The organism is Synechococcus sp. RSCCF101 (assembly GCF_008807075.1).
Taxonomy (GTDB): domain Bacteria; phylum Cyanobacteriota; class Cyanobacteriia; order PCC-6307; family Cyanobiaceae; genus RSCCF101.
The window spans coordinates 56,017-109,353 of sequence record NZ_CP035632.1 but is presented as its reverse complement, the minus strand read 5'-3'; the positions used below and the strand labels follow the sequence as shown (position 1 = coordinate 109,353).

The following is a 53,337-nucleotide window of genomic DNA, read 5'->3' as shown; positions in this document are numbered from 1 at the left end:
AACTGATGTCCCACAGCTCGCCGAAGAGCTTGTGTCCCTCGATCTCCAGCCAGGCCTCCGCCATCATGTGCGGCACCTGAAGGCGCTTCCAGCGGCGGCGCTGACGGCTGCGCCGTTCCTCGAGCCGCCGCTCCAGCGACGGATCCTGCGGCCCGGATCCATCCGGGTCGCGCCGTTCCGCCTCGCGGCGGTCGCTGCGCCGGTCGCCGCGGCGATCCGAGCGGCGGTCGCCGCGCCGGTCCTCACGGCGGTCACTGCGGCGATCCTGCCGGCGGTCGCCGCGACGCTCCGGCAGCCCGCCCAGGCCGAACGGGGACCCCGGCAGTGGGCCGGCCGGTCCGCGTGGCGCCGCCGGAGTGGCGGGAGGGGAGGGGGGAACGCTCCTCGGGAAGAGGGAGGACCCGCTTCGGGGGGTGGCCGGTCGTGACGACCCGGCGCCGCCAGCGGAGGAGCCTGTGGGATCAGACGTCATCGGTCGGGAGCCCCGCACAGCCTCATTTCAAACCTAAGCACGGCTCCCAGCGCGTGCACCCCACCGGTACCCAGCGCCGGATCAGACGTTGAAGAGGAACTCCATCACGTCTCCCTCCATCACCTCGTACTCCTTTCCCTCACTGCGGAGCCAGCCCCGCTGACGGGCCTCGGCAAGGGACCCCGCCTCCAGCAGCCGGTCCCAGGCGATGGTCTGGGCGCGGATGAATCCCCGTTCGAAGTCGGTGTGAATCACACCGGCCGCCTGGGGGGCCGTCATCCCGGCGTGGAAGGTCCAGGCCCGGGTCTCCTTCTCGCCGGTTGTGAAATAGGTGCGCAGGCCGAGCAGGCGGTAGCTGGCTCGGATCAGGGTTCTGAGGCCTCCTTCACTCACACCCAGATCCTCCAGATAGGCGCTGCGTTCATCCTCTCCGAGGTCGACCAGTTCCGCCTCCACCTGGGCGGAGACGCGCACCACCTCAGCGCCGTCGGCAGCGGCCTGAACCGCGAGAGCCGCCACGAGGGCGTTGCCCTCCGCCAGGTCGGTCTCGCTCACATTGGCGGCGTAGATGATCGGCTTGGCGGTGAGCAGCCCCAGTGGCCGCAGCATCTCGGCCTCCTCGTCGGCCAGCGTCACCGTGCGGGCACCGTCCCCCCGGGTGAGAGCCTCCTGCACACGGGCCAGAGCCTCGTCCTCCTGACGGGCGGCCGCACTGGTGCGCAGCTGCTTGCGCAACCGCTCGCGCCGGCGTTCCACCTGCGCCAGATCGGCCAGGGCCAGCTCGAGATGAATCACCTCCACATCCCGGAGCGGATCGACGCTGCCGGAGACGTGGATGACGTCGTCGTCCTCGAAGCAGCGCACAACGTGAACGATGGCATCCACCTGACGGATGTTGGCCAGGAACTGATTGCCGAGACCCTCACCCTGGCTCGCGCCTTTCACCAGACCGGCGATGTCGACGAATTCCATGCGCGTCGGGATGATCTCGCGCGACTGACTCAGACCGGCCAGCGGCTCGAGACGCTCATCCGGCACGGCAACCACACCGGTGTTGGGTTCGATCGTGCAGAAGGGAAAGTTGGCCGCCTGGGCCTGGGCATTGGCGACCAGTGCGTTGAAAAGGGTCGACTTGCCCACATTGGGCAGACCCACAATTCCTGCACTCAGCACGCGACGATCGACTAGGGCCCGCGCAGTCTGCACCGGCGCACGAAAGACTGGTGTGGCGTCGACGCGCCCGCCATTTCCTCCCCCGTGAGCCCGCCACACCCGATCCGGCCTGTGAGTGAGCCCGACATGACACGCCTGCCGCCACTGCCGAGCGGCCGGCCAAAGCGGCCCTGGCGCCTTCTCCTGGCCGGGGTGCTGGTCCTCGCCATCCTCGCTGGCGGGCTCTGGCGCTTCCGCCAGCGCGGTCGGGACCGCGATCTCACCCCATACGTCACCACGGCCGAGCGCGGCGTGTTGCCGGGTGTGGTCACGGCCAGTGGCGAACTGGAGGCGATCCGGCGGGTGAACGTGAGCCCGAAACGGGCCGGCCGGCTCGATTCGGTGACGGTGGAGGAAGGGGACACGGTCCGGCGCGGCCAGGTGATCGGACGCATGGACGACGGCGATCTGCGCGATCGCATCCAGGAGGCCCAGGCCCTGGTTCGTCAGGCCCGCGCCGAGGCCGACAGCAGCGCCAGCGAACTGGCCCGTCGGCGGCGGCTGCTGGACCAGGGGGCCATCAGCGTCGACAGCTTCAGCGCCTTCCGCACCCGCTCCCTCACCAGCGAGGACGCCTACAGAGCCGCGCAGGAGCGACTCGACCAACGCCGGATCGAGGCAGGCGAACTGGTGATCCGGGCGCCGTTCGACGGCGTGGTCACCGCCCGCTACGCCGACCCGGGCGCCTTCGTGACGCCCACCACCACCGCCTCGGCCACCGCCGGAGCCACCAGCTCCTCGATCGTGGAGCTGGCGCAGGGCCTCGAGGTGGTGGCCCAGGTTCCCGAGAGCGACATCGGTCGGCTCGCCGTCGGCCAGGACGCCTCGGTTCGGGTGGATTCCTTCCCGGATCAGCGGTTCCCGGCACGGGTCCATCGGATCGCTCCACGGGCGATCAAAACCAACAACGTCACATCCTTCGAGGTGACCCTGCGGCTGGTCGGCCCGGCTCCCGACCTGCGCATCGGCATGACAGCCGACATCGACTTCAGCACCGGTGACCTGCCAGCCCGCACCCTGGTGCCCACCGTCGCCGTGGTCACCGAGGAGGGCACCCCCGGCGTCCTCGTGGTGGACGGGAACGACGAGCCGCGCTTCCAGCCGGTGGATCTGGGGCCAAGCAGCGGCGCCATGACCTCGATCCTCTCCGGCCTGGAGCCCGGCAGCCGGATCTTCATCGATCGCCCGCCCTGGGTGCGGGACGGGGACGACTGATCAGCCGGGCTGTGCGGGCTCCTGCCGCTCCAGATGCTCCAGGGCGGCGGTGAGGATGCGGCTGCTCGCCGTCCCATCACCGAACGGATTGCGGGCCTGTGCCATCTCGGCATAGGCCTGCGGATCATCCAGCAGGCGGGCGGCCTCGGCGGCGATGGCCTCGGCGTCGGTACCCACCAGACGCGCGGTTCCCGCATCGATCGCCTCCGGTCGTTCGGTGGTCCGGCGGAGCACCAGAACGGGTTTGCCCAGCGCGGGGGCCTCCTCCTGCAGCCCACCGGAATCGGTGAGCAGCAGGCAGCAGCCGCGCATGGCCGCCACCAGGCGGTCGTAGTCCAGCGGTTCGCAGAGGAAGGCGCGTGGATGGGAGCCCAGCAGGTCCGTGAGCGGCTCGCGCACGACTGGATTGCGATGCAGCGGCAACAGCAGCGCGGTGTCGGGATGACTGTCCAGCACCCTGAGGAGGCCGGCCGCAATGGTGCGGAGCCGTTCGCCCCAGTTCTCACGCCGGTGCACCGTGACCAGCAGCACCCGCTGGCGCTCCCAGTCGAGACCGGGAACATCGCACCGGGGCGCCTGGCGCGCCATCAGCAGCAGGGCATCGATCACCGTGTTACCGGTGGTCAGGATGCGCCCCACCACGCCCGAGGCACCCAGGTTCTGCGCGGCACGGGGGGTCGGAGCGAAGTGGAGCCGACTGATCTGGGAGATCAGCCGGCGATTGGCCTCCTCCGGGAAGGGGTCGAGCAGGTCATCGGTCCGCAGCCCCGCCTCCACGTGTCCGACGGGGATCTGCTCGTAGAAGGCGGCCAGAGCGGCAGCGAAGGCGGTGGTGGTGTCCCCCTGGACGAGGACCAGATCGGGCGGGTGGGCCTGGAACTCCTCCCGCAGGCCCTGCAGTGCGGCGCAGGTGACATGGGTGAGGGTCTGGCGCGGTGCCATCAGCGCCAGATCGTGATCGGCCTCCAGCCCGAAGAGCGTCATGACCTGACTGACCATTTCGCGGTGCTGGCCGGTGAGCACCACACGGGTCTCAAGGGCATCGCATCCCCGGAAGGCCAGGATCACCGGTGCGAGCTTGATCGCCTCCGGCCGCGTGCCCAGAACGATGGAGACCCTGCTCACCTTCTGGCCTGCTCCGTGATGTCGAGCGCGATCCTAAGCAGCGCCTGGAGTGACTCCCCGCGTGCCGCAGCGGTGCTCAGCCGCGCCCGCAGGAAGGTTGCGAGCTGAGGGAATTGGCGGCGCCGGCAGGAGGCCGGCACCATACTGAAACATCGCGATGGCCCCTCTGCGCGCCACCTGCCCATGACGAAGCCGGTCTTCCCCCCAACCTTCTTCCCCGGTGGAGCAAGACCCGGCCAGCCTCCAGCCCAGGCGCCGCCGCAGGGGCTGCCCAGACCTCCGGTCCCCCCCCGGCAACCGACGCAGCGCCCCGACCGGCCGCTCCGGGTGCCGCCCCGCAGACCGCCCGGAGGGACGACGGTCCCAGCCTGCAGGATCTGGTGCGTATCGCCGACGAGAAGGGCTACTCCGATGTGCACCTGGGCGTGGGTGAGGTGCCGCGCTACCGCGAGCGGGGTGAGATCATTCCGACCGACTGGCCGGTCACGGACGACGCCACCTTCGTGGACTGGATGAAGGAGGTCCTGCCACCGGAGAAGATCGACAGCTTCCTGAGAAACAAGGACTTCGACGGGTCCTATGCCTTTCCCTTCGTGCGGGTCAGGATCAATCTGATGGACTCCCTGCTCGGGCCGGCGATGGTGCTGCGTCTGATCCCGAAGGAGATCCTGACGATGGAGCAGCTCAATCTTCCCGAGGTGCTTCGCGAACTGGCCTCCCGGCCCAAGGGGCTGGTGCTGATCACCGGTCCCACCGGCAGCGGCAAAAGCACAACATTGGCGGCGATGATCGACTGGATCAATCGCAATCAATCCCGGCACATTCTCACGATCGAGGATCCGGTGGAATTCGTGCATTCCAGCCGTCGCTCACTCGTGCGACACCGCGAGGTCGGGATGCACACGCACAAATTCCACAACGCGCTCAAGGCCTCCCTGAGGGAGGACCCGGATGTGATTCTGATCGGTGAAATCAGGGATCAGGAAACCCTGGGCACAGCCCTGGAAGCCTCCCAGACCGGTCACCTCGTCTTCGGCACCCTTCACACCAATTCCGCCGTCAAGACGGTGGAGCGGGTTCTGGGCATGTATGAGCCGGAGCAACAGGACAGCGTGCGCCGCTCTCTCTCGGAATCACTGCTCGGTGTGATCGCCCAGGGACTGATCCGCACCACGGATGGGAAACGTGCTGCTTATCACGACATCCTGGTGAACAGTGATGCCTGCAAAGATTACATCCAGCGGGGTGAACTGGACTCCGTCGAGGAGATCATGCAGCGCAGCCGCTTCGAAGGGATGTGCACGGCGAACCAGGTGCTCGCTGAACTGGTGGAGACCGGCAAAGTCGAGCCTGAGAAGGCCCTGGAGGCGAGCCTCAAGCCGAATGAACTGGCTCAGGCCCTACGCGGACGGCAGTGAGCGGATCACATTGATCAGCACCACCATCAGCAGGCCTGCGGTGAGGCCGAGCATGGCCATGCGCCCGTTCCAGATCTCGGCCTGAGGGGTGAAGCCGCGTCGCCAGGCGTTGAGTTCCTCGCGCTCCACCGGGATGAGCTCCACGTCATCCTGAACGGATGACTGCCCGGCGACGGTCTGATCGGTGGTGGTCGGTCCTGACATCGGGGGTTGGACCAAAGAGCCTCACGACCATAGTCAGAATGCGCGGCCCGACGGCAGCCGTCCCCCGGCCTGTCACATGGAACCGATCGCCAGGGGTGACGCAGCCTCGGCGTCAGAAGGGAGGCGGCTCCGCGTAGAGCGATTCGGCCCGATCCAGGGGCAGGCGGGCCGAAACCCCGAGCTCGAGCGCCGAGCCGGACGGGTGTCCGCTCAGCCGATCCAGTGCAGCGACACCGATCATGGCCGCGTTGTCGGTGCAGTAGGCCAGGGGGGCAGCGTGCACATCGAGGTCCTGGGCGGCCGCGCGGCTCTGCAGAAGCGCCCGCAGCCGGCGATTGGCGGCCACCCCGCCCACCAGCACCAGGGAGTACAGGTTGTGGTCGCGGGCACAGCGGCAGGCGCGCTCGACGAGCACGTCCGCCACCACCTGCTCGAAGCTGGCCGCCAGATCGGCCACCGGCAGGGCGGCCTCACCGGCGGCGGCGCTCTCTTCACGCAGCTGTTGCACCAGGCGGACCATGGCGGTCTTCAGTCCGCTGAAGCTGAAGTCGTAGGGATAGTGGCCGCCCTCCGGCCGCGACACGCGGCCGCGCGGCAGACGAAAGCGAGCGGGATCGCCGAGTTCCGCGGCGGCCTGAATCGCGGGGCCACCGGGATAGCCGAGACCCAGGAGCCGGGCGACCTTGTCGAAGGCCTCGCCGGCGGCATCGTCGTGGCTCCGGCCGAGTCGCTCGAAGCGCCCCGGCCCGTCGACCCGGATCAGCTCGGTGTGGCCACCACTGACCAGAAGCACCAGGTGCGGCAGGGACGGGGTTCGCTCGCCGAGCCGGACGCTGCACAGGTGCCCCTCCAGGTGGTGCATGCCCAGGAAGGGGAGTCCATACAGGCGTGCCAGGGTGCGGCCGGTGACCGACCCCACCAGCAGTGCTCCGGACAGCCCCGGCGCCACCGTGGCGGCAACGGCCTGCACCCGGCCGGCCCTCAGTGCAGCGGCCGCATCGATCCGCTCCAGCAGAACCGGCAGGGCCTCCACATGGCGGCGTGAGGCCAGTTCCGGCACCACACCACCCCAGCGCGCGTGTTCCTCCACCTGGCTGGCCACGGCATGGGCCAGCACCGCGATGCGTCCCTGTGGATCGCGCTCGACAAGGGCGGCAGCGGACTCGTCACAACTTGTTTCGAGGGCCAGAACTGTGGTCATCCGTTCACCAGCTCACCCCTACTGTTCGCGGGTGACATCCTGCCCGGCTGCACGCCAACTGCGTCACACCCTTCCCAACAGTCCCACCAGACATTCGGACCCGATGCGACGTCTCTTCGCCCTTGTCCTGTCCGCCTTCCTGATTCTCGGCATCGCCCCGATGGCCAGAGCGGATGTGGCCGGCCTCACTCCCTGCTCCGAAAGCCCCCGTTTCCAGGCCCGGGCCAGTGAGGCCTCCACGCCACAGGCGAAGGCACGCTTCGAGCTGTACAGCCAGGCCGTCTGCGGTGATGACGGCCTGCCGCGCCTGATCGTCGATGGCCGCTGGAGCCACGCCGGCGACTTCGTGATTCCCGGCATCATGTTCCTCTACATCGCCGGATGCATCGGCTGGGCGGGACGCGCCTACGTGATGGCGGTGCGTGGCTCCAAGAACGCCGCCATGCAGGAGATTCAGATCGACCTGGGGATCGCCTTCAAGAGCGTCCTGGCCTCCGCCACCTGGCCGATCGCCGCATTCAGCGAATTCACCAGCGGCAAGCTTCTGGAAGCCGACAACAAAATCACCGTTTCGCCGCGCTGAGACGAAATGACTCATTCACGGCGTTGACGCCGTGACGCGCTATTCCGTTTTCCATCCACTCCCTATCGATCCATTCGATGAAGAAGTTTCTCACCACGGCTCCGGTCTTTGCTGCCATCTGGTTCACGCTCACGGCAGGAATCATGATCGAGTTCAACCGCTTCGTTCCCGACCTCCTGTTCCATCCCCTTTGAGGTCCATCTTGAGGGCCATCGCCATCTGAGGTTCTGGATCGTCTCTGAGGACCATTCACCCCCTCATCGACCCCGCGGAATCCTCCGTGGGGTCATTGGTTTGGGTGTTGAGCTGCAGATGGCGCTCCAGCACATCCAGCGCGGCGTCAAGATCGTCGTTGATCACCACCGCGTCGAATTCCGCGGTGGCCTCCAGCTCCACCGCCGCCCGCCTGAGGCGGCGCTGAATGGCGTCCTCCGCTTCGGTGCCCCGCAGGCGGATCCGGCGCTCCAGCTCCTCCAGGGATGGGGGTGCGATGAAGATCTGCCGGGCCGCTGGAAAACTGCGGCGCACCTGTCGTGCCCCCTCCAGTTCGATCTCGAGCAGCACCGGATGCCCATCGCGGAGGTGCTGCTCAACCGGAGCCCTCGGGGTGCCGTAGCAGTTGCCGGCGAACTCAGCCCACTCGAGCAGACCGTCGCCACCGGCCTGCTCCATGAACTGCTCCCGGGTCATGAAGCGGTAGTGGACCCCCTCCTCCTCACCGGCGCGGGGAGGGCGCGTGGTGGCTGAGACAGAGAGCCACAGTTCAGGATGGCGCCTGAGCAGCCTGCCGATCAGCGTGCCCTTGCCCACACCACTGGGCCCCGCCAGCACCGTGAGCCGGGCGGGGGAAACAGGCCGGGACCGGCTGGGCATGGGCGCTGAAGGCACGGACGGCCCGCAGCGTAGGCAGGGTGCCGGCCGGGACCCCCGCGGCGCTGCCGCGGTTCGCCCACTGCAGGCCATGGACCTCACCAGCCTCAGGGCCGTTCTGAGTGAATTGCGGCCTGCGCTGGTGCCCAGTCGCTTCGAGAAGGCGCAGCAGCCCGACCCCCACACCCTGCAGCTGGCCCTGCGCACCCTCAGCGGGCTGCGCTGGCTGGAGATCTCCTGGCTGGCGGAGGCCCCGCGCCTGCTGCTGATTCCTCCTCCACCCCGTTGCGGCGACGGCAGCACCCTGGCCCGCCAGCTTCAGCACAGCCTCCACCACATGGCTCTCTGCGATGTGGTGCAGCGGGGCTTCGAGCGGGTTGTGGAGCTGCCCATGGCCCAGCGCCCCGGCGCCGTGATCGAGCGCCGCCTCGTGGTGGAGCTCATGGGGCGCCACAGCAACGTGCTCCTGCTCGATGAAGGAGGCCGTGTGATCACCCTCGCCCGACAGGTGAGCGTCCGCCAGTCCCGCCTGCGGCCCCTGGCCACCGGAGACCCGTACCAACCGCCGCCCGCCCCCGGGGGCGGCCCCCGATGGCGAATGAGACCTTCGAGCACTGGCGCGATCTGCTGACCCTGGTGCCGGAGCCTCTGGGGAAGGCCCTACGGAACACCTATCGCGGCATCAGCCCGGCCCTGGCCCGTCAGCTGGCCGAGGAGGCCTCGGGCGACCCCGGCGCACCGGGCAGCGATGCCGCGGCGGACACACCCCTGCCGCTGCGGCTGACCGGTGAGGTCGCCGAAGCGGAATGGGCCGGGCTCTGGCAGGCCTGGCAGCGCTGGCTGGGCGCCCTGGAGAACGGGCACTTCCAGTTCCGGGGCACCGAGGATGGGGGCTACCGCTGCTGGGGGCGGTGCCCACCGGACGGACCGAGCGGGGGAGAACGCCGGTCCGCACCGATCAATGACGCCCTGGCGACCTACTACCGCAGCCGGCTGGGGGAGCGCCGCCTGCTGGAGCGCACACGGCAGCTCAGCCAATGGCTCAGCAGGGCCGAGGAGCGCGAGCAGGCCGCCCTGAACGACCAGCGCCGGCGGCTGGAGGCCGCGACCGAGGCCCAGTCGCTGCGGGAGGAGGCCGATCGAATCCTCTGCCGTGCCAACCCGAGCCGGGAGGAACTCGATCAGGCGCAGGCTTTTTATCACCGCAGCCGCAGACTGCGGCGCTCCCTGGAGAGCGTGCCGGCGCGGATCGAGCACCACCGCCTGAGGCTGGAGTCGATCCAGGCGAGCCAGACCTATCTCGAGGCCATCGAAACGGATCCGTCCGCGCCGGAGGCGGCCCTCCAGCAGCTGGAGGAACTGCGCCTGGACTGCTCCGACTGGGTGGACGCCGCCGCAGGCCGCGCCTCACGACGCCGGTCCCGCCCTGCGGCGAGCGCTGTGCCCAGGCCGCTCGAGCTGCGGAGCCCCTCCGGTCTCAGGCTGCTGGTGGGCCGGAATCACCGACAGAACGACTGGATCAGCCTGCGTCAGGCCAGGCGCGGGGACCTCTGGTTTCATGCCCAGGAATGCCCCGGCAGCCATGTGGTGCTGAAGAGTTCGGAATCGGCCGCCCAGCCCGCTGACATCCAGCTGGCCGCGGACGTGGCGGCGTTCTGCAGTCGCGCCCGTGGCAGCCGGCATGTCTCGGTGCAGATGGTGCCCGCCGATCAGCTGCAGCGCATCCCCGGCACGGCTCCGGGCACCGTGCGGCACCGGGGCGCCGAGGTGATCTGGGCCGATCCGGCACGGGCGTGCGGGGTGGTGCAGGAGGCCTCTTCCGAAGCCAGCGGGAGTCCTTAGGGTCTGGGAACCGCACTGAGTCATGAGCGAGCGGCCACTCACACCTCCGCCTCCCCTCCGGATCGCCGCTCGCAAGCCACCGGAGCCGGCGCCAGACGAGCGCGAGGAGTTCCCGGCCGAAGTGGAGATGCCTCTGCTCGACCATCTGGAGGAACTGCGGCGACGGCTGTTGCGCAGTCTCCTGGCCGTGGCCGTGGCGGCCGCAGCCTGCCTGGCCCTGGTGCGCCCCCTGGTGCGACTCCTGGAAGTGCCCGCTCAGGGGATTCACTTCCTTCAGCTGGCTCCAGGCGAGTTCCTGTTCGTGTCCTTCAAGGTTGCCGCCTACAGCGGTCTGATCCTGGCGCTGCCCGTGGTGATCCATGAAGGCCTGGGATTCGTGATGCCAGGACTCAGCCGCAGCGAACGCCGCCTGGTCGCACCCGCCGTGGCCGCATCGGCCCTGCTGTTTCTCACGGGTCTGGCCTTCGCCTGGTGGGCCCTCATCCCTGCCGCCCTCCGCTTCCTGGTGAGTTACGGAGCCGATGTGGTGGAGCCGCTCTGGTCGATCGAGCGGTACATGGATTTCGTCCTGCTGCTGATGGTGGCCACGGGACTGGCCTTCCAGCTGCCGGTGCTGCAGTGGCTGCTGGGCATGCTCGGCCTGGTCGGGTCCGTCACCATGCTGCGGAGCTGGCGCTGGGTGGTGCTGCTGGCCGCCGTCGCCGGCGCCGTGCTCACCCCCTCCACCGACCCGGTGACGATGCTGCTGCTCACCGGGGCGATCGCCGCCCTCTTCTTCTCCGGCGTCGGGCTGGTGGCCCTGACCGAACGGCTGCGCCCGGCCTCCTGATCGCCGCAGGGGCCGGGCACGGCGAACGGTTCAGACGAGGAACTCATCGAGGCGGGCATCCCCCGCCCCGTCACCATCGAGCGCCAGGCTCATGGCCTTGCCGAGGCGGGGCCGATCGGGACTGGTCTCGAGCCAGCGGCGCACGGAGCCGGCCACACCCATCCGGTTGAGCGCCTCGGCCACCTGCTGGATGTGGACGCGGTACTCGGATTCACTCAAGGGGAACGACTGCTGCTCGAGGTAGCCCCACATCACCTGCAGATACAGCCGTCGCCGTCGCCGCACCAGCTGCAGGTCATAGGAGGCCTTCCAGCGGCGCCGGAGCGTGCCGATCAGCTCATCGCCATCCAGGGGCGGATCAGCGGCGGTTCGAGTCATGACAGGTGGGCAGGGACGCGGGATGGACCGAACCAGGGACGCTGCCAACGAAGAGCAGGCAGGCAGCCCGAAAGCCAGTCAGCGCAAGCTTTTGTTGCACTTTTTGACACCCCTTTAACGTCCATAATGGCCGCCATCTGACACGGCCGTCCCCCTGCCAGCCATGACCCAACTCTCCTCGAGCGATGTCCCAGGGATGGGTCGTCGGCAGTTCATGAACCTGCTGACGTTCGGTTCCGTGACGGGCGTCGCCCTCGGAGCGCTCTACCCGGTGGTGAACTACTTCATCCCCCCCCGTGCCGGCGGCTCCGGTGGCGGCACCGTCGCCAAGGACGAGCTGGGTAATCCCGTCAGCGCCAGTGGCTGGCTGACCGATCACCCCGCCGGCGACCGCAGCCTCGTGCAGGGTCTCAAGGGGGATCCCACCTACCTGCTGGTCGAGGGCGACGACGCCATCGGCTCCTACGGCATCAACGCGATCTGCACCCACCTGGGCTGCGTGGTGCCCTGGAACAGCGGCGCGAACAAGTTCATCTGCCCGTGTCACGGCAGCCAGTACGACGCCGCCGGAAAGGTGGTCCGCGGTCCGGCGCCCCTGTCCCTCGCGCTCACCACGGTGGCGATCGAGAACGACACCGTGTTCCTCGGCCAGTGGACCGACACGGACTTCAGGGACGGCGACAAGCCCTGGTGGGTCTGACACGCCTCCCTCACCCCGCCCCGCTTCCGTTCCCCGTCCCGCTGCACCGTCCCATGCGTCCCCGTCTCAACCTTCTCCTCGGCAGCCTGATCACAGCCGCCCTGCTGCTCCTGGGGCCTCAGGCCAGCTTCGCCTACCCCTTCTGGGCCCAGCAGAACTACGACTCACCGCGTGAGGCCACAGGCAAGATCGTCTGCGCCAACTGCCACCTGGCCAAGAAGCTCACCCAGGTGGAAGCGCCCCAGGCCGTGATGCCGGACACGGTCTTCACCGCAGCGGTGAAGATCCCCTACGACACCTCCGTCCAGCAGGTGGGAGCCGACGGCACCCGCTCACCGCTGAACGTGGGCGCCGTGGTGATGCTCCCCGACGGCTTCAGCCTGGCTCCCCAGGATCGCTGGACGGACGAGATCCGCGAGGAGACCGAGGGCGTCTACTACACCACCTACAGCGAGGAGGACCCGAACATCCTTCTGGTGGGCCCCCTGCCCGGTGATCAGCACCAGGAGATCGTCTTCCCCCTGCTCTCACCCGATCCGGCCGCCGATCCCTCGATCCACTTCGGCAAGTACTCCATCCACGTGGGCGGCAACCGTGGTCGCGGCCAGCTCTATCCCACCGGTGAGCGCAGCAACAACTCCGTCTACACCGCCAGCGTGGCCGGCACCATCCTCTCCATCGATGACGACGCCTCCGGTTCCCACGAGGTCAAGATCGAGGCCGCCGATGGGAGCACGGTGAGCGAATCGATTCCCGCCGGTCCGGCTCTGATCGTGGCCAGCGGTGATGCGGTGGAGGCCGGTGCACCGCTCACCGACGATCCCAACGTGGGTGGCTTCGGGCAGCTCGACACCGAGATCGTCCTCCAGAACCCTGTCCGCATCTACGGTCTGCTGGCCTTCTTCGCCGCTGTCGCCCTGGCCCAGATCATGCTGGTGCTGAAGAAGAAGCAGGTCGAGAAGGTGCAGGCCGCCGAAGGCGTCTGAGCCCATCCCCCCTTCCCTTCAGCCGACGAGTGCTGCCTGCTGTTGTCGCCGAGTTCACCTCTCCCGGACCCCTGCTGTTCCAGATCGGTCCCATCGCGGTCCGCTGGTACGGCCTGCTCATCGCCCTGGCCGTGCTGCTGGGGCTCGTCGTCTCCACCCGTCTGGCCAGGCGGCGCGGGATCGATCCGGGCCTGATCACCGATCTGCTGCCGATCCTGGTTCTCTCGGCCGTGGTGGGGGCCCGGCTCTACTACGTGGCCTTCGAATGGCGCAGCTACCAGGGGCAGTGGCTGGAGGCCCTCGCCATCTGGAAAGGCGGCATCGCAATCCATGGCGCCCTGATCGCCGGAACCCTCTCCGTCTGGCTGTTCTGCCGCTGGAACCGGCTGTCCTTCATCTCGGTGATGGATGTGCTGGTCCCATCCGTCGCCCTCGGGCAGGCCATCGGCCGCTGGGGCAACTTCTTCAATTCCGAGGCCTTCGGGCTTCCCACCGACCTGCCCTGGAGGCTCACCATCCCCGCCAACCAGGCCATCGCCGCCGGCTTCCCGGGTGAACGCCATTTCCATCCCACCTTTCTCTACGAGTCGCTCTGGAACCTGCTGGTCTTCGGCCTGCTGCTGGTCCTGTTCCAGCAGGGCCGTCAGGGTCGGATCCGTCTGCCGGATGGCGCGCTGACCTGCACCTACCTGATCAGCTACAGCCTCGGCCGGCTCTGGATCGAGGGTCTGCGCATCGATCCGCTCTGCCTGATCGGATTGCCTCCCTCCTGTGAGGGAGGGCTGCGCATGGCCCAGCTGATGAGCATCCTGTTGATGCTGGTCGGCGGTCTGGGCCTGTGGTGGCTCCTCAGGCAGGCCCCCCGAAGCAGCGCGCCCCCCCCCGAAACAAGCCGTTGAGCGCACAGACACCAGCAGATCCCCAGCCCGGCCCGATCGTCAGCATCGTCGGTGCCGGCCCGGGAGCCGTGGACCTGATCACCCTCAGAGCCGCCGATCGCCTGCGAGCGGCGGAGGTGCTGCTCTGGACCGATTCACTCGTGGCGCCGGAGATCGCCTCCCTCACCGATGAGAGCTGTGAGCGGATCGCCACCTCCGGGCTCACACTCGAGGAGATCTGCGAACTGATGATCCAGCGCGCCCGCAGCGGCAGGCGGGTGGTCCGCCTGCACGACGGTGATCCCTGCCTCTACAGCGCCCTGAACGAGCAGCGGCGCCGTCTGGCGGAAGCCGGTCTGGGCATTGAGGTCGTGCCGGGGGTGAGCGCCTACCAGGCGGTGGCGGCGGCCCTCCCGAGTGAGCTGACCGTTCCCGGCCTCGTGCAGACCATCGTCCTGAGCCGGGCCAGCGGCCGGACGGGCACCCCCGAACGGGAAACCCTGAGCCGGCTCGCAGGCCTGAGGGCGTCCCTATGCCTGTACCTGAGCGCCCGGCACGTGCAGGACGTGCAGGACAGCCTGCTGGAGCATTACCCGGCGGACACGCCGGTGGCCATCGGCTACCGGGTGAGCTGGCCGGACCAGTGGCTCCGGCTGGTGGAGCTGCGCGAGATGGCCGCCTGCAGCCGGGAGCAGGGCCTGACGCGAACGACCCTGTATCTGGTGAGTCCCGCTCTGGCCGCTCCCAGTCCGCATCGATCCAGGCTCTACAGCGCCAGTCATGGCCATCTCTTCCGTCCCGCCTCTGGCGCAGGGGCCGGCGAGCGGCTGGTGGCGCAGGACAAGGCGGAGCAGGCCCTGGGGTAATATTCCTACCTGGTGAAGCGAATTTCTCGATCCGCTGATCACAACGACGCGCGGCGTCCGTGATCGTTCACCAGGTCAGAATCGGGCGATTAGCACAGTGGTAGCGCACTTCCTTCACACGGAAGGGGTCACTGGTTCGAATCCAGTATCGCCCATCTCATGATCTGCCCATCCCGGGTGGCAGAACACCAGCAAACCGGTCATCCTCGTCCTGATGTTGCGCTGACAGGGTGAGCGGGCCAGGCCAATCCGACGACGGACATCCCTCCCTGCGTGCACTCGGTGAGACGCTCCGCTCGGCGCGGGAGCAGCGGGGCCTGAGCATCGGTGAACTGGCCGACCTGCTCCATCTGGGCGAGGAGCAGGTGCGGGCCCTGGAGGAGGCCGACACAACCGACTGGCCGGAACCCGTCTACATCCGCGCGAGGATCCGGGCGGTCGCGCGGGCGGTGGGCCTCGACGGCGACACCCTGCTGGACTCCCTGCCGCCGGCTCTCAAGCGCCAGGGTCCCGGTGCCGTGAAGCCCCCGGCAGCGCCGGTGAGTGCTCCGGCCCCGGCGGCCCCTCCCCGACCGACGGGCCGCCGGGCCGCCGCGGACTCCCCACCGGGCCCCAAGCCGTCGCCGGGGTCGGGGGATCGACCCAGCGGCCGCACCACCGCCCTGGCCTGGCTGGTGCTGGTGCTGGCGGTCCTGGCCGGTGGGGCCTGGCTCTGGAACAGCCGGTCCGAGCTGTTCCCCGCCGGCGGCCCCGCTGCCGGCACCCCGGCGGCTCCGGAATCGCCGGATGCACCCGAGATCGAGGAGGTCGCCCCGGAAGCGGCTCCCAGCCCAGCGGCGCCACCGGAAGCGGAGCCGACGGCCGCGACGATCCGGATTCAGCCCATCGACGGACAGCCAAGCTGGCTGGCCATCCGCAGTGGCGATGGAACCCTGCTCTTCGAGGGGACCTTCTCGGAGGAGCGGGAGCTTCCCGCCGATGCGGGAGTGGAGGTCTACGCCGGTCGGCCCGATCTCGTCGCGGTGGGCCGGGGCAGCGGCCCGATGCAACCACTCGGCAGCATCGAGAGCGTGCGTTGGCTCAGCCTCGACGAGCTGATCAGCCGTCCTGCGCCCTGACCAGGAGCTCCACCTGGGCGGCCTCCTTCACCTGAGATGCGCACGACTCCATGCTCCAGCGCTCCAGGCTCAGATCCTGCGCGTCCTGCTCCGGGACCAGCGTCACCACCAGCTGCCCTCCGGCCGAGTGGGTGCTGAGCGAGGCGACCACCGGATCGGGGCGGCGATCGAGCGACACCGCAAGCCGCAGCAGCAGGGCCATCTCACCCACACAACGACGCTGATCACGGCTGCTGAGGCTCTGCCAGGCGTCGTGGCGCTTCTTCGGCAGGCTGCGGCGGTGGTAGCGGGCGATGGCGGCGACCATCAGATGCTCGGCTTCCGAGTAGCCGAGCAGTTCGCCGTGCCGGATCAGATACCAGGAGTGCTTGTGATAAGCGCTGATGTTGATGTGCTGTCCACAGGCGTAGAGCATGGCGGCGGCCCAGAGCAGATCCCGGCCCTCGCCGGGGTCCTGATGCAGCACGCCGCGGCAGCCGTCGTACAGAAGCAGGGCATGCTCGGCCACCCGCTCGGCCCGATGCAGATCGACGCCGTAGCGACGGGCCTGATGGGCCACGGTGCGGCGGCGGATGCTGCCCTGCAGCGCGAAGCGGTCCATCAGCAGACCGCGGCGCAGCATCCAGTCGACGATCAGGCCCTCCCGCAACGCCCGCTCGCTGAGCACCAGCTCCTCCATGTCGAGCATGCGCATGGCGGTGAGCAGGATCAGCGCCCCGGGAACGATGATTTCGGCCCGCCGGTCGTTGATGGCGGGCAGCTGACGGCGCTGGGCCGGTGTCAGGGTCAGCAGGTGCTGGACCAGACGCGCCAGCCGGGCGCGCTGCACCCGGTAGCCGTGCAGCTTCAGCGGTGGGCGCGGGTCCTCGGAGGCCAGCAGCGCCCCGACGGCCAGGGCGGTGCCGCTTGTGGCCACCATCACGGGCCGCTCGGAGCGGTCGATGCGCGTCAGCACCTTGAGAACCGCCGGTTCGAGCGAACCCTGGATGAACGCTTCGAGAAAGGCCCCGCGCTGGGGGGGATGGGGTCCTGATGGATGAAGTCGCGCTGGAGCCGCACCGCCCCGACACGGGTGCTGGTGAGGGCACGGGCCTCGTGACCGTCGGCCAGGATCAGTTCGCTGGACCCACCCCCGATGTCGAGAATGATGTGGGGGCGTTCACCGAAAGGCATGCCGGAGAGCACCCCCAGGTAGATCAGGCGCGCTTCTTCGGGTCCGCTGACCAGATCGACCTCGAGACCGACCTCCTGCTGCACCCGCTGGAGAAAATCCCGGCCGTTGGGCGCCTCGCGCACCGCACTCGTGGCGGCGGTGACCACCTGTTCCACGCGATGGCTCGTGGCCAGATCGCGGTAGCGGTGCAGGGTCTCCAGGGCGCGGCCCATGGCCGCCTCGCTCAGGTCGCCACTGTCCGGATCGCGCTCCCCGAGGCGCGTGGTCACCTTTTCAGCCAGTTCCACGCTGAAGGTGCCCAGCCCCGGATCGACCGTGGCGATCAGGAGGTGGGTGGAGTTGGTTCCGATGTCGATGGCCGCCACGTGGCGCGCCGCCTCAGCGCGTTCGGAGGGGGCCATCGCAGCGGCTGCCGGCGCTGCGCCACTCTGCCATCCAGTCCCAGGGAGCACCGGAGTCGCCAGCCGATGAGCAGAACGGAGGTCAGCGCGCCGGTCGGGCCGCCCTCGGGACTGGCCGCCTGGCTGGCCCTGCTGCGCTGGAACAAGCCCACCGGCCGGCTGATCCTGCTGATTCCGGCGGGATGGGCCCTCTGGCTCTCCCCGCTCGCCCCACCCGCACCGGCCCTCCTGCTGCTGATCGTTGCGGGAGGGCTGGCGGTCAGCGGCGCCGGCTGCATCGCCAATGACCTCTGGGACCGCAGGATCGACGCGCAGGTCAGCCGGACCCGCAGCCGCCCCCTCGCCAGTGGCCGTGTGCGTCCCGCCGCCGCTGCGGTGGTGATGGTGCTGCTGCTGCTGCTGGCCCTGGCGGTGACGCTGGCCCTGCCCCACCGGGCTCTGGTGCTGGCTCTGGCGATCGGGTGTCTGCCCCTGGTGCTCCTCTACCCCTCGGCCAAGCGCTGGACGGGCCTGCCCCAGCTGGTGCTGGCCCTCTGCTGGGGATTCGCCGTGCTCATTCCCTGGGCTGCCGCGGTGGGGGATCTGCCGTTGCAGGCACCTCTGATCGGCTGCTGGCTGGCCACGGTGCTCTGGACCTTCGGATTCGACACCGTCTACGCCATGCCCGACCGGGCGGATGACAGACGCATCGGGGTGCGCAGCAGCGCCCGCACACTGGGGCACCGGGCACCAGCGGCGGTGAGCCTCTGCTACGGAGGCGCTGCGGTCGCCCTGGCCGTCGCGGCTGCCGCCGCGGGGCTCTCGGCCTGGTTCTGGCCGCTCTGGTTCCTCGCAGCCTTGGGCATGCAGCGTGAGGTGCGACGGCTGCCCCTTCAGGCCTCGTCCGGGGAGCCCTACGGCCAGCATTTCCGCAACCAGGTGCGGCTGGGGTCGCTGCTGCTGCTGGCGCTGGTGGTGGGGCGGTTCTGATGGCGATGCCCTCCGCCCGCCCGAGCTGGCCGCCCGCCCTGAAGCCGGGAGACCCCGCCCAGCTTGTGGCGGCCAGCTCGGAACTCGAGCAGTTCGAACGCCTGGAGGCCGGCCTGGAGATCCTGCGCGGCTGGGGCCTGCAGCCCTGCGGCATGGAGAGGGCCCGCCGCCGCTGGCGGGGCCTGGCCGGTGAGGACCCACAGCGCCGGGCCGATCTCGAAGCCGGCGGGCCCATGCCCCTGCGGGTGGGCGTGCGCGGCGGCTGGGGCGCGGCGCGCCTGCTGGAGCACCCGCCCCACTGGCAGGAGGGCTGGCTGCTGGGCTTCTCCGATGTCACCAGCCTGCTCTGGGCCCGCCAGGCCCATGGGCTGGCGGGGAACCTGCACGGCCCCCTGCTCACGACCCTGGCCGCCGAACCGGACTGGAGCCGTGAGCGGCTCCGCAGCCTGCTCTTCTCAGGCGAGCCCGCAGCACTGGACCCTCTGGAGGGAGAGGCCTGGGCCGGCGGGAGCGCGGAGGGGCCTCTGCTGGCGGCCAACCTGACGGTGGCCACCCACCTGCTCGGCACCACCTGGCTGCCGCCGCTGCAGGGGGCGATTCTGGTGCTGGAGGACGTGGGGGAGCAGCCCTACCGTCTCGACCGACTGCTCAGCCACTGGCGCCTGAACGGGGCCCTCTCGGGCCTGGCCGGGCTGGGATTCGGCAGCTTCAGCGACTGCGGTGAGCCCGATGCGGTCGCCGCGGTGCTGCGGGAGCGCAGCTGCAATCTCGGGCTGCCGGTGGTGGCAGGGCTGGCCGTGGGGCATCAGCCGGGCAATGCCGTGCTGCCCCTGGGGGCCCTTGCCCGTCTGGATGGCGGCAGCGGCCGACTCAGCCTGCTGGAGTGAGCGGAGCGCCGGTCTCCGGAGGGTCACCCGCGTCATCGCGCCGCCGGAGCAGGGCTTCGGCGATGCAGAGGTCATCCGGCGTGGTGAGTTTGATGTTGGAGCGGGGCGACGCCATCACCCGCACGGGCCAGCCGAGCCGCTCGAACAGGGCGGCGTCATCGGTGACGCTCCAGCCCTCGCGGGAGGCGATGGCGTGGGCTTCCCGCAGCCGGTCCAGCGGGAAGCCCTGCGGGGTCTGAGCCGCCCAGAGGCGCTCGCGATCCGGGGTCTGCACCACCGTGCCGTCACCATCCACCTGCTTGATCGTGTCGGTGACGGGAGTGGCCGCCACGACCGCCCGGCCGGCATCCACCTCCACCTGACAGCGCTCGAGCAGTCCCGGTTCCACCAGACAGCGCGCGGCGTCGTGAATGAGCACGGAGCGGGCCTCAGCCGGCAGGGCCTCCAGGCCGCGGCGCACCGACTCCTGCCGGGTGTCGCCGCCGGTCACGACAACCGCCGGGCAGGGCAGGTCCGCCTCGCCGAGGCAGCGCTCGATCGCGTCCCGGTCCGAGGGCTGGCCCACCACCCCCAGCCAGCGGAGCCCCCCCGCCGAGGCCACGGCCCGCAGGGTCCAGCCGAGCACCGGCCGTCCCGCCAGGGGCAGCAGCACCTTGTTCCGGTCCGCCCCCATGCGGCGGCCGCTGCCGGCGGCGGCGATCAGCACGTGCACCCCAACCTCCCGGCGGCAGATCCGTTGTTGCTCCATACAATCAGGCCACCGGCCGACCACCTGGCACCGATGCGCGTGTTGTTTCTGATCCCGGGGGGGAGGCCGATCAGCTCGATGCCCTCCCGGCGGTGGCTGCGGCTGCGGCCCAGCTGAATGCCCAGGTGCAGGTGGCCTGCCCGATGGCGATGGCTCCGATCTGGAAGCTGCTGCCGGAGGTGGAGAAGGCGATTCCCTTCAGCTTCGAGAGCAGCGCCAGCCTGGCGGACTGGGCCAATCTGCTGGGGGCCGTGCGGGAGCCCGACTTTCAGGCCTGCGTGAACCTGGCCGCCGGCTGGCCGGTGAACCTGCTGCTCTCGCTCAGCCACATTCCCAATCGCGTCGCCAGCGGCGGCTTCGCCAGCACCAGCGTGGTGCAGCCGGATGACGGGCTCTGGCCACCGCAGCAGCTGGCCGCCCATCTGCAACCGCTCGGCATGAGCCTTGATGCGGATGCCTTCCGCCTCAGGCTGCCCCGCACGGCACTCGACCGTGCCAGCACCGAGCTCCCGGCGGGGACAGGCCCGCTCCTGCTGCTGGCCGGCTCCGGCGATTCCGGCGACTGGCTCCATGCCCACCGTGAGGAACTGCTCGAGCAGCTGCGCGTGAGGCTTCCCGACCTGCGGGTGCACGGGCTCAACCCCACCGGCAACCCCGTCGAGCGCGCGGCGCTCATCGCCGGCGCTGACCTGCTGCTGAGCGAGAACCCCGCCGCCACGCGCCTGGCCCTCTACAACGGCATCCCCACCGTCGCCCTGGGTGCCGGCGCCGTGTCCCTGCCGCAGCGGGAGCAGGTGAAGGGGCTCACCGGCGCCCAGGTGTCCGTCCAGGAGGTGCTTCAGGCGCTCGGCATGGGATGAGCCGCGCGGCTCGCGGGGATTGGCAGCGCCTGCTCGGTCCCTGGCTGCGACCGCTCTCCGCCCTGGTGCTGGTGGTCTTCGGCGGGGCACTCGGCTACCGGATCACCGAGGGCTGGGACTGGGGCGACTGCCTGTGGATGGTGCTGATCACCATCACCACCATCGGTTACGGGGAGGTGGAGATCCTGTCCCAGGCCGGACGGCTGGTGACGGTGCTGATCATCGCCGGTGGTCTGGTGGTGGTGCAGTTCACGTTGCAGCGGTTCCTGCAGCTGACAGAGTCGGGCTACTTCCGCAGCATGAGGTATCTGCGCTTCAGCAGAACCCTTCGGCGCATGCAGAACCACGTGATTCTCTGCGGCTACGGCCGGATCGGCCGGGAGATCGCCGAGCAGATCCGGCAGGACGGTGCACCGCTGCTGGTGGTGGAACTCGACGAGGCCCGCAAGCGGGCAGCCGAGGACAGCGGCCTGCTCGTGCTCCAGGCCGACGCCACCCTCGACGAGACTCTGCTGGAAGCGGGCATCCACCGCTGCCGCTCCCTGGTGGCGGCGCTGCCGAGCAATGCGGCCAATCTCTACGTGATCCTCAGCGCCAGGGGACTGGCTCCCCGCTGTCGCCTGATTGCCCGGTCCGACAGCGAGGAGGCGGAACGCAAGCTGCGCCTGGCCGGCGCCAATCAGGTGGTGAGCCCCTACGTGGCCGGCGGCCGAACGATGGCGGCCACCGCCCTGAGACCGCTGGCGGTGGACTTCATGGACCTGCTCTCCGGCTCCGAATGCGAGGTGGATGAGTTCCAGCTCAGCGGCGATCCCCGCGACATGGGCGAGCTGCAGGGGCGGAGCCTGGCGGAGCTGCAGCTGGGGCGTCGCTCGGGTGCGTTGGTGCTGGCGATCCGCACTCCCGCTCCCAGCATCCCCACTCCCTTCTCCTATCGCGGAGCGAGCTACGGCACCAGCCAGAGTGAGCTGATCGCCAACCCCAGCGGGGATGTGACCCTGGAGGCGGGCCAGCTGCTGGTGGTGCTGGGGACCAAGGACCAGCTCAGGCGGCTGACCGAGCTGCTGGGGCGGGCCGTGCAGGGCATCGATTCGATGTCGGGCTGATGCCCGCGCCCCCAGGAGCAACCTCCCCGGCGCTCAGCCGCAGAAGCCCAGCAGGGAGAGATCCATGGGCTGCTGGAAGCGGAACGTGGCGGGCAGGGCGTCGCAGAGCACATCCGCACCGGTGACCATGGTCAGCTCGAAGGCGGAGCCATCGGAGGCAGGGCTCCAGCGGTGGCAGATCAGGCAGGAGCCGGACCGGCTCAGATCCCAGACCAGCGCCCGGAACCCCGGTCCGGAGGCGCTGCCGCCCGAGACCCGACGCGCCGTGGCCTCCAGCATGAGCAGGGACGGGTGATGACGCGCCTCTCGCACCGGCCGGTCCAGCTAAGCGGTGGCGCGGCGTGTCATGGGCATCCTGCACCGCCGCCCCCCTGCGGCGGGCGCCCTCCCGGGCAGCCGCTGCCACATGCCCTGACGACGGGCCTGTCCATCTCCATGAGACAGTCACATCCAGCAGTTGGCAACGGCGATGGTGTCCTCCACGGCACGCGGGCGTGATCTCGAGGGGAAGACGGCCCTGGTCACGGGAGCCAGCCGCGGCATCGGACGGGCCGTGGCTCTGGAACTCGCCGCGGCCGGGGCCTTCGTGGTGGTGAACTACGCCCGATCCTCCGAGGAGGCGGAGAGCGTCGTGGCGGCGGTCGGGGCCAACGGCGGCGAGGCGATGGCGATCCAGGCGGATGTCGCCAGCGAGGAGCAGGTGGACGCCCTGATGAAGGAGGTGCTCGGCCAGCGCGGCCGTCTCGACGTCCTGGTGAACAACGCCGGCATCACCCGCGACGGCCTGCTGCTGCGGATGAAGACGAGCGACTGGCAGTCGGTGCTGGATCTCAATCTCAGCGGTGTGTTTCTCTGCACGCGCGCCGCGGCCCGGCCGATGCTGAAGCAGAAGGCGGGCCGGATCGTGAGCATCACCTCCGTGGTGGGCCTCACCGGCAACCCCGGCCAGGCCAACTACGCCGCCGCCAAGGCGGGAGTGATCGGCTTCACACGGAGTGCCGCCCGGGAGTTCGCCAGCCGGGGCATCACGGTGAACGCGGTGGCCCCGGGCTTCATCGCCACCGACATGACGAAGGGCCTCGATCAGGAGAGCCTGCTCGGCACCATTCCCCTCGGCTGTCTCGGCACACCGGAGCAGGTGGCGGGCGCTGTGCGTTTCCTGGCCGCCGATCCTGCGGCGGCCTACATCACCGGGCAGGTGCTGCAGGTGGATGGGGGCATGGTGATGGCCTGAGGCCGGCGCAGGCGAGCTCGATGAGTTCAGGGGCTGTCGAGCGGCTGCCCGAGCTCCTCGCGCAGGCGGCGGATCCGCTGCAGCAGGCGCAGCCGGCGACTGCGGGCCGTGAGGGTCAGCAGCATCCGCAGCGGAACGTAGATCAGTGCCATGGCCAGCCCGAGCCCGGCCACGAGCAGGAAGATCAGGGTGCTGCCGTCGGCCATCGGGGATCAGGTGGATCGGCCACACCGAAACGCTATCGAGCCGGAGGCCGGGACCTGCCACACCGGAGCATCCATACGGGTTTCCCCACTTCCGGCCGGGGTCACTCCCCGTGGGAGCCTTCAACCAAATCCGTCGCCGGCCATGGCCAAACTGATCAGCTTCTCGGACGATTCCCGCGCCTCACTCGAGCGCGGCGTGAACGCCCTGGCGGATGCCGTCAAGGTCACCATCGGACCGCGGGGTCGCAACGTGGTGCTGGAGAAGTCCTTCGGCGCGCCGGACATCGTCAATGACGGTGTGACCATCGCCCGCGAGGTGGAGCTGGAGGACCCCTTCGAGAACCTCGGCGCCAAGCTGATTCAGCAGGTGGCCTCCAAAACCAAGGATGAAGCCGGTGACGGCACCACCACGGCGACGGTTCTCGCCCAGGCCATGGTTCAGGAAGGGCTGCGCAACGTGGCTGCCGGGGCCAATCCCGTGGGCCTGCGCCGCGGCATGGAACTGGCCTGCGCCCAGGTGGTCACGGGACTCAGCCAGCGCTCCCGCAGCATCAGCGGTGACGACGTGCGCAAGGTCGCCACGGTGAGCTCCAGCGGTGACGAGGAGATCGGCCGCATGGTGGCCGAGGCCATGGTGAAGGTGAGCGCCGACGGCGTGATCACCGTGGAGGAATCCAAGTCGCTGGCGACGGAACTGGAGGTGACCGAGGGCATGGCCTTCGACCGGGGCTACGCCTCCCCCTATTTCGTCACCGACCCGGACCGCCAGATCTGCGAGTTCGAGAATGCGCGTCTGCTGATCACCGACCGCAAGATCACAGCGGTGGCCGACCTGATCCCGGCCCTGGAGATGGTGACCAAGATGGCCGCCCCGCTGCTGATCATCGCGGAGGAAGTGGAGGGTGAAGCCCTGGCCACCCTCGTGGTGAACAAGAGCCGCGGTGTGCTGCAGGTCGCTGCGGTGCGGGCACCCGGCTTCGGCGACCGCCGCAAGGCCATGCTCGAGGACATCGCCATCCTCACCGGCGGCACGGTGATCAGCGAGGACCGTGCCATGACCCTCGAGAAAGTCACGGCCGAGGACCTGGGGCGGGTGCGCAAGCTGACCATCAGCAAGGACACGACCACCCTGGTGGCCGAGGACAGCCATCACGCCGCCGTGAAGGACCGGGTCGCGGCGATCCGCCGCCAGCTGGAGGAAACCGAGTCGGACTACGACCGGGAGAAACTGAACGAGCGCATCGCCAAACTCGCCGGTGGCGTGGCGGTGATCAAGGTGGGAGCGCCCACCGAAACGGAGCTCAGGAACCGGAAGCTGCGGATCGAGGACGCCCTCAACGCCACCCGGGCCGCTGTTGAGGAAGGAATCGTGGCGGGCGGTGGCAGCACACTGCTGAGCCTCGCCGGCGAGCTCCAGAGCCTGGCCGACTCGGAAACCGGCGATGCGCGCACCGGCGTGGAGATCGTGCGGCGAGCCCTGGCGGCACCCGTGCGCCAGATCGCCGAGAACGCGGGTCGCGACGGCGCCGTTGTCGCCGCCGAGATCCAGCGCCTGAATCAGGGCTACAACGCCGCCAGCGACGGCTACGAGGATCTGATGGCCGCCGGCATCCTCGATGCCGCCAAGGTGCTGCGTCTGGCCCTTCAGGATGCCGTCTCGATCGCCGCGATGATCATCACCACCGAAGCGGTGATCGCCGACAAGCCCGAGCCTCCGGCTCCCGCAGCCCCCGGTGGCGACATGGGTGGCATGGGCGGTATGGGTGGCATGGGTGGCATGGGCATGCCCGGCATGATGTGAGCGCCCGGAGCGCAGCATGCGGCACGGGTCCGCTTCAGAGGGAGCGGACCAGACGGGCATGAATCCGGCAGACCCTCCGGGCCTCCGGAGGCGGCGCACTGCAGAGGTGCCCAAGTTCCCGGTTCAGGGCCTGAAGCTCACCCATCGGCAGGGTGGAGAACGGGAACGGGAGCGTCATCAGCCAGGAGCCGGCCATCACCGCCCCCACCCCAAGAAATCGCATCGCCGGTCCATCGCGACTCAGGCCATTGTTACGTTCCGCGCTCCGGCATCCGCTGCAGGGCCCACGCCGATCGGGGTGGGCGGACCTGTCAGGTCGGATCCAGCTGGCGGCGGTAGGTGCTCACCTGATGCTCCAGACCGGTGAGGGCGGTGCCCACCACCACCGCATCCGCACCGAGGCGGCAGGCCTCCGTCGCCTGTGCCGGGGAGGACAGTCCCCCTTCGCAGATCAGCCGGATGCCCTCCGGCAGCCGCCGCCTCAGCTCCGGCAGGAGCTGCAGGGCCGGTGGAGCGCAGGATCGCGTGGCCTCGGTGTAGCCATAGAGCGTCGTGCCCACCCACTGACAGCCCAGCTCGGCGGCCTGCAGCCCACTGTCGATGCCATCCACATCGGCCATCAGCACCGCCTGCAGCTCCTCCCGCGCCCGGACCACCAGCTCGGCAAGCCCCTCGCCGCCCGGCCTCGGCCTTGATGTGGCATCCAGGGCGATCACGTCCGCTCCGGCAGCCCAGACCTGCCTGAGGTCCTGCCATCGGGGCGTGATGTACACGGAGCTATCGGGCAGCATCCGCTTCCACAGGCCCACGATCAGCGCCTGCGGGCAGCGTCGCCGCACAGCCGCGATCGCCTCCGGTCCGTCGAGCCTGACCCCGGCGGCGCCGGCACCGAGGCAGGCCTCGGACAGCGCTGCGATCACATCGGGCTGACGCAGAGGCGATCCCTCGGGCGCCTGGACCGAGACGATCAGGCGCCCGGACGGCGTGGTGGAGCGGGTGTCACCCACGACTCAGCTGGCCAGGGAGGCGTCGGGAAGCCAGGACCGCAACTGGGCCAGGGAGGGACGCGGCTGCTGTGGGTCGTGCCGACGCTCGGGCGGCTGCGGCTCGGCCGGGTCCACAGCGTCCTCACCGGCGGTCTCACCGCCAGCCGTGGCCACCGGCGCGCCTTCGGCCAGCAGCTGAAGCGCCACGTCCTCCAGCAACCGGGCGGGTCCTGGGTCCGGAGCAACCGCCTCGGAAGCGGGCGGGTCGGAGAGCCATGAGTCTTCCGCCTCAGGCTCGGCGGCGGCTGTGATTTCCGTCTTCAGGTCCGCGTCTGTGACGGCCTTCTCCGGGGCGGCTTCGGTGATCTCCGCCTCGAAATCGGCAGCGGTGAGATCCGTCTCCAGGTCGGCTTCGGCGGTGACCTGAGGCTCTACAGCGGCAGCGGTGACCTCCTGTTGTGCGCTGGCCACGCTCTCGGGCTCCGGCTCGGGGGCGTCCGGCTGCACCTGCTCGTCGGCCTCGGAGACAGAGGTAGCGGCGGGGGCGGCCAAGGAAGCAGCGGCGAGGGGTGCCTCCAGGATCGAGAGGGCACGCTGGCGGGCCGGCTCGGAACAGGTCTCGAGCAGATCGCCCAGGGACTCGGTGGAGAAGCGGTGCACCCAGCGGGTGAGCATCAGGCTCACGGTCTGATCGCCGGCGAGCTCAAGGCCAGCCACAAGAGCGTCTCGCTGGAGCGCGGTGCGCTCGGATGCCGTGAGGCCAAAGGGGGCTGGAGCGGGGGACATCACGGCAGCGGAGCGATCAGGACAACTTGCGATTGAGCAGCGGGCGGATCAGGAGAAAGGAGACGGTCGCCAGTGCCGCCAGGACCAGGAGACAGGAGAGGCTTGTGAGTGAGCCGTAGGGAGCCTCGAGAACCACCTGGCTGAGCGAGAAGGGAGCGGCATAGGCAGCCCGGATCGGCTCTATCGCGAAGGTAAGGGGATTCAGGGCCGCGAGCCAGCCCAGCCAGGGGGGCATGAAGCTGAGGGGAGCCAGGGCCGTGCTGGCGAACAGCAGAGGCAGATTGGCCACGAAGATCACGGCGATCAGTTCGATGTGGCCCGGCAGGGCGAAGGCCAGCCCGAGGCTGATGCCGGTCACGGCGAGGATCAGCAGGCCCAGGGTGAGCACCACCAGGAGCAGCCCGCCCAGCCCAGGCCAGCCGTAGCCGAGTGCCGAGGCGGTGAGCATGATCGCCAGGCTCTGCACCAGGCTCAGACTCGTGATGTAGAGCACCGAAGCGAGCACGATCGAGGCCCGGGAACGCAGCGGAGCCACCAGCAGCCGGTTGAGGAAGCCGAACTCGCGATCGAACATCACCGGCAGTCCGGCGTTGAGAGCGGCGCTGAAGGCCGTGAAGACAATGACCCCGGCCCCAAGGAAACGGCCGTAGGCCATGCCGCCGGGAAGAAGCCCCTCGGGCGCCCGGGCGAAGAGGGCCCCGAACAGCACCAGCCAGATCAGCGGCTGCAGCACGCCGGCGACCAGGGTTGACGGGCGGCGGATGAGCTGCAGGAACAGCCGTCCGGTGAGGGCACCCGTCTCCTGCAGCAGATCGGCGGCAGCAGGGGCCGGGACGGGCCGGGAAGCGGTGGAATCAGCTGGGCCGGAAACGGCACTGGTCATGGTGGGCGGAGCGGGGACAGAGGTGGGCACGGATGGATCAGCGCATGGCGCGCTTGCGTTCCGCCTTCGGGTCGCGCTGGCTGGCCAGGGCCAGCTCGGCATCCATCAGGGTGCGGCCGGTGGCCTGCAGATAGACGTCATCCAGGCTGGGCCGGCTCTGGGTGAGGGAGAAGACGTCCACGCCCCAGCGGTCCAGCTCGGCGCGAAGCCCCTCGAGGCGGAGCTCGGAATCGATCACCAGGTTGAGTGAGCAGCCCTGGGCACGGTTGATCACCACCTGCTGAACACCGGCGCTGGAACGCAGGCGGGAGGCCACCTGCGAGGCCTCCTCCGGTTCGGCGAACTCGCGGATGCGCAGGGTGATCCGGTCACCGCCCAGCTCCTGCTTGAGAGCCTCAGGGCTGCCCTCCGCGATCACACGGCCGCTGTCGATGATGGCGAGGCGATCGGCGAGCAGGTCAACCTCCTCGAGGTAATGGCTGCTGAGCAGCACGGTGGTTCCCTCGCGGCTGAGCTGGCGCAGCACCTGCCAGATGGCGGTGCGGCTGTCGATATCGAGCCCGACGGTGGGCTCATCCAGCACCAGCACCGACGGCCTGTGCAGGAGACCCGTGGCCAGATCGAGACGCCGGCGCATGCCACCTGAATAGCCGCCGCAGCGCCTGTCGATCCACTCCTCCATGCCGAGCAGCGCGATCAGATCGCTGATGCGCCGTTCCCGCTCCAGGCGGGGCAGGTGGTGCAGATCCCCCTGGAAGCGGAGCAACTCCCGGCCGGTGAGGATCTTGTCGAGCGCCACCTCCTGGGCCACATAGCCCAGTCGTTCGCGGACGGAGCGGGGATCGCTCAGCGCATCGATGCCGGCCACCACCACCGCTCCGGACTCGGGAGCCAGGAGGGTGGCCAGGATCCGCAGTGTGGTGGTCTTGCCGGCTCCGTTGGGCCCGAGCAGGCCGTAGAGGCTGCCCTGGGGAACGGTGAGGCTGAGATCGGAAAGGGCCTCGACAGAGCCGTAGTGCTTGCTGAGGTGCTGAAGCTCAATCACAGAGGCAGAGCGGCTGATGATCCCGTTGCGTTGCATGGGCCGCGCCGGCGGCGCCGGAGCGGACTCTAGGCAGCGGATCCAAGGCCCAGCAGCTGCAGGGACTGGCTCGTGAGCTGGGCCGCATGGGGATCGCGGCTGAGCAGCAGCAGCAGACAGATGCCGAAGAGATAGAGGATCGACCAGCGGAAGAGACCGCCGGCAACGCTGCGGTCGTCCGGGGCATCGCCGAGGCGACGGATCATCTGCAGCAACCTGCCGTTGAAGGGAACCACCAGCACGGCATAGAGGGCACCGCCTTCAGGAAGCACGAGTGCCCCCAGGCCGCTCAGGCAGACCGTGGCCCAGCCGTAACGGCCGATGGCCCGTGCGGTGACGGCGGCGCCATGGACCACCGGCAGCATCGGAATGCCGACGGAGCGGTAGTCCTCGCGCAGCAGCAGGGCCAGGGCCCAGAAATGGGCCGGGGTCCAGACCATCACCAGGGCGAAGAGCCACCAGCCACCCAGGCCGATGTGGCCGGTGGCCGCCGCCGCGCCGACCAGGGGCGGGATCGCGCCGGCCACACCGCCGATGACGATGTTCTGGGTGGTGCGGGGCTTGAGCAGGACGGTGTACAGCAACACGTAGCTGCAGAGCCCCAGGAGCGAGAGACCCGCCGCCAGGCAGTTGACCCCGGCCACCAGAAGGGTGGAGGCCGCCAGGGTGCAGGCGATCGCTCCGATGACGGCGGAGCGGGCCGACAGCCGGCCCGAAGGAAGGGCCCGCTGCTGGGTTCGGCCCATGCGGCCGTCGAGGTCCTGCTCCCAGACGCAGTTGAGGACGCCGGCGGCTGCGGCGGCCAGGGCACCGCCCCCGAGGGTGCAGGCGAGCCGGGGTGACGGCAGGGGCCAGGACTCGGTCAGAGCCATGCCACCGAGCGTGGTGGCCAGCAGGAGGGGGATCAGCCGGGGCTTGGCCACCTCGAGCCAGGCCGGCAGTCGCACCAGCCGGCGGGACGGGACCACGTCGGCGCGGACGGATGAGGCACTAACCATGGGGGATCAGAGCGGGTGGAAGCGATTCGGCGGCGGCAGCAGCTGGCTCTGCTGCCGTGAGCGGGGCCTCAGGGCGGACCGAGGGACGTGCCCGCGCCGCCAGGGCGGCCAGCACCGCCACGAGCAGGCACGCCACCAGCTGATGGGCGATGGTGAGGGCGGGAACGGTCAGGGCATGGCGCAGCGTTGCCACGCCGAGCGCCATCTGGCTGAGCACCAGCACACCCGAGGCCGCGGGCAGTCCCCAGTGCCGGCGGCACCACGGACTGAACAGCCAGCCCGAGGCCACAAGCATCAGCACCGAGAGCGCGGCCGGGGTGGCCAGACGCCGGTGCAGACCGAGCCACTGGCAGCCGGAGCCCTGGGACAGGCAGAGGTGCGCGGCCCACTGACTCGCCATCAGCCCCCGATCAGGCACTGGGCGGTGACCAGCAGAAGAACGGGGAGGGTCGCTGCCCACCAGAGGGTGGATGGGGCTGGATCGGAGGCCTGGCCGGGGAGCCAGTCCCGCCGCAGGGCCTGGTGACCGGCGCTGAGCACGGCCACCAGCAGCAGGGCGGTGACGAGATGCCCCGTCACCACCGCGGCGGGAAGAAGGGCCAGCACCGTGAGCGCTCCGAGTCCGCCCTGGATCAGCACGAGGCTGAGCAGAGCAGTCATCCAGTACGGCACCCATACGGGCAGCTGGCGGCGCCTGACCACGGCCACCACCTGCATCACGACGAAGGACACACCGATGACGAAGGCATCGAGGCGGTGAAACCACTCCAGGAACACCTGGAGATTCATCTGCCGGCCGGGCAGCAGGCTGCCGTAACAGAGCGGCCAGTCAGGGCAGGCGAGCCCGGCTTCCATCACCCGCGTGGCGCCGCCGATGACAACGAGCGCCACAAGGGCAGGCACAAGATGGCCGCTGACGCGGACAAAGCGCCCCAGTTCGTCGTGATCGGAAGCGATGGACATGTGCGCAGCGTCAGGCACCGGGTTGGGGGTCACAAACTAGCCATGAGTTGCAGAAGATTCCTGCACTGATGGGAGTTGAAACACCGCCTTCCGTCATCAGTGGAACACCGGATCGTGTCGGATCGCGACAACGTGGGTGACAGCGGCATCACCTCGATCGCAGCTGGGCGGTGCCGCCTGTCATCGCAACGACACAGTCACATCGCGTTTTCCAACAGCCGCTTCATGCCAGCCCGCGGACTCTGTGGCGCTCCATACAGTGAACGCAGTCCTTTCAGCGCCCGCCGCTGCCATGCCGATCCCAGGCCCGATTCTCTCGCTCGTCCTCGGGATGGCGCTGGTGCTGGCGGCCCTCTGGCTGGGCGACAACGTTCAGCTCCTGCCGATCGATGCGAGCACGAACGCTCCGATCTACGACGAGCTTTTTCAGGTTCTGTTCACAATTGGGGCCGTTCTGTTTCTCGGCGTTCTGGGTCTGCTGCTGTTCAGCCTGATCCGTTTCCGCCGTCGCGAGGGCGACCACGGTGATGGTGTCGCGATTGAGGGCAATCTGCAGCTCGAGGTCTTCTGGACCGCCGTTCCCGCGATTGTCGTGCTGTTCGTGGGCCTCTACAGCTACGACATCTACGACCGCATGGGCGGGATGGCGCCGCTGGGTCATGACCATGGTGCCGCCCATGACGCCTCCGGCCACAGCGAGAAGATCTGGGGGGGCATCGGTGGCGGCTGGCCACCGAGCGAGGGGTCGGAATCATCCAGCGGTCCGTCCGGAGCGTTCGTCTCGAGCGAGACCCCATCGGCTGCGGACGGTCCTGTGGCGGTGGAGGTGACCGCGATGCAGTTCGCCTTCATCTTCAACTATCCGGGCCCCGGCTTCGTGAGCGGCGAACTGCACGTTCCCGCCAATCGACCCGTCTCGCTCCTGATGAACTCCAAGGACGTGATCCACGCCTTCTGGGTGCCTGAGTTCCGCATCAAGCAGGACGTGATTCCAGGCCAGCCCACGGTGGTGAGCTTCACGGCCACACGGCCCGGTCGCTACCCGATCGTCTGCGCCGAGCTGTGCGGCCCGTATCACGGCGGTATGCGCTCCACGGTCGTGGTGGAGGAACCCGAGGCCTACGACGCCTGGCTGGCGGCCAATGCACCGGCGACCCTCGCCCAGGCCGCACCGGCGCTGGAGGGCTGACGTCTGACCCTCGCTCCGATCCCTGCCCCTCCCCTCCGCCGTCCTCCAGTCGATTCATGACCATCGCCGTTCCCAGCAGTCAACCCCAGGGCCCCAGCCTCCAGCCGGTGGGCTGGCTGCGGTACCTGAGTTTCAGCCTCGATCACAAAGTGATCGGGCTGCAGTACCTGGTGGCGGGATTCCTCTTCTATTTCGTCGGCGGAGCGCTGGCCGGGGTGATCCGCACGGAACTGATCAGCCCGATGGCCGATCTGGTGCCGCGCGACACCTACAACGAGGTGCTGACGCTGCACGGAACGATCATGATCTTTCTCTGGATCGTTCCCGTCGTGAACGGGGCCTTCGGCAACTATCTGATCCCCTTCTACGTGGGCGCGCGTGACATGGCCTTCCCGCGCCTGAACGCGGTGGCCTTCTGGCTGATTCCGCCGGGAGGTCTGCTGCTGATCAGCAGCTATTTCCTCACCGGCGCCGCCCAGTCGGGCTGGACCGCCTATCCGCCGCTGAGCATCACCACCCCGGCAGCCGGCCAGGTGCTCTGGATCGTGAGCGTTCTGCTTCTGGGCGGGAGCTCCATTTTCGGGGCGATCAACTTCATCGCCACCATCCTCAAACTGCGCCGCCCCGGCCTGGGGATGATGCAGCTGCCGATGTACTGCTGGGCCATGCTCGGAACCAGCCTGCTGGTGTTGCTGTCAACGCCGGTTCTGGCGGGAACGCTGATCATGCTCAGCTTTGACATCGTCGCCCACACGGGTTTCTTCAACCCCGGTGAAGGAGGCAACGTGGTGGTGTACCAGCACCTGTTCTGGTTCTATTCACACCCTGCCGTCTACATCATGGTGCTGCCGGTGTTCGGACTGGTGAGCGAGATTCTGCCGGTGCACAGCCGCAAGCCCCTGTTCGGCTACTCCACGATGGTGTACTCGATCATGGCCATCGTCTTCCTCGGTCTGATCGTCTGGGCGCACCACATGTTCACCAGCGGCACGCCTCCCTGGATGCGGCTGTTCTTCACGATTGCCACCGCCTTCATTGCCGTCCCGACGGGAATCAAGTTCTTCAACTGGCTGGCCACCCTCTGGGGAGGGAAGATCGCACTCAACAGCGCCATGCTGTTCTCCTGCGCCTTCATCGTGCATTTCGTCTTCGGCGGCATCACCGGAGTGGCCCTGGCGCAGGTGCCATTTGATGTGCACGTGCATGACACCTATTTCGTTGTCGGCCACTTCCATTACATCGTCTACGGAGGATCGGTGTTCGTGATCTTCTCCGCCATCTACCACTGGTATCCCAAGTTCACCGGCCGCCTGCTGAACGAACCCCTCGGGCGCCTGCATTTCCTGCTCACGTTCCTCGGCTTCAACCTCTGCTTTGCCCCGCAGCACTGGCTCGGGCTCAACGGCATGCCCCGGCGGGTGGCGGAGTATGACCCTCAGTTCACCCTCGTGAATCAGCTGAGCAGCGTGGGGGCGCTGCTGATGGCCCTGAGCACACTCCCCTTCCTCTGGAACGTGATCGCCAGCCTCTGGCAGGGAGCCCGTGCCGGCGACAACCCCTGGAATGCCCGGACGCCGGAATGGCTGACCAGTTCCCCGCCGCCCGTGGAGAACTGGCACGGGGAGGCGCCCCTGGTGCTCGAGCCCTACGGCTACGGGGTCCCGATCGACCAACTGGATCTGTCGACGGCTTCGGGCCGCGACCTCTGGAGCGGCGGCCGCTGAGACGCCGCTCCGATGACCTCCGCATCCGGCTCTGTCCCGGACCTCCCGCCCACGACACCATGACCCTCACCCTCTCCGATTCCGAATCCCAGGCCCTGCACGGGGGCAGCGGCGAGGCCGAGGCGCATGGCCACCCCGATGTGCGCCTGTTCGGTCTGGCGGCCTTCCTGGTGGCCGATGCCATGACCTTCGCAGGCTTCTTCGCCGCGTATCTCACCTTCCGGGCCGTGAATCCGCTGCCCGAAGGCGCCACCTACGAGCTTGAACTGGCCCTGCCCACGATCAACACCGTGCTGCTGCTGGTGAGCAGCGCCACCTTCCATCGGGCCAACGCAGCCCTGAGGCAGGGACGCAGCGAGCTGTGCAGGACCTGGCTGGCCGTCACGGCGGGGCTCGGGCTGGCCTTCCTGGTCAGCCAGATGGTTGAGTACTTCTCCCTGCCCTTCGGACTGACCGACAACCTGCTCGCCAGCACCTTCTATCTGCTCACCGGCTTTCACGGCCTGCACGTGACGCTGGGTGCCATCATGATCCTGATCGTATGGTGGCAGGTGCGTCAGCCCGCCGGACGTGTGGACGCGTCCAACCCCTTCGCGATCGAGGCAGCGGAGCTGTACTGGCACTTTGTTGACGGCATCTGGGTTGTGCTGTTCCTGATTCTCTATCTGCTCTGAACCCAGCCAGGAAATCACAACACGCCAGTCGTCGGCTGTCCCTTTCATCAGTCCGGATGGGCAGAATGGACTTTCGCGATCGGATGGGATGCTTGTCGGTGAAGCCCTGCTGAACAGATCCAGGGCCCTGAGTGATCGCTCCGAAGACGACATCGCCCGAGCCTGCGGCTATGTCGGTCCCAGTGGTCGCGTGATGAGAAAGAGTTTCTATCGCGCTCTCGTCGAAGCCAAGGGGTACCGCATTCCCGGCGCGGCCCCGGTGTCAGCCGGCAGCCGCGGCAGACAGGCCGAATTCCGCACCCGCGTGCACGGAAACGGCAATCTGCTCGTAGGTCAGGCCTACACCCGGCTCCTGGGCCTGGAGCCCGGGCAGGAATGCCGCATTGAGCTGGAGCGCGAATCCGGCTCCATCGCACTCGTTCCGGTGGACGGGAACGAACCGGCCCCGCCCGACGGGACACCCTCTGCCGAAGAGACGTCCTCAGACGTCTGAGGACGCATCCGGGGACGCATCCGGCCGTCTCAACCCCAGCCGTGCTCCAGCAGCCAGTCGCGGTTGAGGTTGTGATCCGCTTCGTCGCTGATGCGCGCCTGCAGAAGCCGCTCGGCGTAGCGGGCGAGCAGATCGACCTCCAGGTTCACGGCGGCCCCACTGGTGAGCTGCCGCAGGGTGGTGGACTCCCAGGTGTGGGGGATCACGGCCACCCAGAAGCTCTGGCCGCCGTGGCCGGCTCCGGCCACCGTGAGGCTGACGCCGTCCACGGCGATGCTGCCCTTCTCGCAGATGTAGCGCCCGTAGCCCGGGGCGTTCCATGCGATCTCCAGACGCCATGAGCGGGCCAGGGAGCGCACGTCGATCACCTCACCGGTCGCGTCCACATGGCCACTGACCAGATGTCCCCCCAGACGGTCCGACAGCCGGAGGGCCGGCTCGAGATTCACCGCCCCGCCACCGGCCGCCTTGGCGGCGAGGGTGCTTCGGCTGAGGGTCTCCTCGCTCACGTCGGCGGTGAAGCCGTCGGGCAGCACCCTGGCCACCGTCAGGCAGAGTCCGTCCACAGCGACGCTGTCCCCCAGCTGGAGAGGGCCGAGACGGTCATCGGCCTCGATGCGCACCCCCTGCGGCTGGCGTCGGATCCAGCCCACGGTGCGTACGAGTCCGGTGAACATGCAGCTGAGGCGATGCTGGCCATAATCAGTCTGGAGAGCGACGCAGGACCCAGCAGCCTGCTCCGGTGAGCGATGGTCGAGATGTCGGTGACGGGGATCGCCCTGGATGCCGCCAGTCGTGCCCCGATCGTGCTGCTCAGGGATCCGGCCGGGCGGCGTCAGGTTCCGATCTGGATCGATCAGGCCCAGGCCCAGAACATCCTGGTCGGGCTGAATCAGGAGCCGCCGCCGAGGCCCCTGAGCCACGACCTGATGGCCTCCCTGCTGGCCGCCGGCGGCCTGACCCTGGAGCGGGTGATCATTCACACCATCGAGGACAACACCTTCCGCGCCGTCCTCAAGCTGATCGATGCCGAGGAGGCGGAGATCGAAATCGATGCCCGACCGAGCGATGCGATCGCCCTGGCCCTGAGGACGGGAACCTCCATCTGGATGCTGGAGGAGGTGGTGGCCGATGCATCGATCCCGGTGGATGCGGAGGCCGATGCTCAGGATCGGACCGACTTCAAGCGCTTCCTGGATCGGGTCAGCCCGGCGGAGCTGGTGCGGAATCTGAAGCGGGCCCATTCGGAACCGGAGCCGGAGCCCGGTGCGGAGGACTCCGGCGCCGGTGGCGAACCCGGCGGGGAACAGGCCTGACGGGCCCGGTGGCCTCCTCTGGACGCCGCGGCTTCGGCGGCGGCACAACCGTCTCGCTCTTCACTCTGGGCACGATGCGCTGCCTGGAGGGCCCGGAGCAGATGGATGCCGTGCTGCGCGCGGCCCTGGAGGCAGGCATCAACCATCTGGAAACAGCGCCGGCCTACGGCTCGGCGGAGGAGGATCTGGGCCGTGCTCTGGCCCGACTGGAGAGCGACGGTCTGGAACCGTCCGGTGGCTGGCGCATCACCAGCAAGATCCTGCCGGGCTGCAGCGTCAGCCAGGGCCTGGCGCAGCTCGAGCGGAGCCTCGCGCACCTTGGGCAGCGGCGACTCAGCCACTGGGCGGTGCACGGCCTCAACCTGCCGCACCACCTGGACTGGGCCCTGAAAGGCGATGGTGCGGTGCTGCTGCGCGAGGCCCTCGATCAGGGTCTGGTGGAGCAGGTGGGCTTCAGCAGTCATGGCAGCAGCCCATTGATCCGCGCCGCCCTGACCTCAGGCCGGTTCAGCTTCTGCAGCCTGCATCTGCACCTCTTCGACCGGGAGCGTCTGCCCCTGGCGGCCGAGGCCCTGGCGCGCGGCATCGGCGTGATGGCCATCTCCCCGGCCGACAAGGGCGGCCATCTCGCCCATCCCGGGGCAACGCTGCTGGAAGACTGCCGTCCCTTCACCCCCCTGCACCTGGCCTATCGCTTCCTGCTCGCCCGCGGCATCAGCACCCTCACGGTCGGGGCCTCCCGGCCCTCGGACCTGAGCCTGGCCCGGAGCCTCGCCACCGACTCCGGGCCGCTGCGGCCGGACGAGGCACAGGCTCTCGCCCGACTGGAGGCCGCTGGCCGCGACCGCCTCGGGGCCGAGCGCTGCGGCCAGTGCCGCCTCTGCCTGCCCTGTCCCCACGAGGTGCCGATCCCTGCGCTGCTCAGGCTCCGCAACCTGACGGTCGGTCACGGCATGGAGAGCTTCGCGAGCGAGCGCTACAACCTGATCGGACGCGCAGGCCACTGGTGGGAGGAGCGCGATGCCAGCGCCTGCCACAGCTGCGGCGACTGCCTGCCGCGCTGCCCGCACGAGCTGCCCATTCCCGAGCTTCTGGCGGACACACACCGCCGTCTCAAGGCCGCCCCCAGGCGCCGCCTCTGGGGCTGAGACCGGCCGGGGGGGCAGCCGCGTCCCAGATCCGCTGCAGCCGCTGCCGCTCCTCCGGATCGAGCGGCCCGAGGCTGACGCAGCGCCGCAGCAGCGCGGGGGATGGAGCCATCCACGCCGCCAGCTCCTCCGGCAGGGTGGCCAGGGCGGGACGGAGGTCACCGGGTGGCAGGGGGGGCAGCCAGCCGCCTCGCGCCAGCCGGGCCAGCAGAGGCGGCTCCCAGGCCGCGTCCACCCAGGGCTGCGGCAGGGGCTCCGGACTGCCGGTCGGCCGCACGAGCACGGTCCAGCCCAGCACCGTGCCCTGCTCGGGCAGGAGCACCTGCAGGCGATGGTCGCTGCGCAGCAGGGGCACCAGCCAGCGCAGCTGGCAGACCGCCGCCAGGACCTCGCCGGCCAGCAGCAGATTCAGCGCGTGTCGCTCGTCGTGACTGAAGGCCTGGCGGCGCAGCCGGGGCAGATCCTCCAGACCGTTGGGCAATCGCTCGGCCAGCGCCATCACCACCCGCGGGCTGGAGGGGAGCACCAGCGATCCCTGCAGCTCCGGGTCCAGCAGCATCCCCCAGCCCTCAGAGGGGGGAGGGGCGCTGCGGCGCGGCAGACGATGCACGATCACCCAGGGTGAGACGCCCACCGGCAGGGCCCGCTCCAGAAGCACCTCGGGCAGAGCCGGGCCAGCCATGTCGCTCACCCAGGGAGCGAGTCGGGCTCGCAGCGCCGGGGCCGCGGGAGGCTGCCAGCGCCGGGCGGCGTCCTCGAGAGCCCAGCCATCGCTCAGAGCGAGCAGATCGAACGGGGCGGGCGGGTCCGGTGTGAGCGCCCCGACGGTGTCAACGCTGGTCGAGATCCAGGGGTCCGGCAGACGCTGCAGCCAGGTCCGGGGGAGCTGGCCGCGCACACTGCCGAGGCGCGGAGGAGCCGCAGCCTCGCCGGCCCGGCCACAGCCCAACAGGGACGCCGCGCCGGAAAGGGCCATCAGCTGCAGCAGACGGCGGCGGGAGATGGCGGAACCCATCGGGGGACCCTACGCGTCAGCAGGCTGGCCGGAATCGGTGAGGAGCATGCGGGGGGCCTCGCTGTCACAGGCCCCGGCCAGATCGGAGGCGACCCGGCCGCTCAGTTCCCAGAGCAGGGCGAAACCGCCCGCACCCACGCCCTCCTTGATGTACCCCCGCTCGTAGTCGCGCAGGCGCTCGTTCCGGCAGCGGTGGAAGCTCAGACGGCTCGCCAGCGCCATCGGCGCCACACCCCAGCGCTCCCCCAGCCGCTCCATCAGCCCAGCGAAGGCTCCGGCGTTCTCCTGCGCCAGCCAGGAGGTGGTCACCACGGCCGCAGCAGCACCCAGCCGGGCCCGCTCAGGCGCACGGGACAGGGCGAGCGCCGCAGCGAACACGGCCGCCATCTGGCTCCCCCCCGCCAGAAGGATCGGCGAATCGCCGCCACCCGCCCCGATCACCAGTCCCGCGGCGAGGGCGAGCATGGGATCCCCCACCGCGGCGAGAACGTCAGCGGGCGCCGGGGAGGGCCGACCGGCCGGCCCGCTCAGGCCGGCGCGGGCCAGACCGCGCTGCACCAGATCTCGGCGCAGGGTCCGCGGCGGCTCGCGCAGGCTGCCGCTGATGCAGGCGGCGCAGTCCAGTCCGAGACCGGTGAGGACGGCGGCGGCGGTGCTCGTGCCGCCCGGCACGCACTCCGCCAGCAGCAGGGGCCTCCCCTGCAGCGCGGCACCCCAGCGCCGTCCCCAGCCCAGCAACGCAGCCACGGTGGCCGGGTCCATGGCGTTCCCCGTGCTCAGACATCGGGCCGGCTCGGCGCCCGGCATGCGGACATGGGGTACGCCGGGTGGGGTGGGCGCACCGGCATCGATCACCAGCGGGACAAGGGCCAGCCGCTGGGAGACGACCCAGCTGATCAGGGCCGGGCTCACGCCCGCCGGCAGGGGCGGCAGGGCATGGGGCCTGGCCGCCGAGGGACCGAGCAGCAGCAGCTCCGCGTCCGCCGCCGCCGTGAACCGGCGCGAGTCCGGCGTGAGCCCGGCCGCCGAGATCCCCGGCACCGCCGCCGTGCCGGTGCCGGCCAGCAGGAGCAGGGGGCAGCTGCGGCGCCAGTGCCGCTGCCAGCGCCGTCGCCAGCGGGGCAGGGCCTGCGGCGGGCCCTCCAGCAGCACCTGACCGGGGCCTGCGGGAAGCGATGTCCCCGGCCCGCTCAGAGCGGATCGAGCGCCACAAGGGGGCGCAGCGGATCGGGCGGCTCCGGGATCGGGGCGGCGAGGCGCGGAAAGATCCAGTACGCCACGGCATGCAGCGCCAGCACATACACAACGTTCTGGAACAGGATCAGAGCGATGGCCATCAGCTGAACCTGGGGCAGATCGGGGCCGGCACCCAGGGAGAGAGCCGCGCTGAGGCGATCCAGCAGGGAGGAGGCCGCGCGGGTGACCACCACCCAGAGGTTCTCCCCCAGCAGCAGTGAGATCACGGTGATGCGCACGAGAAACCCGAGCGCACCGATGAGGCTGCCGAGCGACCAGGACAGCCACCAGCTGCAGCGGCGGGTCCAGGTCCAGCCGAGCCAGAGGGCGAGGGAACCGTAGGGAAAGAGCAGCAGGGGCCCGCGGATCGGCCCCATCAGGGCCACCAGCAGAAGCGTGGCCACGGCGAGACCCTCGAGGCCGCAGCGAACGCCGCGGCGGCACTGAAGCAGGGCCAGGGGCAGCGGCAGGGCGAGGCGGAACAGGGCGCCACCCACCGGCAGGTAGTAGAGCGCCACCCAGATCAGGGCCATCACGGCCGCCAGATAGGCGGTCTCCGTCAGCTGGCGGGCCTGGCGGGGCGAAAGGGGACCGCTCATGGGCGCGGGGCGGCCTCGGCAGGCGGCGCCTCGGATGGCTCCACGGGACGATCGAGGCGGTGGATGGTCTCCACGGAAAACACGACCCCGGCCTGTTTCAGCGCCCGGCTGAGGGCTTCGGAGGGAGCCGTGGGATCGGCGCTGGGAAGACTGATCACGATGCGGTACGGCGCCCGTTCCGGCTCGGCAACGGGAGCATCCGTTCCCGGCGGATCCGCGTTGTCGGCCTGATCCGCGGCGGCAGCGGGAGGGGGCTCGGCGGGCTCGGGGGTCTCCTCAGCTGGCGTCTCGGCGGGTTCGGCCGGGGATGCAGCAGCGGGCTCGGTCGGCGATGCAGCGGTGGGGGAGGGGGTTTCGGCCGTGTCCGCAGGTTCCCCACCGGCGCCGGAGAAGCTGCCGGAGAGGGCATCGCCGAAACCGGTGCCGCTGCATCCGGCGCAGCCCAGGGACACCAGCAGCAGAGCCGCGGCCCGGGGCAGCAGGTGGCCCATCAACGATCGGCCGGTCGGATCACCCGCACCGCGCTGGCCCGCAGGCGGCCCGTCTTGGTGGTGGCGGGGGGCTTGCGGGCGGGCTTGGCCGCGGAGGCCGGCTTGGCCGCCTTCGCCGACTTGGCGGCCCGCCCTGTACCGGTGGAGCCCGCTGCGGCGGTCCGGCGACGGCCGCCTCCCTTGCTGGCGGCCTTGGCGGCCAGCAGTTCGACGGCTTCCTCCAGCGACACCTGATCGGCCGTGCGTCCCTCCGGCAGCGAGGCATTCAGCTTCCCCTGCTTCACGTAGAGCCCGTAGGGACCGTCGAAGACCTGAATGGACTCACTGGCTCCCTCGGGAGTGCCCAGATCCTTGAGGGCGGTGCGGCCGCCGCGGCCCCGCTTGGGCATGGCCAGCAGCTCGAGGGCGCGGCTGAGGCCGATGGCCAGCACGTCATCCTCGGCCTTGAGGGAGCGGTAGTCCTTCTCCCCCTTGCCCTTGTCGTGCACCACGTAGGGCCCGAACCGGCCGAGGCCGGCCTGAATCCGACCTCCATCGGGGTGTTCCCCCAGCAGCCTGGGCAGGCGCAGCAGTCCGAGGGCGTCCTCGAGGCTGAGGTCCTCGGGCTTCACCCCCCGGGGCAGAGAGGCCCGCTTGGGCTTGGGCGTCTCCTCGCTCGCCTGGCCGCGCTGCACGTAGGGACCGTATTGGCCGAACAGCAGATACACCGCCTCGCCGGTCTCCGGATCCACGCCGATGCTCTCGGGCCCCTCCGCCTTCTGGCGCAGGATCAGCTCCGCCTGCTCGGCATCAAGATCCGCCGGGGTGATCTCCCGGGGCAGGGTGGCCTTGATCACCTCCTCCTCCCCGTCGTCGCTGACCCGCTGGGTCTCCAGGTAGGCGCCGAAACGGCCAATGCGCACGACGCAGGGCAGACCCTCCAGCGACACCGTGCGGGAGCGGCCGGGATCGATGTCCCCCTCCCGTTCATGCACCTGGGTCTCGAGCCCTTCGGACCCCTTGTAGAAGCCCTCCAGGTAGGGCAGCCAGGCCACCTTTCCGTGGGAGATCTCATCGAGCGTTCCCTCCATCCGGGCCGTGAAGCCGGTGTCGACGAGGTCGGGGAAGTGCTCCTCGAGAAGGGCGGTGACGGCGAAGGCGGTGAAGCTCGGAATCAGGGTGTGACCCTGCAGGGTGGCGTAACCCCGATCGACGATGGTGCCGATGATGCTGGCGTAGGTGGACGGCCTGCCGATGCCCTCCTTCTCCAGGGTCTTGACCAGAGCGGCCTCGCTGTAGCGGGCGGGGGGCTGGGTGGCATGGCCGAGGGCCTCGAGCTCGCGCAGATCGGGCTGATCACCCACAGCGAGGGTGGGCAGCAGTACCTCCCGTCCCTCCAGCGCCGCGTCGGGGTCATCGCTTCCCTCCACGTAGGCGCGGAAGAAGCCGGGGAAGTCGATCCGCTTGCCGTTGGAGCGGAACCGGGCCGGGCCCGCCTCGAGATCCACCGCCATCAGTGTCAGCCGGGCATCGGCCATCTGACTGGCCACGGTGCGCTTCCAGATCAGCTCGTAGAGGGCCAGATCGCGTCCATCGAGACCGGTGTCGCCAGGCATCCGGAAGCGGTCTCCGGAGGGCCGGATGGCCTCGTGGGCCTCCTGGGCGTTGCGCGACTTGGTGCTGAACTGGCGCGGTGAGGGGCTCAGGAAGGAGGCGCCGTAATTCGACTCGACGCAGGCACGGGCCGCGCTGATGGCCTGCTCGGAGAGGTGCACGGAATCCGTGCGCATGTAGGTGATGAACCCCCGTTCGTAGAGGCCCTGGGCGGTGCGCATCGTCTCGCGGGCCGAGAGGCGCAGCTTGCGGTTCGCCTCCTGCTGCAGGGTGCTGGTGGTGAAGGGAGCGACCGGCCGGCGCACGGAGGGTTTCTCCTCCACGGTGGACACCGTCCAGGCCCCGGCCTCCAGGCTGGCGCGCAGCGAGCGGGCGGTGGTCTCGTCCAGCAGCCGCACGCTGCTGCCGGCCTTGATCGCACCGGTGGCCTCATCGAAATCCTGGCCCCCGGCCACCTTCTGTCCCTCGAGATGGGTGAGGCGCGCCTCGAACCTGGTGCCGGCCTGCTCGAGCTGAGCCTTCAGGTCCCAGTAGCTGCCGCTGCGGAAAGCTCGGCGTGCCCGCTCCCGCTGCACGATCAGACGCACCGAGACCGACTGGACCCGACCGGCGGAGAGGCCCCAGGCCACCTTCTTCCAGAGGAGGGGCGAGAGGGTGTAGCCCACCAGCCGGTCCAGGATCCGCCGGGTCTCCTGCGCGTGAACCAGCTCCATGTCCAGATCGCGGGTCTGGCTCAGGGCGCGCTGGATGGCATCGCGGGTGATCTCGTGGAACACCATCCGCTTCACCGGCACCTTGGGGCTGAGCAGCTGGAGCAGGTGCCAGCTGATGCTCTCGCCCTCCCGGTCCTCGTCCGTGGCCAGCAGCAGCTCATCGGCCTGCTTGAGAGCGGCCCTCAGTTCCTTCACCACCTTCTTCTTGTCCTTCGGCACCACGTACAGGGGCTCGAAGTTGCTGGCGGTGTTGACGCCCAGGCTGGCCCACTTCTCACCTTTGTAGGCCGCCGGAATCTCGCTGGCGTTGTTGGGTAAATCGCGCACGTGGCCCATGGAGGCTTCCACCCGGAAGCTCTTCGGCAGAAAGGCCCGGATCGTGCGCGCCTTCGTTGGGCTTTCGACGATGACCAGGGTGTTCGCCACAGGCGGAGACGTGCCGACACCCCTCTTTATCGCACGACGCCCGCTCGCGCGATCCATTGCTGGAGCGCCGCTACAGTCCGCTCCGAAGCGGGAGCGGTCCAGGCCCCATGAACCTGTTCGCAACGATCAGCAGCGGCGGGGTCGGCCTTTCCGATCCTGCGGCCTCCCCCGGCAACCTCTTCTCGATGCCGCTGCACGCCGAAGCGATCGCGCCGGAGGGCGCGGTGCTTCTGGCGCTGATCCTGGCCCTGCTGGTGGACCTGGGCGGCGAGCGCCTGGCCAGTCGCTGGGTGCCTCCCATCTGCTACGGCGGCCTGGGCACCTCGCTCGTGCTGCTCGCGTTCCAGTGGAACGGTTCGGTGGAGCCGGCCTTCATGGGCGCCTTCATCGCCGACAACCTCTCGGTGGCCTTCCGGGCCGTGGTGGCCCTCTCCACCCTGCTCTCACTGCTGATCAGCTGGCGGTATGTGGAGCGCAGCGGTACTCCCCTGGGTGAATACGCCGCCATCCTGCTCGCGGCCACCCTGGGAGCGATGCTGCTCTGCGGGGCCACCGATCTGGTGAGCATCTTCGTGTCGCTGGAGACCCTCTCGGTGTCCAGCTACCTGCTCTCCGGCTACATGAAGCGGGATGCCCGCAGTTCGGAAGCCGCCCTCAAATATCTGCTGGTGGGATCGGCGGCAGCTGCGGTCTTCCTCTACGGAGCCTCCCTGCTCTACGGACTCACCGGCGGTTCGACCGCGCTTGAGGCTGTGGGCCTGGCCCTGCGCACCAGCACCTCACCGGTCGCCGCCCTGGCCCTGGTCTTCGTGCTGGCGACCGTGGCCTTCAAGATCGCCGCGGTGCCCTTCCACCAGTGGACGCCGGATGTCTACGAGGGCTCGCCGACGCCGGTGGTGGCCTTCCTCTCGGTCGGCTCCAAGGCCGCGGGCTTCGCCCTGGCCCTGCGCCTGCTCGTCGGCTGCTTCGAGCCCTACGACACCCAGTGGAAGCTGCTGTTCACGGTGCTGGCCCTGCTGAGCATGACCCTGGGCAACGTGGTGGCCCTGGCCCAGACCTCGATGAAGCGGATGCTGGCCTACAGCTCCATCGGTCAGGCCGGCTTCGTGATGATCGGCCTGGTCTGCGGCACCGAGGACGGCTTCGCGGCCATGGTCCTGTACATGGCCGCCTACCTGTTCATGAACCTGGGCGCCTTCGCCTGCATCATTCTCTTCTCGATCCGGACCGGCAGCGACCGCATCTCCGACTACGCCGGCCTGTATCAGAAGGACCCTCTCATCACTCTCGGCCTGAGCCTCTGTCTGCTCTCGCTCGGCGGCATTCCGCCGATGCTCGGCTTCTTCGGCAAGATCTACCTCTTCTTCGCCGGCTGGGCCGATCAGCAGTACCTGCTGGTGGTGGTGGGCCTGGTGACCTCGGTGGTCTCGATCTACTACTACATCTCGGTGATCAAGATGATGGTGGTCAAGGAGCCCCAGGAAGCGTCCGACGTGGTGCAGAGCTACCCGGACATCTCCTGGTCCCTCGCGGGTCTGGCCCCTCTGCGCACCGCCCTGGTGAGCTGCGTGTTCATCACCGCAGTGGGCGGGATTCTCTCCAACCCGCTGTTCCAGTGGGCCAATTCCACCGTGGCGGGCACACCGATTCTCCAGAAGGCGATCGCCCAGGCCCCACCCCTCTCGATCGGCTGAAGCGATGCTCTCGGCTCCCGAGCCCCTCATCCGTGCCACAGGCGACGCTCCGGTGGCCCAGCTGAGCGACGTCAGCAAGGTCTACGGCAGCGGTGAGGCCACTGTGCGGGCGCTCGACCACCTCGATCTGACGGTCGCGCAAGGGGACTACCTCGCGGTGATGGGAGCCTCCGGCTCGGGCAAAAGCACGGCGATGAACATCCTCGGCTGCCTGGACCGTCCGACGTCCGGCTGCTATCGGCTCAACGGTGTTCCGGTGGAGCACCTCGAGGACGACGCCCTGGCGGATCTGCGCAATCAGAACCTGGGATTCGTCTTCCAGCAGTTCCACCTGCTGCCCCACCTGAGCGCGCTGGAGAATGTGGCCCTGCCGATGATCTATGCCGGGGTGGCGCCGGCCGAGCGGCGGCGCCGGGCTGCCGAGGCCCTCGACCGGGTCGGGCTGGCCGATCGTCACAGCAACCGTCCCAACCAGCTCTCCGGCGGCCAGCAGCAGCGGGTGGCGATCGCCCGGGCGATCATCAACCGGCCGGCCCTGCTCCTGGCCGACGAGCCGACCGGGGCCCTCGATTCCCGCACCACCCGCGATGTGCTGGCCCTGTTCGATGATCTGCATCGTCAGGGCATCACGCTGGTGCTCGTCACCCATGAAGACGATGTGGCCGAACGGGCCCAGCGCGTGATCCACTTCCGCGACGGCCGGGCCCTGGAGCGCTGAGCCTCAGACGTCCTCGGGCATCGCATGCTCCCCTTCCAGCGGGCGCAGCGTGGCGGCGAAGCTCCACACGCCGGTGTCACCCGCCTGTTCGGCGACGATGTAGTGCTCGCTGATCACACTGGTGCCGTCGACCCGGAAGGTGGCCAGCCGCAGCGGATGATCCAGCACGCGGGACACTTCGGTCATGCGGAAGCGCGCGAAGCCGGCGTGATGGAGCTCGCGGAACTCCGGCGGCATGATCCGGCCGAGGGATTCCCCGATCAGCTCCTCCTCCGTCCAGCCGTAGACCTCGGTGAAGCGGGGACTGATCTCCACCACATCGCCGTTCGCATCGGCCCGCACGAAGGGAAGCCGCTCGCGTTCCCGCAGGGCCGCGATCGCGGAGGCGGTCCATCGCCTCTCCATGCTGCACCGGATCACTCACAGTTCACCCTAGGCACCGCTTCCTACGATCACCCCCAGCTGCCTGTGCTCCATGGCCTCCGGCGACGCCATGGGCCCGCTGCTGATCGTGGACCCGGATCCGCGCCTGCTGGTGTTCCTCGCCAGCGAACTGGAGCGTGAGGGGCATGCCGTTGTGACGGCCACCTCCTTCCGGCAGGCCGATCTGGCGGCCGAATCCGCTCCGCCGATCCGGCTGCTGATCACGGCCTCGAAGCTGGCCGATGGGTCCGGGCCGGATCTCTGGCGCAGGCTGCAGGATCGCGTCGGTCCGCTGCCGGCAGTCCTGGTCTGCGGCAGCGGCGATCCGCCGGATGCGGCCGGGGGTGGTGCAGCGGATGACCGTCTCGTCCGGCTGAGCAGGCCCATCGACGTGGACGCGCTGCTGGAGCGGATTGCGGAGCTCCTGGGCCCCGACGCAGGATCCCGGAGCGATCTGACTGAGCTGGAGCTGCGGGTGGAGGACCTGGTGCTGCGGCCCTGCAGCGGCGAGGTGCGGCGCTCAGGCCATCTGATCGATCTCTCGAACCGCGAAACGGAGCTGCTCGCCTGTCTGATGAGCACGCCGGGTGAGCCCCTCGCGCCGGAGAGGCTGCTCGGCAGCGTCTGGGGAGAGGAGCTCAGGAACGACCTCAATCTGCTGGACCTGCACATGCGCTACCTGCAGCAGAAGATCGACCGCGGGGGGCCAGCTCTCCTGCATCGCGACCGGGAGGGCCGCTGCTGGATCGGGGAGCGTCAGGAGGTCTGAGGAGCGTCGCGCCGGAGGCTGTCGAGCAGCTGGCCCATGAGCAGGGCCACGGCGTCACTGCCCTCGAGAGCCGGAATCCCCGCCGGGGCCAGATCCAGCTCTCCGGGCGGGACCGCCACCCAGCCGCCGCCGGCGGGCTCCCGCAGCTCGAAATGCAGATGGGGTCCGGTGCTCAGGCCGGTGCTGCCCACCCGTCCGATCACCTCGCCCTGCCGCACCCGGTCACCCGCCTTGACGTAGATCTCGGAGAGGTGGCCGTAGAGGGTCCTGCGGCGCGGGTTGCTGTGGTCGAGTTCGACGGCGATGCCGTAGCCCCCGGCGAGACCGCTGCTGAGGACCCGGCCATCCAGCGCGGCGACGACCGGGGTGCCCTGGGGCGCCGCCAGATCCCGGCCGCTGTGCATCAGCCAGCTGCCGATCACAGGATGGATGCGCCAGCCGAAGCGGCTCGTGGTGATGGCGGAGCCGATCAGGGGGAACAGCAGGCTGCTGTTGTTGTTGCCCGTCAGGGGGGCGGGCCGCGGGGTCACCGCGAACACCGAGCTCAGGCTGAAACCGGCTCCCTCACCCGCCAGCAGGGCGGAGACCGGGACGGTGAGGGGCGTGGTGATCGGTGCACCGCCGTAGCGCACACGCAGGCTGTTGAGGCCGTAGGGATCGCCTCCCGTGCCAATGGTCTCGATCGAGGCGCCCGCCGCCAGGGTGGTGGCGTTGCCTGAACGGCGATCGCGCAGCCGCACGGCGAGACCCGAGCGGCATTCCCGTTCCGAGAGAGCGCCCTGGGCGCAGGCGGCCCGATGGCGGGGCAGATCGATCGAGCGGGTGGGCGTGCCGCGCTCGAGGGTCCGCCGCTCCTGCCGGGTCACCACCCCGCGCCGCTCGAGCTCATCGAGGGAGGTGTCGAAGCGGGCGGCCGGTGGATTGGTGCTGAGGGTTCCGGCGTCCGGGCGTTGAATCGGTGGGGCCCCGGCTCCGGTCACCGGCTCCGGGGGAGTGAGCGCGCGCTGCTGGGAGGGAGCGGAGGGAGGCGCCAGGACCGCAGGGGCTTCGGCCGCCGGGGCTTCGGCCGGTGGGGCCGCGAGCTGGTCACCGGCGGCCGTGTCTGTGGAGCCGGCGGTCATGGGGGCTTCGGGCTCCGGCGGCTGAGCCACGGGCTGGGCCGGGACCTGGGCCGCGACCTGCCAGGCCGCTCCGGACCCCACCAGCGAGCCGAGCAGCAGGGCCGGCAGGCCGAGGCGTGCAGTCCGGTGGAGCGACCAGGCCACAGGGTTCGTGACGAACAGCAGCGCCCACCTTAAAAGCGGCGTCTGCGCACGACCATCACCGATCCGCGACGCAGCATCAGCCCACCATCGGCGGCCAGTCCCTCCACCCGCCAGCTCTCCCCACGCCAGGGGATGACGCCGCCGAGACCGACCAGGCGGGCCTGGGCCGCACGACGCACCGGTTCCGGCCGGTCGGCGTGGTGCACGGCCCAGTCCAGGGCGCGCAGCACCCGTGCCGTGAGCTCCGCGGTGCCCAGCCGGGCCGGGGCCAGAAGCTCCTTCACAGCCACCGCCCCGGGCGGCGCGGCGTTGTTGCCGTTCAGGCCCACACCGATCCGTGCCAGCCGCACGGCGGCACCACGCCACAGCAGTCTGGGGAGCAGTCCGGCCAGCTTGCGGCCGCCCACCTGCAGGTCGTTCGGCCATTTGAGCTCCGCCCGCACACCCAGCCTCTCCAGCTGCCGCGCCAGCCCCTCGGCCACGGCCAGGCCGGGATCGGCCATCGCCGACGGCCGCTCGCACCACGGCAGGGCCGCACTGAGCCACACCCCGCCGGCGGGGGAGATCCAGCGCCGGGAGGCCTGACCCCGCCCCCAGCGCTGGCGTGCGGCGACCACCGCCGTGGGGCCGGCGGCCCCGGAGGAGTGGCGCCGCAGAGCGGCGCTCAGCAGGTCCTCGGTGCTGCCGCAGACCGGGGTCCAGCTCAGGCGCCAGGCCAGTGCCGGCGGGACTGGCCGCGAGGAGCCGCACCCATCGGCCGCCTCCAGCTCAAGACAGCGCCGGTGCCGGGCCCGGATCGTGCCGATCATAACGCCGCCGGGGTCGGATCGAGCAGCCAGCGGCCGATCCGTTCCGCCGCCTCGATCAGGACCGGCTCCGGATGCACCAGGGCCAGACGCAGCCATCCCTCCCCCGCCGCACCGAAGCCGTTGCCCGGCGTGAGGGCCACGCCGGTGTGCTCCAGCAGGGCGGCGGCCAGGCGCTCCGACGTCCAGTCCTGCGGGTCCAGCCCCGGCGGCACGGGCATCCAGAGGTAGAGCGCCATGGACGGGGGATCGACGGGCCAGCCCTGACCCGCCAGCGCCGCCACCATCCGGTCGCGGCGCGTTCTGTAGGTGTCACACAGCCGGGCCGGCCAGTGTGGGGCCTCCTCCAGGGCGGCGACGGCGCCGGCCTGGAGCGCCAGCGACTGGTTGAAGTCGATCACCCCCTTGACCTGCTTCAGAGCCGTGATCAGGGGCTCGGCGCCGATCGCAAAGGCCAGTCGGAAGCCCCCCAGACACCAGCTCTTCGAGAGCGAGAAGAACTCGATGCCCCGCTCCCTCCAGATGGACGTGCGCAGCAGGCTGGGGGCCTCGCCCTCGAGCACGAGATCCAGATAGGGGTTGTCGTGAGCGATCACCGCACCGTGGCGAGCGGCCCGGGCCGCCGCCTCCTCGATCCACTCCTGCCGCCCCACCACAGCGGTGGGGTTGTGGGGATAGCCCAGCACCATCAGACGAAGCCCATCCCAGGCCGCCGCCGGAAGCCGGCCGAAGTCCGGCCGCCAGCCCTCGGCCGCCCTCAGCGGCAGCCGGATTGGCTCACCGCCGGCCAGCAGGACGCCTCCGAGGTGTGAGGGGTAACAGGGGTCGAGCACGAGCGCCCGATCACCGGGATCGAGCAGGGCGAGGGGGAGATGGGCGGTGCCCTCCTGGGAGCCGACGAGGAAGAGGATCTCCCGGTCCGGATCGGCCTCCACACCCAGGCGCCGCTCTGCCCAGCGGGCGACCGCACGGCGCAGCGGCGCCGTGGCGTCGTGCAGGCAGTAGGAAGAGCTCGCCGGTTGGCCCAGGCGGGCGGCCATCGCCTCGAGGGCCGCAGGCGGCGGAGCCAGGTCGGTGGACCCCAGGGAGCAGTCGATCAGTGGCGGCAAACCGCGCGACGCGCGCTCACGGAGGTAGGCGGCCTTGCGGACATCGTTTCGGGCGAAGACACCGCTGCCCAGCAGGGCGAGGCGGCGGGAGAGCTGCGGCGTGGGGCCGCCGCGATCGCTCACAGCTTGTCGATCGAGCGCTTGAGCTCCTCGAGCTCGGCATCCACCTCGGCCGCCTTGGCCGGCTCCAGCCTGGGGGCCTCGCTGTCGCTCCCGGAGGGCAGGGAGGTGGCGGCGGCTCCGCCGTCCATGCGCAGGCGGAGAGCGGCGAGCTCGTCATCCACATCGCTGCCCGACTCAAGGGCGGCGAACTGGGATTCGAGGTCCGCACCGGCCAGCTCGGCAGCGGCCTGGCTCGAGGCCTCCATCGACTCCACCTTCTCCTGCATCCGCTCGAACGCCGCCATGGCGGAGTTGGTGCCGAGGCTGCCCACCGCGCTCTGGAGCTGCTCCTGGGCCTTGGCCGCCTGGGCGCGGGCCTTGAGCATGTCCTTCTTGGTCTTGGCCTCGGCGATCTTGCCCTCGAGCGCCGTCAGGCTCTTCTTGAGCGTGTCGACCTGGCCCGCCTGGCTGCTGAGCTGAGCGTTGAGGGCCGTGGCCGTCTCCTGGTAGGTCTTGCGGCGGCTCAGGGCTTCGCGGGCCAGGTCGTCCTCTCCTTTCTGGAGGGCCAGCTCAGCCCGTTCGTACCACTTGCCGGCGGTGCTCTCGGCCTGTTTGGCCTGATTCTCGATCCGCTTCTGGCTGGCGATGGCGGTGGCCACGGCCTGGCGCAGCTTCACCAGGTCGTCCTGCATGTCGGCGACCGACTGGTCGAGGATCTTGGCGGGGTCCTCGGCCTTGCTGACCATGTCGTTGAGATTGGCGCGCAGCAGCCGGCTCAGACGGTCGAAGAAGCCCATGGCAGGCAGGCGGTGTCTCGATGGCGGGAGCCTAGCGAGCGGATCCGGATTCTCCCGGGAGGCACGGGCAGGGTCAGAGTGGTTACCTGTGGCTGCCCCCCAGGCCCACGCCACCGCCTGCCCCTGACCCATCGGAGGGACCCCTGGTCGGCCCGACCTTTCTCCGCCCCCGCCCGCCCGCTCCGCCCCAGGCCGTGGCCGCATGCCTGGACGGTCTGCAGCGGCAGTGGCAACGGGAGGGGCATCTGGCCGCCATGGCGCAGAACTGGCCCCGTCTGGTGGGGGAGCAGCTGGCTCCCCACTGCCGCCCCCTCGCCCTCCGAGGTAGCGTGCTGACGGTGGGAGCCCAGCAGCCCCAGTGGCGACAGGCTCTCCTCTACAGCCGCCATCGGCTGCTCGGCGTGCTCATGGCCGCCGGCCACCGGGTGCGGGAGATCCGCATCGTCCAGGCCGGACCTCTGGCCGCCCCCGGCTCCCACAGCCGCGAGGAGTCCGAGCAGTGGCAGCGGCATCCCAGCCGGGTCGATGTGCATGGGATGGAGACCTGCCCCCTCTGCGGCAGTCCCGCCCCGGCCGGCGAGCTGGCCCGATGGGGGCACTGCGGCTTCTGCCGGCGCCGGCAGCTGGCCGGGACGGACCGGGGCGGCGGCGCACCGGGCCGGCCGCCTCAATAGCGCTCGTCCTTCGGCAGGTTCCAGGTCAGGGTCACGGCACCGGAGCCGAGCAGGTCCGCGGCCCGCTCATCGAGGGCCGTGCGCGGCAGCCGCCAGAGCCGGTAGAGCCCCTCGCTGGCCAGGGGCTCGGCGCCGAGATCACGCCAGTGCTGCTGGTCGGCGGTGCCGGCATCGATCACCATCAGCACCGTCGGCTGCTCCTCCGGTGAGCTGGGTTCCAGCCCGCGGCGCCGCTCCCGGTGCAGCCGGTCGCTCAGGTTGGCCAGGGCTCCGGCCGAGCGGCCCTCGAAGGTCACCGGTCGGCGGCTGTAGAAGTGAAGCGAGGGCTTCATGATCCCCACCATCGCCAGGGGCTCACCCGGACGGATGTGACGCTCCACCTCCGTGGCCATGACCCGCACCGGCAGCTGACGGACCCGGTCACCGAGCAGCCACATCGGCATCAGCGCCGTGACCTGAAACGCCACGAGCGCCCCCTGCACGGCCAGCAGCCCGCCCGAGCGGGGGCGCAGAGCCAGCGCCAGCGCCAGCGCCGACGCCACGCTGAAACACACGGCCGCCCGCAGCACATAGCCGCTGGCCATCAGCTCCGCCGGCAGCTGGGGCATCTCCGGGTCCTGGATCAGCGGCACCCAGCGCGGAGAGGCCCAGAGCACCCCGCTGAGCGCCAGCAGCAGTCCGAAGCTCGCAAGCCAGGCCGTCGCCAGCGCGGGCTTCAGGCGCCCGGTTCCCAGGTCCTGGGCCGAGAGGGCGATGAGCAGACCGGCCGCGGGTGTGGCCGGCAGCCAGTAACTGGGCAGTTTGGTGGCCGCAGCGGTGAACAGCACGAACACAGCCAGCAGCCAGCAGGCGGCGAAGGTTCCCAGGGAGCGCCTGGGCGGGGAGCGCAGCGCCGGAGCCCAGAGGGGCTTCAGGGAGGTGATCAGGCCGTGCACAAGCAGCGGCGTGAACGGCAGGCTGGCGATCACCGCCACCGGCAGGAAGAACCACCAGGGCTGGCGATGGTCGTTGACCACCTGAGTCAGGCGCTGGAAGTTGTGGTAGCCGAAGAAGCTGTCCCAGAAGGGCTGACCCTCCACCGCCAGCTCGGCCACGTACCAGGGCAGGGCCACCAGAGCGGTGATCAGCAGCCCGCGCCAGGGGCGCAGCTGCCGCCAGAGGGTCGGCAGATCCCGTTGCACCAGGCCGAAGGCGAGCAGGGTCATGCCGGCGAGCACAAGGGCCACCGGCCCCTTGGTGAGCACCGCCAGGCCAAGCACCAGCCAGGGCAGCCAGAACCGGCGACCCGATTCCACATAGGACTGCCAGAACAGCAGCAGGCTGACGCCGAGCATGCTGCTGAGCAGGGCGTCACTGACCGCGATCCGGCCCCAGAGGAGCACC

At 69.7% G+C, this 53,337-nt stretch carries 58 protein-coding genes, 1 tRNA gene and 1 pseudogene (2 of these 60 cut by a window edge); 29 read left to right on the top strand and 31 right to left on the bottom strand.

Translation table 11 applies throughout. The features are described 5' to 3' along the window. Window positions 1-472, bottom strand: partial view of a PilZ domain-containing protein gene (locus EVJ50_RS00580; RefSeq protein ID WP_150881897.1) — the 5' portion only. The gene continues 236 nt to the left of window position 1, outside the view; the window shows 472 of its 708 coding nt (coding positions 1-472); the start codon lies at window positions 470-472; its stop codon lies off the left edge, out of view. A gap of 81 nt (window positions 473-553) precedes the next feature. Further along, the gene (gene ychF, locus EVJ50_RS00575) at window positions 554-1,645 is read right to left on the bottom strand and encodes a redox-regulated ATPase YchF (protein ID WP_150881896.1); all 1,092 of its coding nucleotides are present in this window, start codon (window positions 1,643-1,645) and stop codon (window positions 554-556) included. A gap of 126 nt (window positions 1,646-1,771) precedes the next feature. Between ychF and EVJ50_RS00570 the strand changes: the two genes are divergently transcribed. After that, complete coding sequence (locus EVJ50_RS00570) at window positions 1,772-2,899, top strand: efflux RND transporter periplasmic adaptor subunit (protein WP_150884740.1); 1,128 nt, start codon at window positions 1,772-1,774, stop codon at window positions 2,897-2,899. Here the strand turns inward: EVJ50_RS00570 and wecB are convergent, their stop codons facing one another. Continuing rightward, window positions 2,900-4,024: a non-hydrolyzing UDP-N-acetylglucosamine 2-epimerase gene (wecB, locus tag EVJ50_RS00565; RefSeq protein WP_150881895.1), complete on the bottom strand. Its 1,125-nt coding sequence runs from the start codon at window positions 4,022-4,024 to the stop codon at window positions 2,900-2,902. It abuts the gene before it with no gap. Between the two features lie 380 nt (window positions 4,025-4,404). Between wecB and EVJ50_RS00560 the strand changes: the two genes are divergently transcribed. Continuing rightward, window positions 4,405-5,442 (top strand): type IV pilus twitching motility protein PilT, encoded by a 1,038-nt coding sequence (locus EVJ50_RS00560; protein ID WP_370455546.1) that lies wholly within the window; start codon window positions 4,405-4,407, stop codon window positions 5,440-5,442. Here the strand turns inward: EVJ50_RS00560 and EVJ50_RS00555 are convergent. Both EVJ50_RS00555 and tsaD read right to left on the bottom strand, forming a co-directional pair. Then, window positions 5,425-5,646 (bottom strand): high light inducible protein, encoded by a 222-nt coding sequence (locus EVJ50_RS00555; protein ID WP_225322989.1) that lies wholly within the window; start codon window positions 5,644-5,646, stop codon window positions 5,425-5,427. The two genes, EVJ50_RS00560 and EVJ50_RS00555, sit on opposite strands and share 18 nt — an antisense overlap. 112 nt (window positions 5,647-5,758) lie before the next feature. After that, complete coding sequence (tsaD, locus tag EVJ50_RS00550; RefSeq protein ID WP_150881893.1) at window positions 5,759-6,847, bottom strand: tRNA (adenosine(37)-N6)-threonylcarbamoyltransferase complex transferase subunit TsaD; 1,089 nt, start codon at window positions 6,845-6,847, stop codon at window positions 5,759-5,761. A gap of 103 nt (window positions 6,848-6,950) precedes the next feature. On the opposite strand from tsaD, the gene EVJ50_RS00545 reads away from it, so the two are divergent. Further along, on the top strand, window positions 6,951-7,430 hold the full coding sequence (locus tag EVJ50_RS00545; RefSeq protein ID WP_150881892.1) for a Photosystem I reaction center subunit III: 480 nt from the start codon (window positions 6,951-6,953) through the stop codon (window positions 7,428-7,430). Window positions 7,431-7,507: 77 nt separating this feature from the next. Then, window positions 7,508-7,624: a photosystem I reaction center subunit IX gene (gene psaJ, locus EVJ50_RS00540; protein ID WP_150881891.1), complete on the top strand. Its 117-nt coding sequence runs from the start codon at window positions 7,508-7,510 to the stop codon at window positions 7,622-7,624. Window positions 7,625-7,679: 55 nt separating this feature from the next. Here psaJ and gmk read toward each other — a convergent pair whose 3' ends face one another. After that, window positions 7,680-8,303 carry a guanylate kinase gene (gene gmk, locus EVJ50_RS00535; RefSeq protein WP_225322988.1) on the bottom strand — a complete coding sequence of 208 codons (624 nt, stop codon included), beginning with the start codon at window positions 8,301-8,303 and terminating at the stop codon, window positions 7,680-7,682. Window positions 8,304-8,391: 88 nt separating this feature from the next. Here gmk and EVJ50_RS15295 point away from each other — a divergent pair, with 88 nt between their 5' ends. Genes EVJ50_RS15295 through tatC form a run of 3 tightly spaced genes read left to right on the top strand, consistent with a single transcriptional unit; the run spans window position 8,392 to window position 10,971 of the window. Then, window positions 8,392-8,931 carry an NFACT family protein gene (locus EVJ50_RS15295; RefSeq protein ID WP_370455545.1) on the top strand — a complete coding sequence of 180 codons (540 nt, stop codon included), beginning with the start codon at window positions 8,392-8,394 and terminating at the stop codon, window positions 8,929-8,931. Further along, the gene (locus tag EVJ50_RS00530) at window positions 8,892-10,142 is read left to right on the top strand and encodes an NFACT RNA binding domain-containing protein (RefSeq protein ID WP_370455544.1); all 1,251 of its coding nucleotides are present in this window, start codon (window positions 8,892-8,894) and stop codon (window positions 10,140-10,142) included. Before EVJ50_RS15295 ends, EVJ50_RS00530 begins: the two co-directional genes overlap by 40 nt. Before the next feature lie 22 nt (window positions 10,143-10,164). Continuing rightward, entirely contained in the window at window positions 10,165-10,971 is an 807-nt protein-coding gene (gene tatC / locus EVJ50_RS00525; protein WP_150881889.1) for a twin-arginine translocase subunit TatC, read from the top strand. A 30-nt stretch (window positions 10,972-11,001) separates the two neighbouring features. On the opposite strand, the gene EVJ50_RS00520 is transcribed toward tatC, so the two are convergent. Beyond that, the gene (locus EVJ50_RS00520; protein WP_150881888.1) at window positions 11,002-11,349 is read right to left on the bottom strand and encodes a DUF3067 family protein; all 348 of its coding nucleotides are present in this window, start codon (window positions 11,347-11,349) and stop codon (window positions 11,002-11,004) included. Between the two features lie 163 nt (window positions 11,350-11,512). Between EVJ50_RS00520 and petC the strand changes: the two genes are divergently transcribed. From petC to EVJ50_RS00490, 6 genes are all read left to right on the top strand, one after another. Next, entirely contained in the window at window positions 11,513-12,049 is a 537-nt protein-coding gene (gene petC / locus EVJ50_RS00515) for a cytochrome b6-f complex iron-sulfur subunit (RefSeq protein ID WP_150881887.1), read from the top strand. A gap of 53 nt (window positions 12,050-12,102) precedes the next feature. Further along, on the top strand, window positions 12,103-13,035 hold the full coding sequence (petA, locus tag EVJ50_RS00510; RefSeq protein ID WP_150881886.1) for a cytochrome f: 933 nt from the start codon (window positions 12,103-12,105) through the stop codon (window positions 13,033-13,035). Window positions 13,036-13,064: 29 nt separating this feature from the next. After that, on the top strand, window positions 13,065-13,934 hold the full coding sequence (gene lgt / locus EVJ50_RS00505) for a prolipoprotein diacylglyceryl transferase (RefSeq protein WP_150881885.1): 870 nt from the start codon (window positions 13,065-13,067) through the stop codon (window positions 13,932-13,934). Then, entirely contained in the window at window positions 13,931-14,779 is an 849-nt protein-coding gene (cobM, locus tag EVJ50_RS00500) for a precorrin-4 C(11)-methyltransferase (RefSeq protein WP_150881884.1), read from the top strand. The genes lgt and cobM overlap by 4 nt, the downstream gene beginning before the upstream one ends. Before the next feature lie 83 nt (window positions 14,780-14,862). Beyond that, window positions 14,863-14,934: transfer RNA gene (locus tag EVJ50_RS00495), tRNA-Val, on the top strand. Between the two features lie 75 nt (window positions 14,935-15,009). Beyond that, the gene (locus EVJ50_RS00490) at window positions 15,010-15,897 is read left to right on the top strand and encodes a helix-turn-helix domain-containing protein (protein WP_150881883.1); all 888 of its coding nucleotides are present in this window, start codon (window positions 15,010-15,012) and stop codon (window positions 15,895-15,897) included. On the opposite strand, the pseudogene EVJ50_RS00485 reads toward EVJ50_RS00490, so the two are convergent. Next, window positions 15,878-17,472: pseudogene (locus tag EVJ50_RS00485) on the bottom strand (Ppx/GppA phosphatase family protein). The gene EVJ50_RS00490 and the pseudogene EVJ50_RS00485 sit on opposite strands and share 20 nt — an antisense overlap. Before the next feature lie 66 nt (window positions 17,473-17,538). On the opposite strand from EVJ50_RS00485, the gene EVJ50_RS00480 reads away from it, so the two are divergent. Further along, on the top strand, window positions 17,539-18,441 hold the full coding sequence (locus tag EVJ50_RS00480) for a 4-hydroxybenzoate polyprenyltransferase (RefSeq protein WP_150881882.1): 903 nt from the start codon (window positions 17,539-17,541) through the stop codon (window positions 18,439-18,441). Between the two features lie 5 nt (window positions 18,442-18,446). Next, a complete protein-coding gene (locus EVJ50_RS00475) occupies window positions 18,447-19,328 on the top strand; it encodes an LD-carboxypeptidase (RefSeq protein ID WP_150884738.1) in 882 nt (293 codons plus the stop codon). On the opposite strand, the gene ispD is transcribed toward EVJ50_RS00475, so the two are convergent. Beyond that, complete coding sequence (gene ispD, locus EVJ50_RS00470; protein ID WP_150881881.1) at window positions 19,312-20,040, bottom strand: 2-C-methyl-D-erythritol 4-phosphate cytidylyltransferase; 729 nt, start codon at window positions 20,038-20,040, stop codon at window positions 19,312-19,314. The two genes, EVJ50_RS00475 and ispD, sit on opposite strands and share 17 nt — an antisense overlap. A 128-nt stretch (window positions 20,041-20,168) precedes the next feature. Here ispD and EVJ50_RS00465 point away from each other — a divergent pair, with 128 nt between their 5' ends. After that, window positions 20,169-20,936 carry a glycosyltransferase family 9 protein gene (locus EVJ50_RS00465; RefSeq protein ID WP_150881880.1) on the top strand — a complete coding sequence of 256 codons (768 nt, stop codon included), beginning with the start codon at window positions 20,169-20,171 and terminating at the stop codon, window positions 20,934-20,936. Next, complete coding sequence (locus tag EVJ50_RS00460) at window positions 20,933-22,042, top strand: TrkA family potassium uptake protein (protein ID WP_150881879.1); 1,110 nt, start codon at window positions 20,933-20,935, stop codon at window positions 22,040-22,042. Before EVJ50_RS00465 ends, EVJ50_RS00460 begins: the two co-directional genes overlap by 4 nt. Before the next feature lie 33 nt (window positions 22,043-22,075). Here EVJ50_RS00460 and EVJ50_RS00455 read toward each other — a convergent pair whose 3' ends face one another. Beyond that, window positions 22,076-22,354, bottom strand: a complete 279-nt coding sequence (locus EVJ50_RS00455; RefSeq protein ID WP_191964805.1) for a hypothetical protein — start codon at window positions 22,352-22,354, stop codon at window positions 22,076-22,078. Between the two features lie 157 nt (window positions 22,355-22,511). Here EVJ50_RS00455 and fabG point away from each other — a divergent pair, with 157 nt between their 5' ends. Further along, window positions 22,512-23,276 (top strand): 3-oxoacyl-[acyl-carrier-protein] reductase, encoded by a 765-nt coding sequence (gene fabG, locus EVJ50_RS00450; RefSeq protein WP_150881877.1) that lies wholly within the window; start codon window positions 22,512-22,514, stop codon window positions 23,274-23,276. A gap of 26 nt (window positions 23,277-23,302) precedes the next feature. Here fabG and EVJ50_RS00445 read toward each other — a convergent pair whose 3' ends face one another. Continuing rightward, window positions 23,303-23,482 (bottom strand): hypothetical protein, encoded by a 180-nt coding sequence (locus EVJ50_RS00445; RefSeq protein WP_150881876.1) that lies wholly within the window; start codon window positions 23,480-23,482, stop codon window positions 23,303-23,305. Window positions 23,483-23,624: 142 nt separating this feature from the next. Between EVJ50_RS00445 and groL the strand changes: the two genes are divergently transcribed. Next, entirely contained in the window at window positions 23,625-25,283 is a 1,659-nt protein-coding gene (gene groL, locus EVJ50_RS00440; protein ID WP_150881875.1) for a chaperonin GroEL, read from the top strand. Window positions 25,284-25,317: 34 nt separating this feature from the next. Here groL and EVJ50_RS00435 read toward each other — a convergent pair whose 3' ends face one another. The 8 genes from EVJ50_RS00435 to EVJ50_RS15285 all read right to left on the bottom strand — a co-directional run bounded on the left by EVJ50_RS00435 (window position 25,318) and on the right by EVJ50_RS15285 (window position 30,980). Beyond that, entirely contained in the window at window positions 25,318-25,506 is a 189-nt protein-coding gene (locus EVJ50_RS00435; RefSeq protein ID WP_150881874.1) for a hypothetical protein, read from the bottom strand. Between the two features lie 88 nt (window positions 25,507-25,594). After that, window positions 25,595-26,290: an N-acetylmannosamine-6-phosphate 2-epimerase gene (locus tag EVJ50_RS00430; RefSeq protein WP_150881873.1), complete on the bottom strand. Its 696-nt coding sequence runs from the start codon at window positions 26,288-26,290 to the stop codon at window positions 25,595-25,597. Window positions 26,291-26,293: 3 nt separating this feature from the next. Continuing rightward, window positions 26,294-27,055 (bottom strand): hypothetical protein, encoded by a 762-nt coding sequence (locus EVJ50_RS00425; RefSeq protein ID WP_150881872.1) that lies wholly within the window; start codon window positions 27,053-27,055, stop codon window positions 26,294-26,296. A 16-nt stretch (window positions 27,056-27,071) separates the two neighbouring features. Next, window positions 27,072-27,938 carry an ABC transporter permease gene (locus EVJ50_RS00420; protein ID WP_150881871.1) on the bottom strand — a complete coding sequence of 289 codons (867 nt, stop codon included), beginning with the start codon at window positions 27,936-27,938 and terminating at the stop codon, window positions 27,072-27,074. 37 nt (window positions 27,939-27,975) lie between these two features. Further along, window positions 27,976-29,019 (bottom strand): ATP-binding cassette domain-containing protein, encoded by a 1,044-nt coding sequence (locus tag EVJ50_RS00415; protein WP_150881870.1) that lies wholly within the window; start codon window positions 29,017-29,019, stop codon window positions 27,976-27,978. A 29-nt stretch (window positions 29,020-29,048) separates the two neighbouring features. Then, on the bottom strand, window positions 29,049-30,017 hold the full coding sequence (locus tag EVJ50_RS00410; RefSeq protein ID WP_150881869.1) for a heme o synthase: 969 nt from the start codon (window positions 30,015-30,017) through the stop codon (window positions 29,049-29,051). Next, complete coding sequence (locus tag EVJ50_RS15290; protein WP_370455543.1) at window positions 30,010-30,417, bottom strand: hypothetical protein; 408 nt, start codon at window positions 30,415-30,417, stop codon at window positions 30,010-30,012. Before EVJ50_RS15290 ends, EVJ50_RS00410 begins: the two co-directional genes overlap by 8 nt. Further along, the gene (locus EVJ50_RS15285; RefSeq protein ID WP_370455542.1) at window positions 30,417-30,980 is read right to left on the bottom strand and encodes a heme A synthase; all 564 of its coding nucleotides are present in this window, start codon (window positions 30,978-30,980) and stop codon (window positions 30,417-30,419) included. The genes EVJ50_RS15290 and EVJ50_RS15285 overlap by 1 nt, the downstream gene beginning before the upstream one ends. 292 nt (window positions 30,981-31,272) lie before the next feature. Between EVJ50_RS15285 and EVJ50_RS00400 the strand changes: the two genes are divergently transcribed. The 4 genes from EVJ50_RS00400 to EVJ50_RS00385 all read left to right on the top strand — a co-directional run bounded on the left by EVJ50_RS00400 (window position 31,273) and on the right by EVJ50_RS00385 (window position 35,060). After that, complete coding sequence (locus EVJ50_RS00400; protein ID WP_150881868.1) at window positions 31,273-32,169, top strand: cytochrome c oxidase subunit II; 897 nt, start codon at window positions 31,273-31,275, stop codon at window positions 32,167-32,169. Between the two features lie 56 nt (window positions 32,170-32,225). Further along, window positions 32,226-33,893 carry a cytochrome c oxidase subunit I gene (ctaD, locus tag EVJ50_RS00395; protein WP_150881867.1) on the top strand — a complete coding sequence of 556 codons (1,668 nt, stop codon included), beginning with the start codon at window positions 32,226-32,228 and terminating at the stop codon, window positions 33,891-33,893. A gap of 59 nt (window positions 33,894-33,952) precedes the next feature. Beyond that, window positions 33,953-34,567: a cytochrome c oxidase subunit 3 gene (locus EVJ50_RS00390; protein WP_150881866.1), complete on the top strand. Its 615-nt coding sequence runs from the start codon at window positions 33,953-33,955 to the stop codon at window positions 34,565-34,567. 88 nt (window positions 34,568-34,655) lie between these two features. Continuing rightward, window positions 34,656-35,060 carry an AbrB family transcriptional regulator gene (locus tag EVJ50_RS00385; RefSeq protein WP_150881865.1) on the top strand — a complete coding sequence of 135 codons (405 nt, stop codon included), beginning with the start codon at window positions 34,656-34,658 and terminating at the stop codon, window positions 35,058-35,060. 29 nt (window positions 35,061-35,089) lie between these two features. On the opposite strand, the gene EVJ50_RS00380 is transcribed toward EVJ50_RS00385, so the two are convergent. Further along, window positions 35,090-35,737: a riboflavin synthase gene (locus EVJ50_RS00380; RefSeq protein ID WP_150881864.1), complete on the bottom strand. Its 648-nt coding sequence runs from the start codon at window positions 35,735-35,737 to the stop codon at window positions 35,090-35,092. Between the two features lie 72 nt (window positions 35,738-35,809). Here EVJ50_RS00380 and EVJ50_RS00375 point away from each other — a divergent pair, with 72 nt between their 5' ends. Both EVJ50_RS00375 and EVJ50_RS00370 read left to right on the top strand, forming a co-directional pair. Continuing rightward, entirely contained in the window at window positions 35,810-36,376 is a 567-nt protein-coding gene (locus EVJ50_RS00375) for a bifunctional nuclease family protein (protein WP_150881863.1), read from the top strand. Between the two features lie 74 nt (window positions 36,377-36,450). After that, window positions 36,451-37,524, top strand: a complete 1,074-nt coding sequence (locus EVJ50_RS00370; RefSeq protein ID WP_150884737.1) for an aldo/keto reductase — start codon at window positions 36,451-36,453, stop codon at window positions 37,522-37,524. Here EVJ50_RS00370 and EVJ50_RS00365 read toward each other — a convergent pair. The 5 genes from EVJ50_RS00365 to topA are packed head-to-tail and all read right to left on the bottom strand — an operon-like array spanning window position 37,490 to window position 43,597. After that, the gene (locus tag EVJ50_RS00365) at window positions 37,490-38,539 is read right to left on the bottom strand and encodes an ABC transporter substrate-binding protein (RefSeq protein ID WP_150881862.1); all 1,050 of its coding nucleotides are present in this window, start codon (window positions 38,537-38,539) and stop codon (window positions 37,490-37,492) included. The two genes, EVJ50_RS00370 and EVJ50_RS00365, sit on opposite strands and share 35 nt — an antisense overlap. Before the next feature lie 9 nt (window positions 38,540-38,548). Beyond that, window positions 38,549-39,691, bottom strand: a complete 1,143-nt coding sequence (locus tag EVJ50_RS00360; RefSeq protein WP_150881861.1) for a nicotinate-nucleotide--dimethylbenzimidazole phosphoribosyltransferase — start codon at window positions 39,689-39,691, stop codon at window positions 38,549-38,551. 38 nt (window positions 39,692-39,729) lie between these two features. Beyond that, window positions 39,730-40,374 (bottom strand): DUF2232 domain-containing protein, encoded by a 645-nt coding sequence (locus tag EVJ50_RS00355; protein ID WP_150881860.1) that lies wholly within the window; start codon window positions 40,372-40,374, stop codon window positions 39,730-39,732. Then, window positions 40,371-40,865, bottom strand: coding sequence for a hypothetical protein (locus EVJ50_RS00350; protein ID WP_150881859.1), 495 nt, complete (start codon window positions 40,863-40,865; stop codon window positions 40,371-40,373). The genes EVJ50_RS00355 and EVJ50_RS00350 overlap by 4 nt, the downstream gene beginning before the upstream one ends. Beyond that, complete coding sequence (gene topA, locus EVJ50_RS00345; RefSeq protein ID WP_150881858.1) at window positions 40,865-43,597, bottom strand: type I DNA topoisomerase; 2,733 nt, start codon at window positions 43,595-43,597, stop codon at window positions 40,865-40,867. The genes EVJ50_RS00350 and topA overlap by 1 nt, the downstream gene beginning before the upstream one ends. A gap of 107 nt (window positions 43,598-43,704) precedes the next feature. On the opposite strand from topA, the gene EVJ50_RS00340 reads away from it, so the two are divergent. Together EVJ50_RS00340 and EVJ50_RS00335 are read left to right on the top strand one after the other, a co-directional pair. Continuing rightward, a complete protein-coding gene (locus EVJ50_RS00340) occupies window positions 43,705-45,291 on the top strand; it encodes an NAD(P)H-quinone oxidoreductase subunit N (RefSeq protein WP_150881857.1) in 1,587 nt (528 codons plus the stop codon). 4 nt (window positions 45,292-45,295) lie between these two features. Beyond that, entirely contained in the window at window positions 45,296-46,009 is a 714-nt protein-coding gene (locus EVJ50_RS00335) for an ABC transporter ATP-binding protein (protein WP_150881856.1), read from the top strand. A 3-nt stretch (window positions 46,010-46,012) separates the two neighbouring features. Here the strand turns inward: EVJ50_RS00335 and EVJ50_RS00330 are convergent, their stop codons facing one another. Beyond that, entirely contained in the window at window positions 46,013-46,414 is a 402-nt protein-coding gene (locus EVJ50_RS00330; RefSeq protein ID WP_150881855.1) for a PAS domain-containing protein, read from the bottom strand. Window positions 46,415-46,484: 70 nt separating this feature from the next. Here EVJ50_RS00330 and EVJ50_RS00325 point away from each other — a divergent pair, with 70 nt between their 5' ends. Next, complete coding sequence (locus tag EVJ50_RS00325) at window positions 46,485-47,201, top strand: response regulator transcription factor (protein WP_150881854.1); 717 nt, start codon at window positions 46,485-46,487, stop codon at window positions 47,199-47,201. Here the strand turns inward: EVJ50_RS00325 and EVJ50_RS00320 are convergent. The 4 genes from EVJ50_RS00320 to EVJ50_RS00305 are packed head-to-tail and all read right to left on the bottom strand — an operon-like array spanning window position 47,189 to window position 51,280. Next, window positions 47,189-48,466, bottom strand: a complete 1,278-nt coding sequence (locus EVJ50_RS00320; protein ID WP_370455538.1) for a peptidoglycan DD-metalloendopeptidase family protein — start codon at window positions 48,464-48,466, stop codon at window positions 47,189-47,191. The genes EVJ50_RS00325 and EVJ50_RS00320 overlap by 13 nt on opposite strands. 29 nt (window positions 48,467-48,495) lie before the next feature. Beyond that, entirely contained in the window at window positions 48,496-49,275 is a 780-nt protein-coding gene (locus tag EVJ50_RS00315) for a biotin--[acetyl-CoA-carboxylase] ligase (RefSeq protein ID WP_150881853.1), read from the bottom strand. After that, the gene (locus tag EVJ50_RS00310; RefSeq protein ID WP_150881852.1) at window positions 49,272-50,504 is read right to left on the bottom strand and encodes an aminotransferase class I/II-fold pyridoxal phosphate-dependent enzyme; all 1,233 of its coding nucleotides are present in this window, start codon (window positions 50,502-50,504) and stop codon (window positions 49,272-49,274) included. Before EVJ50_RS00310 ends, EVJ50_RS00315 begins: the two co-directional genes overlap by 4 nt. Continuing rightward, window positions 50,501-51,280 (bottom strand): PspA/IM30 family protein, encoded by a 780-nt coding sequence (locus tag EVJ50_RS00305; protein WP_150881851.1) that lies wholly within the window; start codon window positions 51,278-51,280, stop codon window positions 50,501-50,503. Before EVJ50_RS00305 ends, EVJ50_RS00310 begins: the two co-directional genes overlap by 4 nt. Before the next feature lie 194 nt (window positions 51,281-51,474). On the opposite strand from EVJ50_RS00305, the gene EVJ50_RS00300 reads away from it, so the two are divergent. Continuing rightward, window positions 51,475-51,954, top strand: coding sequence for a DUF721 domain-containing protein (locus EVJ50_RS00300; RefSeq protein ID WP_225322987.1), 480 nt, complete (start codon window positions 51,475-51,477; stop codon window positions 51,952-51,954). On the opposite strand, the gene EVJ50_RS00295 is transcribed toward EVJ50_RS00300, so the two are convergent. Beyond that, window positions 51,948-53,337, bottom strand: partial view of a glycosyltransferase family 39 protein gene (locus EVJ50_RS00295; RefSeq protein WP_225322986.1) — the 3' portion only. The gene runs 428 nt beyond the window's last position; 1,390 of the gene's 1,818 nt are visible here — the last part of the coding sequence; the start codon falls outside the window, past its right edge — the gene reads right to left on this strand; it ends in the stop codon at window positions 51,948-51,950. The two genes, EVJ50_RS00300 and EVJ50_RS00295, sit on opposite strands and share 7 nt — an antisense overlap.

What these genes read in the sequence shown, in the direction of transcription:
- EVJ50_RS00375 (WP_150881863.1), top strand. Translation starts at nt 35,810, where the DNA reads ATGGTCGAGATGTCGGTGACGGGGATCGCCCTGGATGCCGCCAGTCGT.
- ctaD (WP_150881867.1), top strand. Translation starts at nt 32,226, where the DNA reads ATGACCATCGCCGTTCCCAGCAGTCAACCCCAGGGCCCCAGCCTCCAG.
- EVJ50_RS00355 (WP_150881860.1), bottom strand. Translation starts at nt 40,374, where the DNA reads ATGAGCGGTCCCCTTTCGCCCCGCCAGGCCCGCCAGCTGACGGAGACC.
- EVJ50_RS00365 (WP_150881862.1), bottom strand. Translation starts at nt 38,539, where the DNA reads ATGGGTTCCGCCATCTCCCGCCGCCGTCTGCTGCAGCTGATGGCCCTT.
- EVJ50_RS00385 (WP_150881865.1), top strand. Translation starts at nt 34,656, where the DNA reads ATGCTTGTCGGTGAAGCCCTGCTGAACAGATCCAGGGCCCTGAGTGAT.
- EVJ50_RS00325 (WP_150881854.1), top strand. Translation starts at nt 46,485, where the DNA reads ATGGCCTCCGGCGACGCCATGGGCCCGCTGCTGATCGTGGACCCGGAT.
- EVJ50_RS00330 (WP_150881855.1), bottom strand. Translation starts at nt 46,414, where the DNA reads ATGGAGAGGCGATGGACCGCCTCCGCGATCGCGGCCCTGCGGGAACGC.
- EVJ50_RS00460 (WP_150881879.1), top strand. Translation starts at nt 20,933, where the DNA reads ATGAGCCGCGCGGCTCGCGGGGATTGGCAGCGCCTGCTCGGTCCCTGG.
- EVJ50_RS00415 (WP_150881870.1), bottom strand. Translation starts at nt 29,019, where the DNA reads ATGCAACGCAACGGGATCATCAGCCGCTCTGCCTCTGTGATTGAGCTT.
- EVJ50_RS00570 (WP_150884740.1), top strand. Translation starts at nt 1,772, where the DNA reads ATGACACGCCTGCCGCCACTGCCGAGCGGCCGGCCAAAGCGGCCCTGG.
- EVJ50_RS00380 (WP_150881864.1), bottom strand. Translation starts at nt 35,737, where the DNA reads ATGTTCACCGGACTCGTACGCACCGTGGGCTGGATCCGACGCCAGCCG.
- gmk (WP_225322988.1), bottom strand. Translation starts at nt 8,303, where the DNA reads ATGCCCAGCCGGTCCCGGCCTGTTTCCCCCGCCCGGCTCACGGTGCTG.
- EVJ50_RS00410 (WP_150881869.1), bottom strand. Translation starts at nt 30,017, where the DNA reads ATGGTTAGTGCCTCATCCGTCCGCGCCGACGTGGTCCCGTCCCGCCGG.
- EVJ50_RS00390 (WP_150881866.1), top strand. Translation starts at nt 33,953, where the DNA reads ATGACCCTCACCCTCTCCGATTCCGAATCCCAGGCCCTGCACGGGGGC.
- EVJ50_RS00480 (WP_150881882.1), top strand. Translation starts at nt 17,539, where the DNA reads ATGAGCAGAACGGAGGTCAGCGCGCCGGTCGGGCCGCCCTCGGGACTG.
- EVJ50_RS00350 (WP_150881859.1), bottom strand. Translation starts at nt 40,865, where the DNA reads ATGGGCCACCTGCTGCCCCGGGCCGCGGCTCTGCTGCTGGTGTCCCTG.
- EVJ50_RS00520 (WP_150881888.1), bottom strand. Translation starts at nt 11,349, where the DNA reads ATGACTCGAACCGCCGCTGATCCGCCCCTGGATGGCGATGAGCTGATC.
- EVJ50_RS00425 (WP_150881872.1), bottom strand. Translation starts at nt 27,055, where the DNA reads ATGTCCCCCGCTCCAGCCCCCTTTGGCCTCACGGCATCCGAGCGCACC.
- EVJ50_RS00370 (WP_150884737.1), top strand. Translation starts at nt 36,451, where the DNA reads ATGCGCTGCCTGGAGGGCCCGGAGCAGATGGATGCCGTGCTGCGCGCG.
- EVJ50_RS00420 (WP_150881871.1), bottom strand. Translation starts at nt 27,938, where the DNA reads ATGACCAGTGCCGTTTCCGGCCCAGCTGATTCCACCGCTTCCCGGCCC.
- psaJ (WP_150881891.1), top strand. Translation starts at nt 7,508, where the DNA reads ATGAAGAAGTTTCTCACCACGGCTCCGGTCTTTGCTGCCATCTGGTTC.
- tatC (WP_150881889.1), top strand. Translation starts at nt 10,165, where the DNA reads ATGAGCGAGCGGCCACTCACACCTCCGCCTCCCCTCCGGATCGCCGCT.
- petC (WP_150881887.1), top strand. Translation starts at nt 11,513, where the DNA reads ATGACCCAACTCTCCTCGAGCGATGTCCCAGGGATGGGTCGTCGGCAG.
- petA (WP_150881886.1), top strand. Translation starts at nt 12,103, where the DNA reads ATGCGTCCCCGTCTCAACCTTCTCCTCGGCAGCCTGATCACAGCCGCC.
- EVJ50_RS15285 (WP_370455542.1), bottom strand. Translation starts at nt 30,980, where the DNA reads ATGTCCATCGCTTCCGATCACGACGAACTGGGGCGCTTTGTCCGCGTC.
- EVJ50_RS00335 (WP_150881856.1), top strand. Translation starts at nt 45,296, where the DNA reads ATGCTCTCGGCTCCCGAGCCCCTCATCCGTGCCACAGGCGACGCTCCG.
- EVJ50_RS00445 (WP_150881876.1), bottom strand. Translation starts at nt 23,482, where the DNA reads ATGGCCGACGGCAGCACCCTGATCTTCCTGCTCGTGGCCGGGCTCGGG.
- EVJ50_RS00435 (WP_150881874.1), bottom strand. Translation starts at nt 25,506, where the DNA reads ATGCGATTTCTTGGGGTGGGGGCGGTGATGGCCGGCTCCTGGCTGATG.
- EVJ50_RS15295 (WP_370455545.1), top strand. Translation starts at nt 8,392, where the DNA reads ATGGACCTCACCAGCCTCAGGGCCGTTCTGAGTGAATTGCGGCCTGCG.
- EVJ50_RS00555 (WP_225322989.1), bottom strand. Translation starts at nt 5,646, where the DNA reads ATGTCAGGACCGACCACCACCGATCAGACCGTCGCCGGGCAGTCATCC.
- tsaD (WP_150881893.1), bottom strand. Translation starts at nt 6,847, where the DNA reads ATGACCACAGTTCTGGCCCTCGAAACAAGTTGTGACGAGTCCGCTGCC.
- fabG (WP_150881877.1), top strand. Translation starts at nt 22,512, where the DNA reads ATGGTGTCCTCCACGGCACGCGGGCGTGATCTCGAGGGGAAGACGGCC.
- EVJ50_RS00340 (WP_150881857.1), top strand. Translation starts at nt 43,705, where the DNA reads ATGAACCTGTTCGCAACGATCAGCAGCGGCGGGGTCGGCCTTTCCGAT.
- EVJ50_RS00400 (WP_150881868.1), top strand. Translation starts at nt 31,273, where the DNA reads ATGCCGATCCCAGGCCCGATTCTCTCGCTCGTCCTCGGGATGGCGCTG.
- EVJ50_RS00530 (WP_370455544.1), top strand. Translation starts at nt 8,892, where the DNA reads ATGGCGAATGAGACCTTCGAGCACTGGCGCGATCTGCTGACCCTGGTG.
- EVJ50_RS00305 (WP_150881851.1), bottom strand. Translation starts at nt 51,280, where the DNA reads ATGGGCTTCTTCGACCGTCTGAGCCGGCTGCTGCGCGCCAATCTCAAC.
- EVJ50_RS00545 (WP_150881892.1), top strand. Translation starts at nt 6,951, where the DNA reads ATGCGACGTCTCTTCGCCCTTGTCCTGTCCGCCTTCCTGATTCTCGGC.
- groL (WP_150881875.1), top strand. Translation starts at nt 23,625, where the DNA reads ATGGCCAAACTGATCAGCTTCTCGGACGATTCCCGCGCCTCACTCGAG.
- EVJ50_RS00475 (WP_150884738.1), top strand. Translation starts at nt 18,447, where the DNA reads ATGCCCTCCGCCCGCCCGAGCTGGCCGCCCGCCCTGAAGCCGGGAGAC.
- EVJ50_RS00315 (WP_150881853.1), bottom strand. Translation starts at nt 49,275, where the DNA reads ATGATCGGCACGATCCGGGCCCGGCACCGGCGCTGTCTTGAGCTGGAG.
- EVJ50_RS15290 (WP_370455543.1), bottom strand. Translation starts at nt 30,417, where the DNA reads ATGGCGAGTCAGTGGGCCGCGCACCTCTGCCTGTCCCAGGGCTCCGGC.